The organism is Rhizobium aethiopicum (assembly GCF_014197535.1).
Classification (GTDB): Bacteria; Pseudomonadota; Alphaproteobacteria; order Rhizobiales; family Rhizobiaceae; genus Rhizobium; species Rhizobium aethiopicum_A.
Genome location: NZ_JACIFV010000010.1, coordinates 115,344 through 173,014 on the forward strand (window position 1 = coordinate 115,344; position 57,671 = coordinate 173,014).

Sequence of the window (57,671 nt, forward strand, 5' to 3'; positions counted from 1 at the left end):
CTGCATCAGATGCTGCTGCGCCCCGGCAATATCGAGGCCCTGCAGGCACAAGGGATCGCGGCGCTGCGCGAACTCGAAGCCGGGCTTTTTGAGCAGCGGCTCCGCGACATGCGGTTTCTGGCGTCGGACCATGCGACGATCGCCGACATCGCCTGTTTCCCGTATGTGGCGCTGGCGCCGGATGGCGGAATCTCGCTCGACCCCTATCCGAACATTAGGCTTTGGCTGCGTGCCATCCGCAGCCTTGAAGGTTTTATCGAAATGCCCGGCATCCACCGGCTGCACGAATTGAAGCCCGACCCTCATCCCGCCAACGAGGAGAGGTGAGATGACAGGCTACCTGCTGAAAAACTGCGCGGCCATTATCGTCGACGACAGCAACGGACCGGCCGTGCGCCGGAACGCCGATCTGCTGACCAGCGGTCCGGCGATCCAGGCGATCGGACAGAACTTGTCGCAAGAGGCCCTGCCTGCCGATACGATCGTCCAGGATGCATCCGGCTGGTTCGTCTATCCGGGCCTCGTCAACACCCATCACCACTTCTTCCAATGCTTCGTGCGAAATCGGGCCGATCTCGACTGGACGAAGCTCTCCGTGATCGAATGGCTCGACCGAATTTATCCGATCTTCTCACGGTTGAACGAGGATTGCTTCTATCATTCGTCGGTCACAGCTATGGCCGAGATGATCAAGCATGGCTGCACGACAGCCTTCGACCACCAATATTGTTTCCCCCGGCACGCCGGAAAGCGTCTGATCGATCGCCAGTTCGAGGCGGCCGATCTCCTCGGCATGCGTTTCCACGCCGGCCGCGGTGGCAACACGCTGCCGAAGTCCGAGGGCTCGACGATCCCGGACGCCATGCTGGAAACCACGGACGAGTTCATCGCCGATTGCGCCCGGCTGATCGACAGCTACCACGATGCCGGCGCGTTCAGCATGCGGCAGGTGGTCGTTGCCCCTTGCCAGCCCGTCAATTGCTACCGCGAAACCTTAGTCGAGTCGGTTGCGCTCGCCCGTGATCGCGGCGTCAGGCTGCACACACATGTCGGTGAAGGCGAAAGTCCCGTCATCCAAGCACGGCATGGAATGCGTACGGTCGACTACTGCGCCGAACTCGGCTTTGCCGGGCCTGACAGCTTTTATGCCCACTGCTGGGAGCTGACACACGACGAATTGCGCAAGATGGCGGCAAGCGGCACGGGTGTCTCCCATTGCCCAGAACCGGTCTATCTGGTCGGCGCCGAAGTGACGGACATTCCCGCGATGGCGGCTTTCGGTCTGCGTATCGGGCTCGGCTGCGATGGCGCGGCCTCGAACGACAATTCCAACCTCATGCACTGCATCCACTCTGCCTATATGCTGCAGTGCCTGACGGCCTCGACGCGCGCCCATCCGGTTCCCGCGCCGGTCGATTTCCTGAGCTATGCGACCACGGGCGGCGCAAGTCTGCTTGGACGCAACGACATCGGCCGGCTTGGGCCCGGCATGGCCGCCGACCTCTTCGCCATCGATACAAGGCGCATGGACTATGTCGGAACCCGCCACGACCCGTTGAGCCTGATTGCCAAGGTTGGGATCGGCATGCCGACCGATCTCACCATGATCAACGGCCGCATCGTCTGGCAGGCCGGCGAATTTACCGGCCTCGACGAAGGTCAGCTTTTCGCCGCCGCGGAAGCGGCGCTCGCGACAGTCGAATTCTAAAAACCAAAAGAGGGAACTGACATGTCAACCAATTTCACCCGCAGAACACTGATGAAGAGTGCGGCGGCTGCCGGTCTCGCGACGGCCTTTGCCGGCCGCTCAGCGCTTGCCGCCGACGAACCGCTCGGCATCGCGCTCGTCGTTCCCTCGCCTATCGGCGACGTCGGGTGGGGTCATGCACTTGCCGCCGGCATCGATCCGATCAAGGCCGCCTATGGCGACAAGGTGAAGGTCACGGTCATCGAGAACATCGCCGAAGGACCGGACGCCGACCGCATCATGAACAAGACCGTCGCCGACGGAAATCATTTCCTGATCGCCGGCTCCTTCGGCTATCAGAATGGCGCGCTGCAGATCGCCCGCCGCAATCCGAAGGTGAGCGTCCTGCATGCGTCAGGCTTCCAGGTCGCACCAAACTTCTCGCCCTTCGCCGCGAAATATTTCCAGGGAACCTACCTGCTCGGCATGGCGGCGGCGGCCGTTTCCAAGACCGGCAAACTCGGCTCGGTATCGGCCTTCGCCATTCCCGAGCTGATCACCTCCGTCAACGCCTTCACGCTCGGCGCGCAGGCCGTCAAGCCGGATGTCGAAGTGTCTGTCGTCTGGGTCAATTCCTGGTTCGATCCGGCCAAGGAGCAGGAAGCCGCCAAGGCGCTGATCTCGCAGGGCTGCGACGTGATCTTCTCGAATGCGCAGGATACCCCTTCGGTGATCTCGGCCTGCGAGGAAGCCGGCGTCTATGCCTTCAACCTCAACTCGTCGATGAAGAAATATGCCGAGAAGACCTATCTCGGCTGCATCGCCACCGACTGGTCGCCCTTCTTCAAGGCGTCGGTCGACGCGCATCTTGCTGGCACCTTCAAGGGCGCCAACGCCTTCCTCGGCGTTGCCGACAAGGTCGTCCAGGTCGTCGATTGGAACCCGGCGATCCCGGCCGATATTATGACCAAGATCAAGGAAATCGAGGCCAAGATTGCCGATGGCAGCTTCTCGCCGTTTACCGGTCCGATCACCAAGGCTGATGGGAGCGAAGGTGCCGCCTCGGGTACGACTCTGACGGACGCAGAGATCGTCGCGATGGACTGGCACGTCAAGGGTGTCACGACGCCGCTGCCGAAGTAAGCCATGGTAAGCCCGCTCCTGTCGCTGCGCGGCATTACCAAGAGCTATGGCCCGGTCGATGCCAATCAGCAGATCGATCTCGACGTCGCTGCCCGCTCCATCCATGCCATCCTCGGAGAAAACGGGGCTGGCAAGTCGACGCTGATGAAGCTGATCTACGGCGTCGAGCAGCCGGACAGCGGCACCGTCGCTTGGAATGGTAAAGCCCTCAGCCTTGCCTCTCCCGCAGAGGCAAGGCGTGCCGGTATCGGGATGGTGTTCCAGCATTTCTCGCTGTTCGAGAGCCTGACAGTCGTGGAGAATATCCGCCTGATCGTGTCCGGCAAGAAGAGCGAGCTTGCAGAGCGCGTTCGCAAGCTCGGGCATGAGTTCAGCCTCGAGGTCGATCCACACGCTCATATCCATTCGCTTTCGGTCGGCGAGAGGCAGCGGGTGGAAATCATCCGATGCCTGATGACCGATCCGAAACTGCTCATCCTTGATGAGCCCACCTCGGTGCTGCCGCCGCAGGCGGTGGAAAAGCTGTTCGAAACATTGCGCCGACTGCGGGACGGCGGCGTGTCCATCCTGTTCATCTCCCACAAGCTGGAAGAAATCCAGTCGCTCTGCGATCGCGCCACGATCCTGCGCGGCGGACGCGTGACCGGCCACGTCGATCCCCGCGAACATGATGCCCACGAACTTGCCCGTTTGATGATCGGCCGCGACATGCCGGAACCGATGCCTGCACTGCCTTTGGTCGAAGGTGAAAAGCGCCTGGAGCTCGTCGGGCTCGATTATCGGACGGATCCTTTCGCCGTGCCGCTTTCCAACATCAGCCTGGCCGTGCGCGCCGGCGAAATCCTCGGCATTGCCGGGATTTCGGGAAATGGTCAAAGCGAACTCGCGGCGCTGATTTCAGGCGAGACTCTGTTGCCGCGGGATCAGCGCGACCAGATTTTCATGATGGGTCAGGATGTCGGCACACTCGACTCTGCGGCCCGCCGTCGTCTCGGTTTCGCCTTCGTCCCGGAGGATCGGCTCGGTCGCGGCGCGGTTCCCGAGATGTCGCTCACCCTCAATAGCCTGCTGACTGCCCATCCGCTGAACCTTGTGAAGCATGGCCTGCTCGATAAGGTGAGGGCGAAGGCCTTCACCAGTGATTGCATCCGGGACTTCGATGTGCGCACGCGCGGTCCGGGGGCGGAGGCCGGCTCGCTTTCCGGCGGCAATCTGCAGAAGTTCATTGTCGGACGCGAAATCATGCTGGCGCCGAAGCTTCTTTTCCTCGCCCAGCCGACCTGGGGCGTCGATATCGGTGCGGCCGCGGCGATCCGCAAGCGGCTCATGCGCCTTCACAACGAGGGCGTGGCGATCCTCGTCATTTCCGAAGAACTCGAGGAACTGTTTGAACTGAGCGACTTTATCCAGGTCCTGCACCACGGCACACTGAGCCCGCCGCTGGTCACGCGTGATACCGATCCGGAAGAGATCGGCCGATACATGATCGGAGCCCAGCCGCAGCGCCAGAAAGTCACCGCATGAGCAGACCGTTCCTCGCTGCCCTGCCCGTTCTGGTCCGCCGAGAGCGGGCCTCGCTTGCCGCAACCCTTCTGGCGCCGCCCATTGCCGTCGTCGTCACCGTCATTCTCAATCTCGGGCTTTACGTTGCCATGGGGCGCGATCCGGCTGCGGTGGTCTATGCAATGCTGATCGAACCCTTTTTCTCGTGGGCGTCGTTCTCCGAAGTGCTGTTGAAGACCGCTCCCCTACTCGTCATCGCGCAGGGGCTTGCGATCGGCTTTCGCGCCAAGGTGTTCAATATCGGTGCGGAGGGACAATTCGTGCTCGGGGCGATCTTCGCTTCCGCCATTCCGGTCTGGTGGCCCGGCGCGACCGGCCAATGGATCTGGCCAGTGATGCTGCTGCTCGGCGTGATAGGCGGCGCATTATGGGCGTCCCTCACTGCCTTCTGGCGCGTCCGGCTCAATGCAAACGAAATTCTCGTATCGCTGATGCTGAGTTTTGTCGCCGTGCAGCTCCTCAATTATCTGCTGCTCGGCCCCTGGAAGGATCCGAACGGCTTCAACTTCCCGCAGTCCGTCATGTTCCAGTACGACGCAATGGTGCCGATCCTGATCGAGGGAACGCGCGTCAATGTCGCGCTCATCCTCGCCGTTCTCCTGTCGATCGCCGCATGGGTGCTCACGCAGAAGAGCTTCATCGGCTACAAATTGCAGGTCGGCGGACTGGCGCCGCGCGCCGCGAGCTATGCCGGCTTCCGGGAAAGCTGGGCCATCTGGCTTTCCCTGCTGATCGGCGGAGCCGCAGCCGGTCTTGCCGGTGCAGCCGAGGTCGCCGGTCCGCTTGGCCAGCTGCAGCGCTCGATCTCAACCGGCTATGGCTATGCGGCAATTATCGTCGCCTATCTCGGCGGATTGCACCCGATCGGCATCGTTGTCTCTGCGGTTGTCATGGCCGCGCTCTATATCGGCGGCGACAACGCCATGGTCTCCGCCAATCTGCCGGTTGCGGCGGTCCGGGTTTTCCAGGGCAGCCTGCTCCTTGCCTATCTGGTGGCCATCGCCTTCGTACGCTACCGTCTTGCTTGGCGGCCTGCAGCGACGAGGAGCCCGACATGAACGCCGTCGAGTTCGTTCTGGCAGGCATGCTGGCGGCTGCGACACCCTTTCTCCTGGCCGCGCTCGGAGAACTTATCGTCGAGCGTGCCGGCGTGCTCAATCTTGGCGTCGAGGGGCTAATGGCATTCGGTGCCGTCATCGCCTTCATCATCGTCTATCACGGCGGCGGGCATTTTCTGGCCTTTCTCGCCGCCGGCCTCGGCAGTCTGCTTCTGTCCCTGATCTTTGCGGCGATTGTCCTTGGTTTCAACGCAAACCAGGTCGCGACCGGGCTGGCGATCGGCATTCTCGGCCAGGGCCTGTCGGCGTTGTTCGGCAAGACCTATGAGAGCCTTACGGTCAAAGCCCTGCCGAAAATCGCCATTCCCGGCCTCTCCGATATTCCCGTCATCGGCGGCCTCTTTACCCAGGATATCGTCGTCTGGCTTTCACTGCTCGTGACCGCAGCCATCTGGGCGATGTTTGCCTATGGCAAGGTTGGCCTGATCATCCGCGCCGTCGGTGAAAACCCGAAAGCGGCGCATGCTATCGGCTACCCGGTCATCGCCATCCGCTTCGCCGCGGTCGCAGTCGGCGGAATGATGGCGGGCTTTGCGGGCGCTTATGCCGCGACGATCTACACGCCGCTCTGGGCCGATGGGATGATTGCCGGCCGCGGCTGGATTGCGATTGCGCTCGTCGTCTTCGGAACCTGGCTGACCGGCCGCATCTTTGTGGGGGCATGCCTGTTCGGCGCAGTATCGCTGATGGGGCTTGCCGCCCAGGCAACCGGCCTCGACGTCTCGTCGCAGCTGCTCGCATGCCTGCCCTATCTGGTGACGATCATCGTGCTCGGCATCATTTCGGCGGATCGCCGCCTGCTTAAACTCAATGGCGTCGCCTCGCTCGGCGAGCCGTTCGAGCGATCATGATGAAGCCCGTCGGCGTCGGTGGCAATTGAGAGACAACGCGCTTTCCGAACGTAGCCGCGAACCGTCAGAACGAGAGGCCGCATAATCGTATCAGCCGAGGTCAGACTTCTTCTGCCCCTGAGGTTCAAATTCGACGAGCAGCGACTTGAGTTCGACCTCCCGAACGCGTCGCGCCGCCTCATCAGGGCTGACCCATTCGAGAATACGCTGGCCCTGCTCCTTGAAGTCATTTTCGATCTCGGTGACTTCAATCTGAAACACGTCGACGATACATGGCGCCACATCGCCGTCGTCGAATTCCTTCAGATAGGTATAGCGGCCGACTGGTTTCTTCCTCGCTGCCCCGCGCACGCCCGCTTCCTCCCAGGCTTCGATCGCAGCGGCTTCGAATGGTTTCTTCCCTTTCATCGGCCATCCCTTCGGTATGACCCAGCGCGCGCGCTCGCGCGATGTGATCAGGAGAATTTCGATCTTCGGCCCGCCATTGCGATAGCGGAAGCAGATGGCGCCGTACTGTTGGCGAAACGCGCCGGCGAACAGCTTCGCAGGAACCGCAGCGAGCTGCCGCAGCAATGGCTGAGACTTGTCTGGTCGCGACTTGCCGCGTTTTTTCGTAGGCTTCATGACACTCCGTCTCCAGCGCATCGTGCAGCCGCGCATGGCGTTGTGGGCAGCTCGCGGTTTATTTGCCGGTAGCCCTGGCACTTAGGATCGTTCTCGCGATGTCGGCAAAACCAAGTCCCGCGGGCTGAGAGGAGATCCACCTCGGCACATGCTGCAGATGCGGGAGTACAGGAAGGATATTGCCGACGCCGAAAGAGTTTCGGATGAAACCGAACATCGGCGCGTCGTTGCGAGAATCGCCGACGAATGCCGTGACGGAAGGCAATTCAGCGGGGTCGACCCTGAATATGCCGGTCAGGAGGCGCTCGCTCATGGCGCGTTTGTCATAATCGCCAATCCAGGTGTTGATGTGGATGGAACTGATGGCGACGGTCCCGCCGATTGACCTGATATTGAATGCCAGATCTTCGACGTCCTGCGTAGCATGACCTTGAATGTCGATCGCGACGTCAGCCAGGCGGAACACCTGGTCGTGAGCAATCTTGAACGTACCGCCCTTTTCCGAGATCAGTCTTTCGATCGCCTCCAGATGCTGACGCTGACGCTCGCCCTGCAGCGCGCGGTTTTCCCAGAAGTCGAAAACCACCTCACCGCTGCGGCGGGTGACGCAATAGGCACCACTTTCGCCGATGACCGCGGCAACGGGCCAGGCACGGACGATGTGTTCGCACCAGCCGGCAGAACCACCCGTGACCGGCACGACGGCGATGCCGGCCCGGCTGAGCTCCCAAAGAGCGTCATAGGTGCGCGGCAGAAGCTTGCCGTCGGTCGTCAGCGTATCATCGACATCGGTGAAGAGATAACGCACATGCTGCAATTCCTGCGCAGAGGGTGCCAGATCTATGAACGTCACGTCATGTCCTCGCAGGTGACTACCTCCATGCTGCTCTCGGCCAGCACAGCAGCGACCGACGGATCAGGCGGCAGCCTGTCTGTGTAAAAACGGGTGATTTTATTGAAAGGTGCCACGCGCACCGCCGCGTGGCGGGTCCATTTGCTGACGTCTGCGGCCAAGAGACGCGTTTGCGAATTCTCCAGAAGCGCATTGGTGATCTGCGCCTCGCTATAGCTGAAGTCCATCAGGCCGTTCACCGGACTCAGCGCACCGGCACCGACGACGGCGTAAGTCGCATAGAACTTTTCCACGAACTTGATTACATCGCTGCCGACCACGTCGCGGTCGTCATGGCGTAGAAGGCCGCCGGTGAGATGGACCTCGACACTCGGCGATTCACAAAGGGTCAGAGCGACATGGATATTATTGGTGATAACGGTCAGCCCCTGGTGATCGCGCAACGCCTCCGCGACGAATTGAACCGTGCTGCCGATCCCCAGGAATACCGTCGCATCCGAGCCGAGATCGGCGGCGACCCGCTTGGCGATCAGCCGCTTGGCGCGCCGGTTCAGTTGGGCGCGGGCGTTCAGTGAAATATTGCTGCCTTCGACCGGCACATCGACACCGCCGTGAAAGCGGCGGGCGTGCCCGAGATCACACAGGGCATTGATATCACGGCGGATCGTCTGGGTCGTCAGATCGTAACGGCGCGCCAGATCATCGATATACTGGACGCCCTCCGTTTCGATCAGCGCAAGTATTTCGCGTTGTCGGCTCGATATGACCCGCTGCCCCATCGCTATTTCCTATGAGAGATAGACACTCGGGTCGTCTGTTATCACACCGGTCAAGCCGACAGGCCAAAAAGATGCGAGGAGCTTCGGGTCGTTGCAGGTCCATGCCCGTACCTTGATTCCCCGGTGCGCCGCCTCCTCAAGGAAACCGATGCTGAGAGACTTGTAACCAAGATGGACCGTTCTTGCGGGAATTGATTGGAGAACATCACTCCAGTCATCCGGCAGTCTGCTCCACAACATGGCAAGCTCGTAACTCGGATCGATTTCGTGCATGCGCCTCAGCGCCGCCGCGTCGAAGCTCGATATCATGATCTTGGTCTGCGGCGCGCGCGCCTTCAGATGCTCGTCGACGGTCTTCACCAGCTGGTCGAGAGATTTGTGATGCGGATGCTGCTTGATCTCGACATTGGCATTCAATCCCAGCTCACCCAATGCGGACAGGACCTCGGCAAGGGTCGGCAAGGGTTCGCCCTTGAAACGGGCATCGAACAACGCGTCGGCATCGATCTTCTGAAGGTCGGATGCGGTGAGATCGCTGAGCTTGCCGGTCGACGAGGAGCAACGATCGACCGACACGTCGTGGATGACGACCGCGGTCCCATCGCCAAGCAGCGCGACGTCCAGTTCGATCCATTCGGCGCCCTGGCCGGCAGCCGCCCGAAACGCGGCAATCGTGTTTTCCGGGGCGACAGCGGATGCGCCTCGATGTGCTTGAACCTCACTGCGGCCGGGTTCGCATCGCGGCTCTGACTTTGGCATGTCTTTCTCTTTCCTCACTTTTCGACGCTGCAGATGTCGGACAGCTCTATCCGGCCGTTTCAGTCCGTGCGTCGTCCAGTCTTGCTGTTGAAGGGATGCATCTGATCAATCCGCGCGAAGATCTCGATCTTGGCAGTCTCGGCGAAGTCCGGCCGGCCCTGAACCGTCAGGACGACCGTCTGCTGGCCCTCCCCCAGTCTGACATGCAGGTGGCTTTCGCCGCCGATCGGCTCGAGCAATTCGACGATGGCGTTCAGACGAACGGAAGGCTCGCTGGGCTTTGTGATGAGAAGAGCATCCGGCCTGAGACCGACAATGTCCGTCCCGTCAGGCAAGGCCAAGACGTTCCTGGCATCGGCCGCACCCAGAACCTCGATCGGCACGAGGTTCATCGGGGGAGAGCCAATGAAGCCGGCAACGAACAAACTTGCCGGACGGTCGTAGACTTCGACCGGCGTTCCCACTTGTTCGACCAGTCCGCCATTCATGACGACGAGCCGGTCGGCAAGCGTCATCGCTTCGAGCTGGTCATGGGTGACGTAGATGCTGGTGGTCCTCAGACGGCGTTGCAGCCGGCGTATTTCGACCCGCATCTGCACGCGCAGCTTGGCATCGAGATTGGACAGGGGCTCGTCGAAAAGAAACGCCGCCGGTTCGCGCACGATGGCCCGTCCCATCGCGACGCGCTGGCGCTGTCCTCCCGACAGTTCGCGCGGCTTGCGATCCAGCATCGGCCCGATTTCGAGGATGTCGGCCGCTTCCTTGACGCGGCGATCGATTTCCGCCCGCGGCGTGCCGCGGTTCTTCAGGCCATATTCAAGATTTCCGCGCACCGTCATATGCGGATAAAGCGCATAATTCTGGAAGACCATGGCGATATCGCGCTCGGCCGGTTCCGCCTTGTTGACGTTACGGCCGCCGATTTCGACCTGGCCGCCGGTGATCGACTCCAATCCGGCAATCATGCGCAGCAAGGTTGACTTGCCACAGCCGGAAGGCCCGACGAGTACGATGAATTCACCGTCTTCGACAGCCAGGTTGATGCCTTTGACGGCAGGAATCGAACCATAGTTTTTCTTGACGTCGACGATATTGATCGGGGCCATTTCATTTCTCCGTTTCGACCAGGCCTTTGACGAAAAGGCGTTGCATGGCGACGATGACGAGGACGGGCGGCAAGGCGGCAAGGATGACCGCTGCCATGACGAGATTCCAGCGCGGCTCGGCATCCGCGACCGCGGCCATGCGCTGGATACCCATGACGACGGTGTAGAGGCTCTGGTCGGTCGTAACGATGAGCGGCCACAGATACTGGTTCCAGCCGAGCACGAACAGGATAATGAACAAGGCTGCTATGTTGGTCACCGATAGCGGTAACAGGATATCGCGGAAGAATTTCATCGGCCCCGCCCCGTCGACGCGCGCAGCCTCCATCAGCTCGTCGGGCACGGTGAGGAAAAACTGTCGAAACAGGAAGGTGGCCGTCGCCGACGCGATCAGCGGAATGATGAGCCCGCCATAATTGTTCAGCATTCCGAGGTCGGCGACCACCTTGTAGGTCGGCACGATGCGCACCTCGACCGGCAGCATCAGGGTAATGAAGATCATCCAGAAGGCGAGCGTGCGAAAGGGAAATCGGAAATAGACGATGGCGAAGGCGGAAAGGATGGAAATGGCAATCTTACCGACCGCGACACCCACCGCCATGATCAATGAATTGATGAGCATCGGCCCGATCGGCGGCGCGCCGGAACTCGTCATTCCCGATGATAGCATGGTCGAATAATTCTCGAGGATGTGCGGTCCCGGCACCAGCGGCACGACACCGGACAGAAAGTCGTTGGGACCGTGGCTCGAGGCGACGAAGGCGATATAGACCGGGAAGATCACGATCGTGACGCCGAGGATAAGGACGAGGTGAGCCAGGAAATTCAGGAAAGGACGATTTTCAACCACCTTTGACTCTCCTCAATATTGCACGCGGCGTTCGACGAAGCGGAACTGGACCGCGGTAAGAGCAACAACGATAATCATGAGTATGACCGACTGCGCTGCCGAGGAGCCCAGGTTGAGGCCGATGAAGCCATCGAAATAAACCTTGTAGACCAGGATTTCGGTAGCGCGCGCCGGTCCGCCCTGCGTCGTCGCATGAACGATGCCGAAAGTGTCGAACATGGCGTAAACGATGTTGATGACGACCAGATAGAAGGTCGTCGGCGAGATCAGCGGGAAGACGATCGTCCAGAAGCGCTTCACCGGCCCGGCGCCATCGATGGCGCCGGCTTCCTGGAGCGAGCGCGGCACGGATTGCAGCGCGGCCAGGAAAAACAGAAAGTTATAGGAAATTTGTTTCCAGGTGGCGGCGATCACGATCAGGACCATCGCATTATCCGGGTTGATCAGATGGTTCCAGCTGATCCCCATGCTGCGAAGCATATAGGCGACGATGCCGATCGAGGGATTGAACATGAACCACCAGAGTATGCCGGCGATCGCAGGCGCGACGGCGTAAGGCCAGATCAGCAAGGTCGAATAGATGCGGGACGTGCGCAGCACACGCATCGCCGCGGCGGCCAGAGTGAGCGCAATCGTCGTCGACAAGATCGTCACCGAGACGGCGAAGACCAGCGTGTGGCCAAAGGCGTCCATATAGAGCGGGTCGGCAAACAGCCGGCGATAATTCTGGAACCAGACGAAGTTCGTTTTGAAACCGAACGCATCCTGGCGAAGGAACGATTGCCAGAAGGCGGTTGCGGCCGGCCAGAGGAAGAAAACGACCGTTATCAGAAGCTGGGGAGCAATAAGCAGATAAGGCAAAATCCTATTGGGAAAGACGGTTCGTTTCGTTTGCATGGGCCCTCACTGAATGATGGAGAGGCAGGGTCCGGCTAGGCGGGCCCTGCCCCGAGCCCTTAATTGGCGGATTCGAAATCGCGAAGCTGTTCGTTGCCGCGTGCGACGACGGAATCAACCGCTTCCTTCGCGGTCTTCTTGCCGCCGAGCAATGCCGCGAATTCGTCATCGATGATGCCGCGGACCTGGACGTAATTGCCGAAGCGGATGCCCTTGGAATTTTCGGTCGGCGTCACCCGCGTCAGCTGCTTGATGCCGACATCTGCACCGGGGTTCTTTTCGTAATATCCCTGCTCCTGGCTCAGCTTGTAGGCAGCCTCGGTGATCGGCAGATAGCCTGAGAACTGATGCCAGTCGGCCTGAACTTCCGGCTTCTGCAGATAGGTATAGAATTTTGCCACACCCTTATATTCCTCTTCCGGGCGCCCCTTCAGCGTCCAGAGTGTGGCGCCGCCGATGATCGAGTTGAGCGGCTGCTTGATGACGTCGTCATAATAGGGAAGCGGCGCAAAACCGACCTTGAAGGCTTTGGCATTGTTGATGACGCCCGCCCGGCCGGCGGACGAGTTCATGTACATCGCGCATTCCTGCGAATAGAACATCGGAGGCGCGTTATCACCGCCGACCGGCCCGCCGAATTTGAAGAGCCCTTCGTCCTGCCATTTCTTCAGGTTCCCCCAATGGCGGATCGTCAGATCATTGTTGAAGGTGAACTCCGCATCCAGGCCGCCGAAACCGTTAGCCTTGGTGGAATAAGGCTTGTCGTGCAGGGCGTTGAGATTTTCCGTCTGAATCCAGGAGATCCAGGCGCTGGTGAAGCCACATTTGGCGGCGCCCGACTTGATGATCGTGCGCGAGAAGGCCTCCACCTCGGCCCATGTCTTCGGCGGCGTCTCCGGATCAAGCCCGGCTTTCTTGAAGACATCCTTGTTGTAATACATGATCGGCGTCGACGAATTGAAGGGCAGCGACAATACGTTGCCGCTGGTGTCGGAGTAGTACCCGACCACCGGCGCAATGAACTTGTTCTGGTCCCAGGGCTCGCCTTGGTCCTTCATCAACTGATACACCGGATAGACCGCGCCCTGTGCTGCCATCATGGTGCCGGTGCCGACTTCATAGACCTGCACGATGGCCGGCTGTTGCTTGGCGCGAAACGCAGCGATGGCGCCCGTCAGCGTCTCGTCGTAGGTGCCCTTGTAAACCGGCACGATTTCATAGTCGGCCTGAGACGCGTTGAAGCCCTTGGCAATTTGCTCCAGCTTCGCGCCGTTCTCGCCGCCCATCGCATGCCACCACTGGATCTTCGTGGCGGCCATCGCCGGAACGGACAAGGACAGGCTGGTCAATCCTGCGGACAGGAAAAAGGCGATCTTGTTCATAATCTCTCCCACTTCTCTTGGTCCGCAGCCTCCCGCTCCAGACGCGCGGATGGTAGCAGCCGAGTTTCACTTTGCAACAACGGAATGTTCAAATGAACATTTGAAGCGCTCGTAAACCGAAAGCCGCCCGGCACTCCTGCTTCCAAAGCGTGATTGGCTGGCACGAATTTCGCGGTCAGCCGCTCGGATGCTCGATACAGTGTTCAAATGAACGTCTTGTGTCAGTTGGCGCCAAAATATCATTTTAACGGGAACGCAGACTTTGCCGCAGCACCGTTCGATCTTCGGCGTGAAGCTCAGCGAAAGAAGGGCGCACATGGCTGCGCAGGCGCGCAAGCTGATCGGTACCCGCCAGCAGCGTTTCATCGACCTGTTTTCGCACGACGAAATGGAATGCTGATGCTTGTTTCTTGCAAATGAACTAAACTCGTGCGCTAGCTTTCTCTAGCTGACATTCGTCGGATCATCATCATGAATATCAGGCAGATGACCGAGATCGCCGAGCAGTGGCTAACGACATTCATTCTGAACGAATGGACGTTCTTTCAGCTTGCGATCATCGTGGCGGGCTTGGGTTTTGCGTCCTTACTTGCGTCACGCACAGAGCCTGCGATGGAGGCAAAGGCGCGCCTGATCAAGGGTAATCCAGACCTGCTTCGGGTCATCATTGCTCCTATGCGCCGGATGATGTGGCTTTTCCTTGTCGGTTGGTTATGGCTCGCCAACGTTGTGCTGAGCAAGAGCGCGTGGCCCTCACAACGCTGGCTTGTGTCCACGGCTCTGACGTTGGCAGCGGCATGGTTCCTCATCTCCGTCCTGACCAAAATTATCCGCAACCCGACGCTATCACGCGCCGTCGCGATCGGCAGCTGGAGCTATATCGCTCTTTATGCAGTCGGGCTTGACGGCCCGGTTCTATCTGCTCTTGACGGGCTCGCAATTAATTTAGGTGCGGTGAGACTCTCACTTCTGCTTGTGCTCAAAGCCTTCGTGCTGGCGATCGCCCTGATCTGGTTGGCCGTCCTCATCGGCAACATGCTTTCCCACTGGGTTCAGCGCTCGGCCGACTTATCGCCTTCCATCAAGGTGTTGATCAGCAAATGCATCAAGATCAGCCTGATCATAATCGCTGGAGCCATCGCTTTGTCGGCGACCGGGGTCGACCTTACCGCGCTGACCATTTTCTCAGGCGCGGTCGGCGTCGGAATAGGCTTCGGCCTTCAAAAAGTGGTTTCGAACTTCATATCCGGCATCATCATCTTGATCGACAAGTCGATCAAGCCGGGTGACACGATTACCCTTGGCGACACGTTCGGGTCGATCCGTGACCTGCGCTCGCGGTTTGTTTCCGTCATCACTCGCGATGGCAAGGAGTACCTCATTCCAAATGAAGACTTCATATCGCAGCAGGTCGTCAATTGGTCGTTCTCCAGTGATTATGTGCGTATCGACGTTGACTTCGGGACGTCCTACAACAGCGATCCGCATCAGGTCGTTAAGATCGCCATCGCGACAGCATCGACCGTGCCCCGGGTCGCAAACCAATATAAGCCGCCCGTCTGCTGGCTTACCGCCTTTGGCGCTTCGTCGCTCGACTTTCGGCTTCGCTTCTGGATCTCGGATCCAGCGAACGGGCTTACAAATGTTCGTGGGCAAGTCCTGATGGCGCTGTGGGATGCCTTCAAGAAAGCTGGCATCTCTATTCCGTTCCCGCATCATGAGATCATCATGAAAAGCCCTATAGAGATCAAACAACCGGACTGATTTGCTAAGTCCGTTGATCCGCCGAGCGGATGCCGTTTTCGAACAAGCTGCTGGAAGGCGACATCGATCTGCGCCGAACAGGAGCCGGCCTTGAAGAACAGGACGGCAGCGCCCGGACTGCTGACTGCCTGCCATCACGCCGATCCGGATCTTTCCACGGCCGCCGCCTGAGCCTTGTCGCAGCGGCTGACGGTGGCGCACCTCGCCCCCTGCTATCCGAGGAGACGACGCAGTTCCTCCTGCGGTCGGTCGGCGTTCTCCGTCACGCCGGTTTTCGGCATGCACAGGTATTCGCCAACATGTTCGCGGCCCATGGGTTTGCCGAACAAATAGCCCTGCAGCGTGGTGCAGCCCATTTCCAGCAAACACATCGCCTGCCGATGGCTCTCTACGCCTTCCGCCGTGACCTTCATATCGAGCTTCCGCGCCAGATTGAGCACCAGTTCAACGATTGCGAGACTCGATTCATCCACGAGCATGGTGTCGATAAAGCTCTTGTCGACCTTGATGATATCGACCGGCAGGCTTCGCAGATGCGTCAGCGATGCATAACCTGTCCCGAAGTCATCGAGTGCCACTGTCAGGCCTTTCTTGCGCAAACGTTGCAGGGTTGTTGCAACGGTATCTTCCAGGCCCTGCAGGAAGACCGTTTCCGTCACCTCCAGCACAAGCTTGTCCAGCGGAATGCCTCTCGACGCAAAGGCGGCAACGATGCGGGTTTCCAAGTCGCCCCTCATGAAATCGGAGGCGCTTATGTTGAGGCTGACCCGCCCGAATTCCAGCCCGCGGTCGATCCAGCTTCGAATGTCGGCCGCGACCTGCTCGAGCATGCGGGTCGTAATGTGGTGGGCAACGCTTGGGTCTGTGAACGCCTCGTGAAATTGCGCCGCCGACACGATTGAGCCATCTGAACGCTGCATTCGCACAAGCGCTTCAAACGCCCAGACCTGACCGTCGGCACAACCAACGACCGGCTGATAATGCGGCACCATCCGATGTTCGCTAAGAGCCGACTCCACCTCCCGAACGATCTGTATGCGACGCGCGATCCTCGAACGCAGGCTGGGCTCGTAGTGTACATAGCTGCCACGCCGCGTTTCTTTGGCATGATAGAGGGCGAAGTCCGCGTTTTGCGAAAGCGTTGCGGCATCCATTTCGCCCTCCGAAATCGCGCCACCCACGGTTATCGCCGGATGTATCATCGATCCCCCAACCTCCAGAGGGCGACCGATATATTCGATCAGGTGGCGCGCGAGCGAACCCATGCGGCGTACGCTTGCGGGCGCGTCCAGGATAACGGAGAACTCATCGCCGCCAAGGCGAAAGACCTTTCCTCGCTTTCCCAAGCGTTCATCCAGGCGTGAGGCCACGCCTTTCAGCAGCAGGTCACCTGTCGCATGGCCAAGGATATCGTTCACTTGCTTGAGGCGGTCGACGTCGATCAGCAGCAAGCCGATGGAAGGAGCGGCGGCCGCTGTGAGCCGCTCCATATGAGCATTGTAGGCTGCCCGGTTGGCAAGTCCGGTCAGAGGATCGGCATTGGCCGCCTGGAGCAGGCGTTGCTCGTAGCGCACTTTTTCGGAAACATCCTGAACGATGCCAAACAGACGACTGGGCTTGCCGCTCAAGCGCTCGATATCGCTGACCACACGAACCCAGCGCTCCTCCCCCTCTGGCGTCATGATGCGATATTCCCTGTCGATGCCGGCCGCAGAACCATCGAGGACATCGCGTATCCTGCGTCTGACGCTCTCGCGCTCTTCGGGAGCATAGCAGCCGATCACCTCCTCCGAGGTCATGCGTTTGCCGACTGGCAATCCAACGGTGCGGTAAATCTGGTCGGACCAAATGATCGTGCCGGTCTCGAGATCCATCTCGAAGCCGCCAACCTTGGCAGAGCGTTCGGTCTGCTCGAAGCGGGCCTGCTTCAATTCCAATTCGCGTTGCTGTTCTCTCAGCAGGCTTTGCTGTCGATGCTCCCGGATCAGGCCAACGACGACGCTTGCCAAACTGCGAAGCTGTTCGAGATCCCGATCGCCGAAGCGGCGATTCTTGGTGTCGAGGACGCAGAAGCTGCCGTAGCAGGTCTCCCCTTCCGATAGCGGCACTCCTGCATAGAACCGAACCGAACGCTCTGTAACAAAGGTGTTTCCGGAAAAGCGAGAATCCTTGTCGGCGTTTTTAACGACGAGCGGTGACTTCGTCTCTACGATATGGCTGCAGAAGGAATGCTCGCGTGGCGTCTCTTTCAAAAAGAGACCCTGCTCGGCCTTGAACCACTGCCGATGCCCGTCGACGAACGAAACCAACGCCATCGGCATGTCGAACATACTGCAGGCTAGCCGCACGATAGCATCGAACTCTTGCGTAGGCGGCGTGTCGAGAATGCTGGCCTGCTGGAGGAGATTCAATCTCTGATCTTCTGAAACTGACATGCGACCTTAGGCTCCTCGCAGCGCTTGATGACGCGGAGTGAAACCCCTCATGGGTCATGGAAGCGGAAGAACTAACCGCTGACGACCTACAGAATTGCATGATCTGGTTGCCAAATATTGAAGCAGTAGACATGTGGTTTGGCGCAAGACATCCCGTCGAGCGGGATATTCTCGCTTGGCTGCAAGATCCTAAAGCAATGTGATTGATATGGCATCGTGGATGGGTCGACGGCCCAGCGACCTTCAAAAACATAGGCCATGCGGCTCGCATCCGTGTAACGCGCTTAGCCCACTTCGCCTTCACGAGCGCATAAGACGGCTTGAACATGAGCTTTGACACCTCTGTCTTTTTCTTTGTGATTTCCGACATACATTAAATACTATGTACGTTCCGCCGATTGGCACGCGGGGATTAAGGCGTTGGCGATGGCAACCGCCAATCTTCACCTTGTTGTTTTTGCTGCTTTCCGCGTGGGGCTTCGGCGTACCGTCGGCGTCTGACCGCGCATCTGTCATCCTCAAGGTGAATGGCGCCATTGGGCCCGCTATTGCTGACTACGTGGTTCGAGGCATTCAGCGTGCTGGCGAACGTGAAGCGGTCTTGATCGTCCTGCAAATGGATACACCAGGCGGCCTTGACACCTCCATGCGGGAAATCATCCGCGCGATCCTTGCCTCGCCGGTGCCTGTCGCGAGTTTCGTTGCGCCAAGCGGGGCACGGGCTGCCAGCGCCGGCACCTATATTCTCTACGCAAGCCACATTGCGGTAATGGCCCCTGGGACCAATTTGGGTGCGGCGACACCAATCGCGCTCGGCGTGAAGCCTTTCGGCGGTGATGAGGAACCCGAAAAGAAGCCGAGCGAACCGAGTGGCAAGCAGCCGGAAGCTCCAGGCAATGCCCACGAAGCAAAAGCCGTTAACGACGCAGTCGCTTACATTCGTGGGCTTGCGGAATTGCGCAATCGCAACGCCGACTGGGCAGAGCGCGCTGTCCGCGAAGCTGCAAGCCTTTCATCCACAGCGGCAGAGCGCGAACATGCCATCGATTTCACGGCAGCTGATGTCAACGATCTCCTTGCAAAGGCGCAGGGCCGCATGGTGCGGGTCGGTCAAACGGAGGTCCGGCTCGATACCGCCGGTTTGGCCGTACAGGAATTCGAGCCTGACTGGCGCACGCGCCTGCTTTCCGTCATTACCGATCCGAACATCGCAATCATCCTGATGATGGTCGGTATCTATGGCCTGATCTTCGAATTTCTCGCACCTGGGACAATGCTTCCCGGCACGATCGGCGGCATCTGCCTCCTCCTTGGTCTCTATGCCCTGGCATTGCTGCCGGTGAGTTTTGCCGGCCTTGGGCTTATTTTGCTCGGCGTAGGATTGACTGTGGCTGAGGCGCATTCGCCAAGCTTCGGCGCATTTGGCATTGGCGGCGGGGTAGCCGTGATCCTGGGAGCGACCATCTTGTTTGATACCGATATACCCGGCCTGGAGGTGTCGCGCCCTCTACTCGGCGCAATTGCAGTTGCGACTCTTGCCTTTAGCCTTGTCGTTGCTCGCCTGGCATTCACCTCGCGCTTGCGCCAGGTAGCCACCGGTGCGGAGGAGATGATTGGCATTTCCGGTAAAGTTGAGAGTTGGACGGGGCTCACCGGGTACGTCATCGCCCATGGCGAACGCTGGAAGGCGGTTTCCGCCGAACCCCTTGTTGCTGGTGACCCTGTCAGGGTGACGGGCCGCAATGGGCTGGCGCTCGAGGTCGCCAGCAGTCCTAAGAACACCTAGCGGCACTCAAGAACGCAGGAGGAGAAGCCATGGATATGTTTGCAGATCTTGCCTTCTATTTGGTGGCCATTGTCATTGCGGTCGCCATCCTCGCATCCGCAGTTAAGATCCTGAGGGAATATGAACGCGGCGTCGTGTTCACACTTGGCCGCTTTACCGGAGTCAAGGGACCCGGCTTGATTCTGCTCATTCCCTATGTCCAGCAGATGATCCGGGTCGACTTGCGCACGCGCGTACTCGATGTCCCTAGCCAGGACGTCATCTCACATGACAATGTCTCGGTTCGTGTCAGCGCGGTGATCTACTTCAGGGTCATTGACCCCGAGAAATCGACAATACAGGTCGAGGATTTCATGATGGCAACAAGCCAGCTTGCTCAGACGACGTTGCGCTCCGTGCTCGGCAAGCACGACCTCGATGAAATGCTGGCAGAACGCGACAGACTCAACTCCGATATTCAGGAAATCCTCGACGCTCAGACGGACGCTTGGGGAATTAAAGTAGCCACTGTCGAGATCAAACATGTGGATATCAACGAGTCGATGATACGCGCGATTGCTCGCCAAGCGGAAGCCGAACGCGAACGCCGCGCGAAGGTCATCAATGCCGAGGGCGAACAGCAAGCTGCAGCGAAGCTACTGGAAGCGGCGGAAATTCTGGCCAAACAGCCGGAGGCGATGCAACTTCGTTACTTAAGCACTTTGAACGTCATCGCCAGCGAGAAGACTTCGACGATTTTATTCCCCTTCCCGATGGAGCTGGGCAATCTAATGGCCATTAAGCCGAAGTGATCGAACGGCACTGGCGTTGATGACTGATCCAGTTTCGATATCAACCTCGGAGCAAAATGAGGCCACGCCCCAGAGAACTGGCGCAACGCCGCCACCCCGTGATCTTTGCAGTCCGGCTCAGATGTGCAAAGCGTTTCCCAAAGCTTTCAGCGCCGCTTCCATGAGCGCTTCGCTGCGGGTCGGATGGACGTGAATGGTGCCGGCGATGTCTTCCAGGCGCGCTCCCATCTCGATCGCCAGCGCAAAAGCCGCCGAGAGTTCGGAGACCCCTGCCCCCACGGCCTGCAGGCCGAGAACCAGATTGGTGTCGGCGCGGGCCACCACGCGCACGAAGCCCTCCTCAGAGACCATCGTCATCGCCCGCCCGTTGGCGCCGAACGGAAACTGGGCGGTGCGGATCTCATATCCTTGCGCGCGCGCCTCCGCCGGCGACAAGCCGGCGCTGACGATCTCAGGATCGGTAAAGCAGATGGCGGGAATGCATCTTTTGTCCCAACCCCGCTTCTTGCCCGCAACGATTTCTGCCACCATCTCCCCTTGCGCCATCGCCCGATGCGCCAGCATCGGCTCGCCGGTCACGTCGCCGATCGCATAGATGCCGCGCATCGAGGTGCGGCATTGATCGTCGATCCTCAGATACGGACCGGCGCGATCGAGATCGAGCTCCTCGAGACCGGACCCTGCCGTTCGGGGGCGGCGGCCGACAGTGACAAGCATGCGATCCGCCGAGAGTGTCTCATGCCGGCCATCTGACGTTTCAACGATCAATGCCTCGCCATTATCGGCAAGACCCGTCGCCTTCGCAGCCGTCAGCACCCGGATGCCGCTCTCGGTCAGCTTGCGCATGATGGGACGCACCAATTCCGCATCATAGAGCGGCAGCACCTGCGGCGTCGCCTCGACGACCGTCACCTCCGAGCCCATCTTCGAAAAGGCCATCCCGAGTTCCAGCCCGATATAACCGCCGCCGACCACGACGAGCTTTTTCGGCAGTTCCCTCAGCGACAGCGCCTCGGTCGAGGAGATGACGCGGCCGCCGAAAGGCAGATCGGCAAGCTCCACCGGATCGGAACCGGTGGCGATCACCACGCTCTCGGCGCGGATGACCTGCTGGCCGGTTTCGGTCTCCACCTCCACCGTCTTGCCGTCACGGAAGTGGGCGCGGCCATGGACGATCTTCACCCGCGCCTTCTGCAACAGACCCGAAACGCCGCCGGTGAGCCGGCCGACAATACCGTCCTTCCAGGCGATCGTCTTTGCGAGATCGATCGAGGCGCCTTCGATGCGGATGCCCATCGGGTTCTTGCCGGCCAGCATTTTTTGCGTGGCGTCGAATTCCCCGGCCGCATGGATCAGTGCCTTGGAGGGAATGCAGCCGACCGTCAGGCAGGTGCCGCCCGGCTTGCCGGCTTCGACGATGACGGTATCGATGCCGAGCTGTCCGGCGCGGATGGCGCAGACATAACCGCCCGGGCCGGCGCCGATGACGAGGAGCTTGCAGACAATTTCCTTCATGGCTCAGCCTTCGATGAAAATGAGCGCCGGCGTTTCGAGCAGCGTGCGGATGCGCTGGACGAAGGTCGCCGCATCCCAGCCGTCGATGATGCGATGATCGAAACTTGAGGAGAGGTTCATCATCTTGCGCGGCACGAACTGGGTCCCGTCCCAGACGGGCCGTGTGGCGATCTTGTTGACGCCGATGATCGCCACCTCGGGATGATTGATGACGGGTGTCGAGACAATGCCGCCGAGCGCGCCGAGCGAACTGATGGTGATGGTGGAGCCGGAAAGCTCGTCGCGCGTCGCCGTGCCCGAGCGCGCCGCCTCCGCCAGCCGGGCCATCTCGGCGGCGCAGTCCCAGATGCCGCGGGCTTCCGCATGCCGCACGACAGGCACGGTCAGGCCGGCCGGCGTCTGTGTGGCGATGCCGATATGCACGGCGCTGTAACGCGTGATGATGCCGGCATCGTCGTCGAAAGTTGCGTTGACCTCCGGCTGCCCGGCAATGGCCTTGACCAGCGCCCGCATCAGGAACGGCAGGACCGTCAGCTTCGGATGGCCCTCCCTGCGGTCGCCGTTCATGGTGGCGCGCAGCTCCTCGAGCGCCGTCATATCCACTTCCTCCACATAGGTGATGTGGGGAATGCGCGAGGTGGACAGCACCATCTTCTCGGCGATGCGGCGCCGCAGTCCGGTGAGCTTGATCTCCTCGGTCGCTGTCTTCTTGACGGATCCACCCTTGAGGAGGACAGGAGCAGCGCCTTGCACGAGGAATTGCTCGACATCTTCACGCAGGATACGTCCGGCCGGCCCGCTCCCCTGCACCTGTCTGAGATCGACGCCGCTTTCCCTGGCAAAGAGCCGAACGGAGGGAGCGGCAAGCGGCTTTTCGGCGGACGGCGCGGCAGAAGCCGGCGCCGCTGAGACCGGCGTTGCCGGGGCGGGTCTCGCGATTTCCGCTTTGACCACTTCGGCGGTCGGCGCCTGCGAGATCCGCATCGGTTGGGCCTCGCCGGCACCTCCCGCCGTTTCTATCCGCACCAGTGGCGCCTTGACCGCGACGCGGTCTCCGATATCGCCGGCGAGCCAGATAACGGTGCCATCGACGGGAGAGGGAATTTCCACCGTCGCCTTGTCGGTCATCACGGCGGCGATCACCATATCCTCGCGGACCGGATCTCCCGGCTTCACATGCCATTCCACCAGCTCGGCCTCGGCCACTCCTTCCCCGACATCGGGCATCTTGATGATGAATTCGCCCATGGCTCAGGCCTCCATGACTTCGGCAAGCGCCCGCCCGACCCGGCCGGGACCGGGGAAATAGTCCCATTCCTGCGCATGCGGATAGGGCGTGTCCCAGCCCGCGACGCGCACGACCGGCGCTTCGAGATGATAGAAGCAATGCTCCTGCACCAGCGACACGACCTCGGCGCCGAAGCCCGACGTCAAGGTCGCCTCGTGCACGACGACGCAGCGGCCGGTTTTGGTGACCGATTTGACGATCGTATCGAGATCGAGCGGCAGCAGGCTTCGCAAATCGATCACCTCGGCATCGATGCCGGCATCCTCCGCCGCAGCCAGCGCCACATGCACCATCGTGCCATAGGCAATGACGGTCACCGCCGATCCCACGCGCCGCACCTCGGCCTTGCCGATCGGGATGGTGTAATGGCCGTCGGGCACCTCGCCGAGATCGTGTTTCGACCAGGGCGTCACCGGCCGCTCGTGATGACCGTCGAAGGGACCGTTATAGAGCCGCTTCGGCTCCAGGAACATGACCGGATCGGGATCCTCGATCGCCGCGATCAGCAGGCCCTTGGCGTCATAGGGATTGGACGGCACGATCACCTTCAGCCCGCAGACATGGGTAAAAAGCGCTTCCGGGCTCTGGCTGTGCGTCTGGCCGCCGAAGATGCCGCCGCCAGTCGGCATGCGCACGACGATCGGGCAGGTGAAATCGCCGTTCGATCGATAGCGGATGCGCGCCGCCTCCTGCGTCAGCTGGTCATAGGCAGGATACACATAGTCCGCAAATTGGATCTCGACGCAGGGCTTCAGCCCATAGGCCGCCATACCGATCGCCGTGCCGACGATGCCGGATTCACTGATCGGCGTATCGAAGCAGCGCGTCCTGCCATATTTTGCCTGCAGGCCCTGGGTGCAGCGGAAGACGCCGCCGAAATAGCCGACATCCTCGCCGAAGACCACGACATTGTCGTCCTTCGCCATCGAGACGTCCATGGCGCTGCGCACGGCCTCGATCATCGTCATCCTGGCCATGTCAGTACCCTGCCTTCTGCCGCTGCCGGCGGATATGCGCCGGCATCTCGGCATAGACGCCCTCGAAAATATCGCGCACCGAAGGCCTGCCGCCGGCATGCAGCGTGCCATGCGCCTCGGCCTGGCGCTGCGCCTCGATCACCTCATCGGCGATTTCGGCTTCCGCCTGCACATGCCGCTCCTCCGACCATACGCCCTTGACGATCAGATGTTTCTTCAGCCGTAGCACGGGATCGCCGAGCGGCCAGGCCTCCGATTCCGTCTTCGGCCGATAGGCGCTCGGATCGTCGGAGGTCGAATGCGCGCCGACGCGGTAGGTGACATGTTCGATCAGCGTCGGCCCGAGATTGCGCCGGGCGCGTTCGGCCGCCCAGCGGGCGACGGCATGGACGGCGAGATAATCGTTGCCGTCGACCCGCAGCGCCGGAATGCCGAAGCCGAGGCCGCGGGCGGCAAAGGTGCCGGAGCCGCCGCGGGCAATGCCCTGAAAGGTGGAGATCGCCCACTGATTGTTGACGATATTGAGGATAACGGGCGCCTTGTAGGTCGAGGCGAAGACGAGCGCCGAGTGAAAATCCGATTCCGCCGTCGATCCGTCGCCGATCCAGGCCGCGGCAATGCGGCTGTCGTTCTTGATCGCCGAAGCCATCGCCCAGCCGACGGCCTGCACATATTGGGTGGCGAGATTGCCCGAAATGGTGAAGAATCCATGCTCCTTGGAAGAATACATGATTGGCAACTGCCGGCCGTGCAGCGGATCGCTCTCGTTCGAGTAGATCTGGTTCATCATCTCGACCATCGGGTAGTCGTCGGCAATCAGGAGGCCCGCCTGGCGATAGGTCGGGAAATTCATGTCGCCCTTGTTGAGCGCCTTGCGGAAGGCGCAGCTGACGGCCTCTTCGCCGAGATGCTGCATGTAGAAGGAGGTCTTGCCCTGGCGCTGCGCCATCAGCATGCGGGCGTCGAAGGCGCGCAGCTTCATCATGTTGCGAAGCCCGGTCAGCAGTTCCTCGTCGGTGAGCGATCCGGCCCAGGGACCGACCGCCTCGCCGTCACGGTTCAAGACGCGGATGATCGAATAGGCGAGATCGCGGATATCCTCGGACGCGACATCGACCTCCGGCCGCGGCACGGAGCCGGCCTTGGCGATCTTGACATTGGAAAAATCAGGCTGGCCGCCCGGGCGGACGGCAGGTTCGGGGACGTGCAGGCTCAAACGAGCGGAATCCACCATGTTTTTTCTTTCCTCCCTTTGCCGGCCCTGCCCTTCTCCCCGGAAGCGGGACCGGATGTCGTTCTTATAGATTGCGGGCAATCACCATGCGCTGGACGTCGCTCGTTCCCTCGTAGATCTGGCAGATGCGCACATCGCGGTAGATGCGCTCGACAGGATAATCGGCCATGTAGCCGTAACCGCCGTGGATCTGGATCGCATCGGAGCAGACGCGCTCGGCCATCTCCGAGGCAAAGAGCTTCGCCATCGACGCTTCGGAGAGGCAGGGCAGCCCCGCCTCCCGAAGAGACGCGGCGTGAAAGACGAGCTGTCGCGCCGCCTCAATTCGCACCGCCATGTCGGCAAGGCGGAAGGCGACGGCCTGATGCTCGAAAATCGGCTTGCCGAAAGCCGTTCGCTCCCTCGCGTAATCGCGCGCCGCTTCGAAGGCTGCCCGCGCCATGCCGACGGCCTGTGCGGCAATGCCGATCCGCCCGCCCTCGAGATTGGCAAGCGCGATGCGATAACCTTCGCCTTCCGCACCCAGCCTCAAATCCGCAGGAATGCGCATCGCGTTGAAGGCGATCTGGCAGGTATCGGTGGAATGCAGTCCGAGCTTTTCCTCGACGCGGATCACCTCGTAGCCAGGTGTATCCGTCGGCACGATGAAGGCGGTGATGCCCTTCTTGCCGGCGTCCGGATCGGTGACGGCAAAAACGATGATGACATTGCCGTTCTTTCCCGAGGTGATGAACTGCTTGGCGCCGTCGATCACATAGTGATCGCCATCGCGCCGGGCTCGGGTCTTGAGGTTCGAGGCATCGGAACCCGCCTGCGGTTCGGTGAGCGCAAAGCCGCCGATCCATTCGCCTGTGGCAAGCTTCGGCAGGAAACGTTGCCGCTGCTCCTCGGTGCCGAATTTGAAGATCGGCACGCAGCCGACGGAGCTGTGCACGCTCATGATCGTCGAGCATGGCCCATCGCCGGCGGCAATCTCCTCGAGTGCCGCGGCATAGGCGACGACGCCCGTATCCGAGCCGCCATAGGCTTCCGGCACCAGCATGCCGAGCAGCCCGAGTTCGCCCATCTCCTGCAATTCCTCGCGCGGAAAGAGATGCTCCCGATCGCGCCTGGCCGCCCCCGGCGCCAGCCGGTCGCGGGCAAAGTCGCGGGCGAGATCCGAGATCTGCTGCTGGAGTTCGGAAAGAATCATGTGGCTCCTCCCCTTCCCGCTAGTGGCGCTCGATGGCGACGGCCGTCGCCTCGCCGCCGCCGATGCAGAGTGCCGCCATGCCGCGCTTGAGGTCGTAGCGCTCCAATGCTGAAAGCAGCGTCACCAGAATCCGGGCGCCCGATGCGCCGATCGGATGGCCGAGGGCACAGGCGCCGCCATGCACATTCACCTTTCCATGCGGCAGATCGAGATCGCGCATCGCCGCCATGGCGACGACGGCGAAAGCCTCGTTGATTTCGAAGAGGTCGACCTCCGAAAGCGCCAGGCCGGTTCGGTCGGAAAGCTTCTGCAACGCGCCGATCGGCGCGGTGGCGAAAAGATTGGGCGCCTGCGAATGTGTGGCATGACCGAGGATGGTGGCGAGCGGTGCAAGGCCGCGGCGCTCGGCCTCGGAGCGGCGCATCAGCACGAGCGCTGCCGCGCCGTCGGAGATCGAGCTGGAATTGGCGGCGGTCACCGTGCCGCCCTCGCGAAAGGCGGGCTTCAGCGTCGGGATCTTGTCGAGCTTCGCCTTGCCCGGCTGCTCGTCGCGGCTCGCCACTTGCTCGGCCTTGCCTGATTTTACCGTCACCGGCACGATCTCGCTGTCGAAGCAGCCGTCCGCGATCGCCTTCTGCGCCCGCGTCAGAGAGGTGATGGCGTAATTATCCTGCGCTTCGCGCGTGAACTGATAGGCTTCGGCGCAATCTTCCGCGAAGCTGCCCATCAAGCGCCCCTTGTCATAAGCATCCTCCAGCCCGTCGAGGAACATGTGATCCACGACACGCCCATGGCCGAGCCTGTAGCCGCCGCGGGCCTTGTCAAGGAGATAGGGCGCGTTCGTCATGCTTTCCATGCCGCCTGCAAGTGCGATCGAAGCACTATCGGCAGCGATCAGGTCATGAGCCATCATGACCGCCTTCATGCCCGAGCCGCACATCTTGTTGACGGTGCTGGCCCCCGTCGCGAAAGGTAGGCCAGCGCCGATCGCCGCCTGGCGCGCCGGCGCCTGGCCTTGGCCCGCCGGTAGCACGCAGCCGAAGACGACCTCCTCGACCGCCTCGGCCGCGACACGGCTGCGCTCCAGTGCAGCGCGGATCGCCGTTGCTCCAAGCTCCGGCGCCGTCACCTCCTTCAGCTCTCCCTGGAAACTGCCGATCGGCGTGCGCGCCGCGCCGACGATGACGATGGGATCCTGCAGTGCCATGTTTCCTCCTTGGGGCAGACGCTCAACGCGCGCCCATCCTCAATGCGCCGTCGAGGCGGATGACCTCGCCGTTCAGCATCGTGTTTTCAAAGATATGGCGCACCAGCCCGGCAAATTCCGCCGGCCGGCCAAGCCGCGGCGGAAAGGGCACGCTCTGGCCGAGTGCCGCCTGAACTTCGGCCGGCATGCCGGCCATCATCGGCGTCTCGAAAATGCCGGGCGCAATCGACACGACACGGATGCCGTGACGGGCAAGCTCGCGGGCGATCGGCAAGGTCATCGCCGCCACTCCGCCCTTGGAGGCGGCATAGGCCGCCTGGCCGATCTGACCGTCGAAGGCGGCAACCGAGGCCGTATTGACGATCACGCCGCGTTCGCCTTCGCCATCCGGCGCCGCAGTCTGGATCGCGGCGGCGGCAAGCCGGATCATGTTGAAGGTGCCGATCAGATTGATGCCGACAGCGCGCGCAAAACTCTCCAGGCGGTGCGGCCCGTCACGGCCGATCACCTTTTCGGCCGGCGCCACCCCGGCGCAATTGATCAGACCGCGCAGGCTGCCGAAGGCTTCGACAGCCCCCGCGACCACGGCTGCTCCCGCCTCGCCATCGGTCACATCGGCCTTGACGAAGCGGGCATCGCTGCCGAATTCCCGGGCGATCTTTTCGCCCGCTTCGACATTGAGGTCCGCGATCGTCACACGTCCACCGGCTTCGACCAGCATGCGCGCCGTCGCCGCTCCGAGCCCGGAGCCGCCGCCGGTGACGATGAAACTTGCCCCACGGATCAGCATGAATCTGTTCCTCCCTGTCGGCTGCGTCCTCCTCCGAGCGCCACCGACGGTCACGATTCTATTCGCTCCAGCTATTGCAAGCGATGACAGAACTGCTCCATTATTTCGGCCAGTTTTGCCATAGCGAGGTTGGGATGGCCGAGATCGAGCGACGCATGATCGCGCCGGGTTTCGTCGAGGAGGCGCTCGACAGCCTGCGGCGGCTCGGCAAGCCGGCGGCGCCAATCCTTGCGCGGGTCGGCCTGCCGGCGGTCGTCGATCAGCCGGTGTCTGCCGAAACTTATGGCGCGCTCTGGCTGGCAATCGCCGCCGAGCTCGACGACGAATTCTTCGGCATGGGCGGCCGGCCGATGCGCAGCGGCAGCTTCACGCTGCTTTGCCATTGTGCTCTGCATGCGCCGACGCTCGGCCAAGCGTTGCGCCGGGCGCTGCGCTTCCTCGATGTCGTACTCGACGATCCCAGAGGGAGGCTCGTCATCCGCGACGGCTTGGCCGAAATCGAGCTCAGGGATATGGGCAGCCCACGCTCGGCCTTCGCCTACCGCACCTACTGGATCATCCTGCACGGCATCATCTGTTGGCTGGTCGGCCGCCGCATCCCCGTCCGGCTCGTCGACTTCCGCTGTGCCGAACCGAAACAAGGCGCCGACTACCGGCTGTTCTTCGGCGCGCCGGTGCGCTTCTCGCAACCGATCAGCCGTCTCGGCTTCGACAGCACCCTGCTCGACCTGCCGATTTCACGCAGCGAGCAGGCGTTGAAACAGTTCCTGCGCGGCGCGCCCGCCAATATTCTGGTGCGCTACCGCTACGATGCCGGCATCGCCGCCGCCGTCCGCCGGCGCTTGAACCAGGCGACGCCGGCCACGTGGCGAAGCTTCGCCGAACTCGCCGCCGACATGCGCATGCCACCCTCGACGCTGCGCCACCGGCTGCACGACGAGGGACAGAGCTACGCCGCCATCAAGGACGACATCCGCCGTGATCTCGCCGTCGAGCTGCTGCTGAACACCTCGAAAACGATCGGCGAGATCGCCGTGCAACTCGGCTATTCCGAACCCAGCGCCTTCTTCCGGGCCTTCCGGAAATGGATGGGCAAGAGTCCCGAGGCCTTCCGTCGAGAGGAAGCGGAGAATTCAACGTAAGTCAGTCGAACCGCTTAACCCGACTCGACTGACTTCGCGCTTTCGAGAACATGGCGGCAATCTTCATCACAAAGGATTTGCTGAAGCGACCGAGGACCTCTTGATGAGGCTCAATGTACCAGGAGCGCTCGACGATATCGTAATTGTATTCGTCTACGACGATCCAGCTCTGTTTGAGATCTCCAAGACCGGCCCGTCGCCGCTCGATATCGGGAATTTCCAGGGCGATCCTGCCCGCCTTCGGCGACTGCGTGGTAATCGCCAGCAGAACGAGGTGTGTATTTCCATCACTGGCACTGCGGATTGCAAGCACGACACAGACGGGCCGCTGTTTTCGTCCCTCGGTCTCGCCACGTTGCTGCTGCCATGCCCAGAGATAAGGATAAGTTATCAGCTCACCAGGACGAAACTCATGGCTCATCGTCGTAGCCTTCGCCCTGTGCCAATCGCTCAATCGCCGCGCCAAACAATTCGGCATGCTCGTCCGGCATCTGCGAGGTACTTAGCGCGCGACGCGAGTCGTTGCTACTGCGCATACGCTCATAATGCTCGTAGCTCATCAGCACGAAACGGGGCTTGTTGTGGCGAGTGAGAACGACCGGCTCGCGGCTCGCAGCATCGGTGACGTCCCCGACCTGTTTGTTGAGATCACCTGTCGTAAACTGTCGCATCGAATAGCGTCTCCTGTTTGAGTTCCATATATTCCATGTTTTCCATATTTTCAAGAAATTGGCGTTCTCATCCGCATCATTGGCAGACACTTTGAACCTGCCGCAACCCGCGCTACATATTTCAGCGGGAGGAGTGCCATGTTTGATTTTTCGCTCGGCGAAACCGCGGATGCGATCCGCGAAGTGACGGCGCGATTTGCCGCCGATCATATTGCTCCGCTGGCTGCGGAGATCGACGAAAGCAACACATTTCCGCGTCAGCTCTGGCCTCAGATGGGCGCGCTCGGCCTGCACGGCATCACCGTGGAGGAAGAATTCGGCGGCGCCGGTCTCGGTTATCTCGAGCACGTCGTCGCCATGGAGGAGGTCTCGCGTGCCTCGGCTTCCGTTGGCCTGAGCTATGGCGCTCATTCCAATCTCTGCGTCAACCAGATCCGCCGCTGGGCCTCGGCGGAACAGAAAAGCCGCTATCTGCCAAAGCTGATCTCGGGCGACCATGTCGGCTCGCTTGCCATGTCGGAGGTGGGCTCCGGTTCCGATGTCGTCTCAATGCGGCTGCGCGCCGAGAAAAAGGATGACCGCTATATTCTGAACGGCACGAAGTTCTGGATCACCAACGCGCCGCATGCCGACGTGCTCGTCGTCTATGCCAAGACCGATCCCACAGCCGGTCCGAAGGGCATTTCCGCCTTCATCATCGAAAAGGGCCTGACCGGCTTCAGCGTCTCCAAGAAACTCTCCAAGCTCGGCATGCGCGGCAGCGATACGGCCGAACTGGTCTTTCAGGATTGCGAGGTGCCGGCCGAGGCGCTGATGGGCCGGGAGGGAGAAGGCGTGAAAATCCTGATGTCCGGCCTTGATTACGAGCGCGCCGTGCTCGCCGGCGGCCCGCTCGGAATCATGCAGGCCTGTCTCGATGTCGTGCTGCCCTATGTGCGGGATCGCAAGCAGTTCGGCAAGCCGATCGGCGATTTCCAGCTGATGCAGGGCAAGATCGCCGACATGTATGTCGCGCTAAATTCGGCGCGCGCCTATGTCTATTCCGTGGCACGGGCCTGCGATGCCGGCCGCGCGACGCGCACCGACGCGGCCGCCGCGATCCTTTTTGCCAGCGAGAATGCGGTGAAAGTGTCGCTCGAGGCGATCCAGGCGCTTGGCGGCGCCGGCTATACCAAGGAATGGCCGGTCGAGCGCTTCCTGCGCGACGCCAAACTCTACGATATCGGCGCCGGTACCAACGAGATCCGCCGCTATCTGATCGGGCGGGAGCTCATCGCATCATGACGGTGATTTCGACTGCGATCGATCGCGACAGCGAAAGCTTCAAAGCCAATACCACCAAGAACAAAGCCCTCGTCGACGAACTCTACGCGCGTTCGGCGAAAGCGCGCGAGGGCGGATCGCAGACGGCGCGCGCGCGCCATACCGGCAAGGGCAAGCTCCTGCCGCGCGACCGCATTCAGCTCCTGCTCGATGCCGGCAGCCCTTTCGTGGAGATCGGCACGCTGGCGGCCAATGGCATGTATGGCGACGAGGCGCCGGGTGCGGGCATCATTTCCGGCATCGGCCGCGTTTGCGGCCGTGAGGTGATGATCGTCGCCAATGACGCGACGGTGAAGGGTGGCGCCTACTTCCCGATGACGGTGAAGAAACATCTGAGGGCACAGGAGATCGCCCTGCAGAACCGGCTGCCCTGCCTCTATCTGGTCGATAGCGGCGGCGCCAATCTTCCGCATCAGGCCGAGGTCTTTCCCGACCGCGACCATTTCGGCGCCATCTTCTACAACCAGGCGCAGATGTCGGCCGAAGGCATTCCGCAGATCGCCTGCGTGATGGGAAGCTGCACGGCCGGCGGCGCCTATGTGCCGGCCATGTCTGATGAAACGGTGATCGTGCGCAATCAGGGCACGATCTTCCTCGCCGGCCCACCGCTGGTTAAAGCCGCGACCGGCGAAATCATCTCGGCCGAAGAGCTCGGCGGCGCCGAAACCCACGGCCGCCGCTCCGGCGTCGTCGATCATGTCGCCGAGAATGACGAACATGCGCTGCTTCTGGTGCGAGACATCGTCGCCAGCCTCAACAGCGTCAAATCGGTCGATATCGATATCCAGCCTCCGCGGCCGCCGAAACTCGATCCCCAGGATCTCCTCGGCCTCATCCCCGATGACGTGCGCTCGCCCTATGATGTGCGCGAGGTGATCGGCCGGATCGTCGACGGCTCGGAACTGCACGAGTTCAAGCCGCTCTACGGTTCCACGCTGGTCTGCGGTTTTGCCCGTATCTGGGGCGTGCCGGTCGCCGTCATCGCCAATAATGGCGTGCTCTTTTCCGAAAGCGCGCTGAAGGGCGCGCATTTCATCGAGCTCGCCTGCCAGCGCCGCGTGCCGCTGCTGTTCCTGCAGAATATCTCCGGTTTCATGGTCGGCGGCCGCTATGAGGCGGGCGGCATCGCCAAGGACGGGGCGAAGCTGGTGACGGCGGTCGCCACCGCGACGGTGCCGAAGGTCACCGTCATCATCGGCGGCAGCTTCGGCGCCGGCAATTACGGCATGTGCGGCCGCGCCTATCGCCCGCGTTTCCTCTTCACCTGGCCGAACAGCCGCATCAGCGTCATGGGCGGCGAACAGGCCGCCTCCGTGCTCGCCACCATCCGCCGCGACGCGATGGAGGCGCGTGGCGAGGACTGGCCAGCCGACGACGAAGAAGCCTTCAAAGCGCCGATCCGCGCCGGCTACGAGGCGGAGGGCAATCCCTATTATGCCACCGCCCGCCTCTGGGACGACGGCATCATCGATCCCAGTCAGACGCGCGATGTGCTGGGTCTTGCCTTTTCCGCCTGCCTGAATGCGCCGATCCCGAAAGGGCCGCGCTTTGGCCTGTTCCGGATGTGAGGCGCGATGTGATGGAAAGCATTCTCATTGCCAACCGGGGCGAAATCGCTCGCCGCATCATCCGCACGGCAAAGACTGCCGGCATCCGCACCATCGCCGTCTATTCCGAAGCCGATGCCGGCCTGCCCTTCGTCAGAGAAGCCGACGAGGCGATCGCCATCGGGCCGCCGCCGGCCCGCGAAAGCTATCTGTCTGAGGCACGCATCCTCGAAGCCGCCCGCAAGACCGGTGCGGCCGCGATCCATCCGGGCTATGGTTTCCTCTCCGAAAATGCCGAATTTGCCGAAGCGGTCGAGAAGGCCGGCATCATCTGGGTCGGCGCGCCCCCGGCCGCAATCCGGGCGATGGGGCTGAAGGACGCCGCCAAGCGATTGATGCAGGCAGCCGGCGTGCCGGTCACTCCAGGTTATCTCGGGCAGGATCAGAGCCAGGAAAGGTTGGCGGCCGAGGCTGACACCATCGGTTATCCCGTGCTCATCAAGGCTGTCGCCGGCGGCGGCGGCAAGGGCATGCGCCGCGTCGACCGTCCGCAGGATTTTAGCGAGCTTCTCGCCTCCTGCCGCCGTGAGGCCGCCGCCTCCTTCGGCGACGACCGCGTCCTGATCGAACGCTATATCGCCAATCCGCGCCACATCGAGGTGCAGGTCTTCGCCGACCAGCACGGCAACTGCGTCCACCTCTTCGAACGCGATTGTTCGCTGCAGCGCCGCCACCAGAAGGTCATCGAGGAAGCCCCGGCGCCGGGGCTTGATGCCGCCACGCGCGTGGCGATTTGCGATGCGGCGGTGAAGGCCGCAAAAGCGGTGAACTATGTCGGCGCCGGCACGATCGAATTCATCGCCGATGCATCGCAAGGCCTGCGTCCTGACCGTATTTGGTTCATGGAGATGAACACGCGCCTGCAGGTGGAGCATCCCGTCACTGAAGCGATATCAGGCGAGGATCTGGTGCTTTGGCAGCTGGAGGTCGCGAACGGCGAGCCGCTGCCGAAAAGCCAGAACGAGATCGCCATGAACGGCTGGGCCTTCGAAGCCCGGCTCTATGCCGAAAATCCCGCCGCCGGCTACCTGCCCTCGACCGGCCGGCTCGAACATCTGAAATTTCCGGAGGCGGTGCGCATCGACAGCGGCGTCGAACAGGGCGATGAGATCACCGCCTTCTACGATCCGATGATCGCCAAGATCATTGCGCATGGGCCGAACCGCGAGACCGCGCTGTCGAAGCTGGCCGCCGCCTGCGCCGGCATCGAGGTGTGGCCGGTCAGATCCAATGCCGGTCTTCTCGCCCGCATCGCCGCCGACCCGGATTTTCGCGCCGCCCGGATCGATACCGGTTTCCTCGACCGCCATGGTGAAAGCCTAGTGGCGAAGGAGCCGGATGAGACGACAATCGACAAGGCGGCCACGGCACTTTCGAAGGCCGCGAATGAGGATCCCTGGTCGGCGCTGACCGGTTTTCGCATCGCCGGGCCAGGCGACGGCCGCGTTCGGGTGCGCATCGACGGTCACCTCCACTGGGGGCGCGTACGCCCCGACCTTGAGGCGAATGCCGTCGAGATCGACGAGAAGACCGTGCTTTTCGACGCCGGCAATGCCTGGCCGATCGGCCTGCCCCATGCGGGCGAGGTCGAGGCAAGCCAGGGTGCGGGCGACGGCGCGATCCTCTCGCCCATGCCTGGTCTCGTCATTTCAGTCGAAGTCGCCGAAGGCGATCATGTCGCCAAGGGGGATCGTCTGCTGACGGTCGAAGCGATGAAGATGGAACATGCGCTGCGCGCGCCCTTCGACGGCATCGTTGGGAAATTGCAGGTTTCCACGGGCGTCCGGGTTTCGGAAAATCAGCTGCTCCTCAGCGTCATCAAGGAGGAGGCGTGATGGCCGGCCGCTATTTTGACGAATGGGCAGTCGGCGACCGCATCGCCCACGAGATCCGCCGTACGGTCACCGAGACCGACAACCTGCTGTTCACGACGCTGTCCCACAATCCACAGCCGCTGCATCTCGATGCCGATTATGCCGCCGGCACCGAATTCGGCCGCATCGTCGTCAACGGTACCTTCACCTTTGCGCTCACCATCGGCCTTTCGGTCGGCGACACCACGCTCGGCACGCTCGTCGCCAATCTCGGCTATGACAAGGTGACGATGCCAAAGCCTGTTTTCATCGGCGATACGCTGCGGGTGGAAACCGAGGTGACGGAGCTGCGCCGCTCGAACTCCCGCCCCGATGCCGGCATCGTCACCTTCCGGCACGTCACGTTGAACCAGCGTGACGAGATCGTCTGCCAGTGCCTGCGCACGGCGATGCTGAAGGGGAAACCGTCATGAGGCTGCGCTCGCTGCTCTTCGTGCCCGGCGACCGGCCGGAACGCTTCGACAAAGCGCTCGCCTCACGCGCCGATGCCGTCATTCTCGATCTGGAAGATTCGGTTGCATCCGCAAACAAACCGCGAGCCCGGGAGGCCGTGCACGAGTTCGTCCTCCGCCATACCGGCAAGACCGCTCTGCTGATCCGCATCAATCCCCTGACTTCCCCCGAATTCGAAGGCGATCTTGCCGCTTTGAACGGTCTTCATCCCTTCGCGATCATGTTGCCGAAGGCCGAGGGGGCCGTTTCCGTGCGCAAACTCGCAGCCTCGTTGACGCCGGCCGTTCCCGTTTTGCCGATCGCGACGGAAACGCCGGCCGCGATCTTCGAGATCGGCAGCTATCGGGACGTCTCGGCGAACCTTTGCGGCCTGACCTGGGGCGCCGAGGATCTGCCCGCCGCGATGGGGGCTTCGACCGCACGCAGAACCGACGGCCGTTATACCCCGCCTTACGAGCTAGCGCGCTCGCTCACGCTGTTCGCAGCCCATGCCGCCGCCGTTGCGGCAATCGATACCATCTATCCCGATTTCCGCGATCTCAACGGTCTCAGAGCCTATGCCGGCCGCGGCCGGCGCGACGGCTTTTCCGGCATGATGGCAATCCATCCGGACCAGGTCGAAGCGATCAACCACGCCTTCACACCTGACACCGCCGAGATCGCGTGGGCCGAGAAAGTCGCCGCCGCCTTTGCGGCGAGGCCCGATGCCGGCGTCATTCAGCTTGACGGACGCATGCTTGACTTGCCGCATCTCAAACTTGCGCTGCGCATTCTGGAAAGCGCCGGACGATAGGCCCAACCTCCCATCAATCAGCCCGGTTTTGCGGTTTGCTTGGAGGTGGCATGTTCCGGCTCAAGGTAACCGGCGCCGATGGCGACATAGAGGTCGACATAATCCTTGGCGACCTGCTGCACGGTGGCAGCAAGGCTTTCCTGAGCATCTGAAACCGAGCGTTGCGCATCCAGGACATCGAGCAACGACGAGGCGCCATCCTTGTAGCTCGTGGTCGAAAGCGCCAGCGATTCCTGCGCCGTCTGCACCTGCCTGCGCAACGGTTCCAGCGTCTGCGTATCGTGGCGAACGGCCGAAAGCGCGTTCTCGACCTCTTCCACCCCGTTCAGCACGGCCGCTTTCCACGCCAGATATTGGGTTCTGGCATCGGATTTCTCGATGTCGACATTGGCCCGCAATTTACCGCCATCGAAAATCGGCAGGTTGAGCGTCGGGCCGAACGACCAGCTGGTCAGGCTTGCGCCGCTCGCACCCGAGGATCTGACCCAGCTCGGCGAAATCGAGCCGGAAAGCGAGATCGACGGGTAGAGCTGGGCTTGCGCTGCACCGATATCGGCCACAGCCGCCGCAAGCTCGCGTTCAGCCTTTCTTATATCGGGACGGTTGCGAATGAGATCAGCCGGAATGCCGGCACGAATGTCGCCGCGGAACACCGGCTGGCCTGTATTCTTGCGCAGCTCGTCCGTCAGCGAAGCCGCCGGCATTCCGAGCAGAGTGGCAATGTGATGGGCCGATTCGGTAAAACTCTGTTCAAGGCCGGGAATGTCGGCCTTTGTCGACTGTACCAGGCCTTCCGCCTGAACGACGTCGAGGCGGGAGGCTGCACCGGCTTTCAGCTGCAGCTGCGTGAGTTCGTAAGTCTGCTGACGGGACTTCAAATTCGCCTGTGAGAGCGCAATCCGCTCCTGATAGTAGCGGGCGTCGATATAACTCTCGACCAAATCTTTCAGAAAGGTGAGCTTCGCATTGTCGGCCGTCGCATAGGCGGCCCCGAGCGAGGCAATGGCGCTCTCCTTCGAGCGACGGTACTGGCCGAAGACATCAAGCAGCCAGGACAGGCTGGCCTCGCCGCCTGACGTATTCGTGGTGCCGACCGTCGAACGCAGCCGCCCCTTTTCGCCTGATACCGTGTGCGATGCATCCAGGCTCAGGCTCGGCAGACCGCCTGCACCGGCAACCGTGACGTTGGCGGAAGCCGAGTTGATGCTCTCGAGCGCCTGCAGCACATCGAGATTCTCGCTGAGGCCGTGAGCGACCAGCCCGTCGAGCTTCTTGTCGCGATAGGCCGTCCACCATTCAGCCGTTACGACATTGCCGTTGCTCTTGCTGCTGCCCTCTTCGAATTTGGCGGGAAGCGGCATCTCGGGGGGAACGTGGTCCGGGCCGCTCACGCAGCCTGCCAGCAGCAGTGTGAGTGCGGATGCGGCGTAGCGGAGGGATGATAGTCTTGTGCGAAGCGACGTACTCACGGGGAGCCTCTGAACCGGGATCGAGGGTTCAGGCTTAGCGACGCCAGCGTTAATGGCGGTTAAGAAACTGTAAAGTTAGGTAAAACCCGGGAAAAGGGATCAGCTCTGGGAAGCTCCAGTGTGATCGCCAGCCCCCCCGCCTCCGGCAACGACGCATACACACGCCCGCCGTGGCGTTCGATAGCCTGCCTGGTGATGGCGAGGCCGAGGCCGAATCCGCCTCTCGGCACCGCCTCTTTCCCGCGTGAGAACGGCTGGAAGATCCGTTCGAGTTCGTCTCGTCTGACGCCTGGTCCCTGATCCGTGACGCAGATCTTGATGCGGTCGGCTGCTGTCTCGCAGGACACGGATATGAACGAATGCTCGGCCGTGTATTTGACCGCGTTGCGAACGACATTTTCCAGCGCCCGGTAGATCAGCTCGCCTTCGACCTCGGCTCGGAAGACACCTTCGACGCTCGTCGTGATCGAGACCTCCCGTGCCTGGGCTTCGAAGGCGGCATCGCCGAGGATTTCGTTCAACAACTCGATGATATCAACGGTCTGCGTCTTCAGCGGCAGGCCAGATCCCGCCGTCAGCCTGGCAAGCGTCAGAACCTCTCCCACCAGCACGTCGAGCCGTTCGACCTCCCGGTCCATGCGATCCAGCATGGCGCCGAGCTTGGCCGGACTCTGCCGGAGCACCCCGACGGCGGCCTGCAGCCGGGACAAAGGCGAACGCAATTCATGAGAAACGTCGTGAAACAGCCTCTGCTGCGCGTCCTGAAGTTCCTGAAGCCGTGCGGCGCTCGAATCGAAGTCATGGGCAAGCGCTGTCACCTCGTCCTTCCGGCCGGCCATCTTGTCGCCGATACGGAAGTCGAAGCGGCCATGCGCAAGCGCGCTCAAGCCATCGCGCAAATGCACCACGGGGCGGATGAGGTATCGTGCCAGTGCCCAGGCGGATATCGTGCTGGAGATCAGGATCGTGAGCCACGGCATAAACGGGCCAAAATTTTCGAAGGTGAAAGTGGGAGAGGCTGGCAGGAATATCCGATAGCAGATCCCCTCCTTCAGAACGGATCGCGTATCAGCCGCCTTCGGATCCGAACAGGCATCGGGTTTCGCGGCTTTGGAGATGGTCAGACCGTGCGGCAGCGTCTCTTCACTTGAACGCACGAAATATGCCGCCGCTTCCTCGCCGTCCCTCGCAAGCACATTTGCGGTTAGGTTCAACGCGATCGACCGGCGCTCCTGTTCCAGTTCCCGCGCAAAAGGAACGCCTTGGAGGAGATTGACGAGCAGGATGATCACGCCGACGGTCGTGGTCAGCGTCAGCCAGATGATTGCGAAGAACTTCCAGAAAAGCCGGGGCATGGTCAGTCCACGAGAAGTTGATAGCCCTGGCCGCGAACGGACTGGATCCAGGATTGCCCGTCCTCCCTCAGCCCGAGCTTCTGACGAACGCTGCTGATATGGACGTCGATCCGGCGATCGAACGGCGTAAGCGGCTTGCCGAAGGCGCGTTTCGAAATATCCTGCTTCGACACGAGCTGGCCGGCGCTGCGGGCGAGAACCTCGAGCAGGCTGAACTCCGTGCCGGTCAAGTCAAGGGTTTCACCGCGCCACTCGGCAAGCCTGCTGCCCGGATGGATCACCAGCCGCCCCGCTCTCACGGTGTCGGTCGATACGCCGGCCGCCGGCTGACCCGCCCGGCGCAGGATGGCCCGCAGCCTCGCCGCAAGTTCGCCCGGCGAACATGGCTTCGGCACATAGTCGTCGGCGCCGAGATTGAGACCGGATATCCTGTCCACATCATCGCCTCTGGCCGTCAGCATCAGAACGGGGACCTGGCTGAGCTTCCGGATCCTTTGGAGAACTTCGATCCCGTTCATGCGAGGCATCATGATGTCGAGCACGATGATGTCGACCGTATTGCCGGCCGCCGCAGCAATGGCGGCGCGGCCATCCGTGTCCGTTATGACATCATATCCTTCTTCGACCAGATACTCCTGCAGAAGTGTCGTCAGCTCCGCATCGTCGTCGATCAGGAGAACCTTGTTCATTCGCGTTATCCGTTATCAATTCGGGCAAGCCATACAGCACAACCGCACTCAAGCGAGTAAGTTTTACCCAACTTAACACTAACTTGACCGCACTTAACGTTAGCCCCGTTACTTATCGTGCCATGACATCGTCGCGCGCTGAAAACCCTGTTGCCGTGCATGAGCGGCAATCCTTCAGTCGATTGCGCCGATCGGGAAAGGCACCGATGCCTTGACCACAAGGAGTGCATCGTTGAGAAAACCGTCCAGACTATTCGCGGCCGCCGTCGTTGCGGCCGCACTCGTCTTCCCCCTTCGCAGTGCCATGGCGCAACAGACCGCGGCAACGGCCCTCACCGTCTCTCTGACGGCGCCGGCCCAGCGGGACTGGCCGGAGACCGTTCCGGCGAGCGGGTGGCTGAAACCATGGCAGGAAGCCGTCATCGCCTCCGAGACGAGCGGGTTGCGCATAACCGATGTTCTGGTCGATGTCGGTTCCGTGGTCACGAAGGGCCAGACGCTCGTCCGGCTTTCCCAGGAGAGCGTGCTCGCCGATCTTCGCAAGCAGGAGGCCGCAGTCGCGACCGCCAAGGCAAGTCTTGCGAAGGCCAAAGCCAATGCCGACCGGGCGCGGCAGCTTCAGCCTTCGGGTGCGCTCTCCGATGAGAAGATCGTCGAGTATCTCGCCGACGAGCAGACGGCGACGGCAAGTCTTGCATCCGAAGAGGCCGCCCTCGACAGCGAAAAGATCAAGCTTGCGCAGACGACCATCACGGCTGTCGACGACGGCCTCATCACGTCGCGTTCCGCCGATCTCGGCGCCGTCGTCTCCGCCGGCACGGAACTGTTCCGCATGGTTCGCCAGCAGCGGATCGAATGGCAGGCCGAGGTTTCGGCACGTTATCTCCCGCGTATTTCGCAAGGCCTGAGTGTCCACGTCAACGGGCCTGAAGGTCGTGTCATCGAGGGCAAGGTGAGGCTTGTCGGGCCGTCGGTCAGCACCGATACCAGCCGGGCAATCGTCTATGTCACGCTGCAGGCCGACACCCGTCCACGCACGGGCCTTTACGTCACGGGCAACATCGAGCTGCAGACCTCCCCGGCGCTGACCGTGCCCGAGACCGCAATCGTGTTCCGGGACGGGATCAGTTACGTCTTCACCGCAGGCGAGGATCAACGGGTGCAAAGGGTCCGGGTGGAAACCGGCCGCCGCAACAATGGCGAGGTGGAAATCGTCTCCGGCATAGACCGGACGTCGAAGGTGGTGACCTCGGGAGGTGCATTCCTCTCGGACAATGACCTCGTCAAGATCGCGGAGAAAAACTGATGAACTTCTCGGCATGGTCGATCCGCAACCCCGTCCCGGCAATATTGCTGTTCGTGATGCTGACGGTTGGGGGACTCTTGGCCTTCAAGACCCTGGCGGTCCAGAACTTCCCCGATATGGACCTTCCGACGATCAGCGTCACGGCGACGCTCGACGGAGCTGCGCCGACACAGCTCGAGACCGAGGTCGCCCGCACCATCGAAGACAGTTTGGCTTCGCTCAGCTATCTCGACCACATCACCACGACCATCACCGACGGCACCGTCTCGATCAAGGTTTCCTTCAAGCTAGAGAAAGACAGCGAAGCGGCGCTCAACGAAGTCCGCAACGCCGTCGACAGCGTCAAGGGCGATCTTCCGGCGCAGATGGAGACACCAAGCGTCACCAAGGTCACGGTTCAAAGCTCCGCGCTGGTCACCTATGCCGTCCGCTCGACTGCTCTCAACGAAACCGAGCTTTCCTGGTTTGTCGACAATGATCTGACCAAGGCGCTGCTGTCGGTGTCCGGCGTCGGACAAGTCAACCGCATCGGCGGGATCGACCGCGAGGTTCACGTCGATCTCGATCCCGCGACAATGGCGTCGCTCGGGGTCACTGCGGCGACCGTATCGTCGCAGCTGAAGGCGGTGCAGGCGGATACATCGGGCGGCCTCGGCGAAATCGGCGGCACCCGTCAAACCCTGCGCACGCTCGGCGCTCTGCCATCGGTCGAGGCTCTGAAAGGACTGAGAATTCCCTTGGCCAACGGCCAGCAGGTTCGCCTCGATGACGTCGCATCCGTCACCGACAGTTTCGCGGAGCGGTCTTCGATGGCCTATCTCGACGGAAAACCGGTGATCGCCGTTGAGATCAAGCGCTCGAACGGCTTTTCCGACAGCGGTGTCGCCGGCGATGTCGACAAAGCCATGAAACAATTTGCCGCAAAACATTCCAACGTCGAGATCGACGAAGCCTACAGCACGATCGGGCCGATCATCGACAATTACGACGGTTCGATGCACATGCTGTTCGAAGGGGCGATCCTGGCGATCATCGTCGTCTGGCTCTTCCTCCGGGATTGGCGCGCAACGATCCTGTCGGCCGTGGCACTGCCCCTGACCGTGATCCCGACCTTCCTTGTCATGTACCTCTGCGGCTTCAGCCTCAATATCATCACGCTGCTGGCGCTGTCGCTGGTGGTCGGCATCCTCGTCGACGACGCCATCGTCGAGATTGAAAACATCGCCCGCCATCTGAAGATGGGCAAACGGCCGATCGATGCCGCGCTCGAAGCCGCCAACGAGATCGGGCTCGCCGTCATCGCAACCACCTTCACGCTGGTCGCGGTCTTCCTGCCGACGGCCTTCATGAGCGGCATTCCGGGGCTTCTGTTCCGCCAGTTTGGGGTCACGGCTGCCGTCGCCGTCCTCGCCTCGCTCGTCGTCGCGCGCCTGCTGACGCCGATGATGGCCGCCTATTTCATGAAGGCTGTTCCTCCGACGGAGCAAAAGGACGGCCACATCATGCGCATCTATCTGGCAGTCGTGAAGGCCGCCATGAATCGCCGGAAGACCACGATGGCCGTAACCGCTGTCGTCGTCGCACTTTCGCTGTCCACGATCCCGCTGCTGAAATCCGGCTTCATACCCGCTTCCGACGACGCGCGAACCCAAATCACACTCACCATGCAGCCGGGCGCCACCATCGAGCAGACGGACACCGCGACCCGGAAAGCCGCCGATATCGTCGACAAGCTGCAGGACGTCACCCGTGTCTTCTCCTCGGTCGGCTCCGCATCTTCGGGTGGCGGCGCCGACGCCAGTACCACGAGCAGCGTCAATTCCGCCACGATCGTCGCCGTGCTGTCGTCGATCGGCGAGCGTGACCGCAAGCAGTCGGAAATCGAAAACGACATCCGGCAGGCTCTTTCGGTTCTATCAGGCGTGCGTGTCGCAGTCGGCGGCGGCGGCAACGGCACCAAGCTCGAGATCACCCTTGCCAGCGACGATGCCAACGCCCTCGACAGCGCGAGTACTGCGCTCGAAGAGCAGCTCCGCACGCTGAACGGTATCGGTGCGGTGACGTCCACCGCAGCAAGGCAGGCACCCGAGATCCAGATCACGCCCGATTTTGCGCGCGCCGCGGCGCTCGGGGTGACGTCGAGCGCTATCGCCGAGGCCGCGCGCGTGGCGACGAACGGCGAATATTCCGCCAGCCTGCCAAAGCTCAACCTGCCGCAGCGCCAGGTGCCGATCGTCGTCCGCTTCAGCCCGGAGTCGCGCACCAGCCTTGACGATATCAAGAACATGCGGGTGGCGGGCACGAACGGCAATGTCGATCTCGGATCGATCGCCGATATCCGCATCGGCGGCAGCCCCTCCGAAATCGACCGCATCGACCGGATGCGCAATGTCACCCTATCGGTCGAACTCAACGGCCGCATCCTCGGCGACGTCAACCGCGAGGCACAGGCGCTGCCGGCGCTCCAGCATCTGCCCTCGGGCGTCACACTTGTCGAGCAGGGCGAACTTCAGCGCAGCTCGGAACTGTTCCAGAGCTTCGCGCTGGCAATGGCGATCGGCGTGTTCTGCATCTACGCGGTCCTCGTCCTGCTCTTCCATGATTTCCTGCAGCCGCTCACCCTACTGATGGCTCTGCCGCTCTCGCTCGGCGGTGCGCTCGTGCCGCTGGTGGTGACCGGGACCAGCTTTTCGCTGGCCGCCGTCATCGGGCTGCTCATGCTGATGGGCGTGGTGACGAAGAACTCGATCCTGCTGATCGAATATGCGATCATGTCGCGCCGCCAGGGCATGTCCAGGTTCGATGCCCTCGTCGACGCTTGCCACAAGCGCGCCCGGCCGATTGTCATGACCACCATCGCGATGGCTTGCGGCATGCTTCCGGTCGCTCTCAGCCTGACCGGCGGCGATTCGAGCTTCCGGCAGCCGATGGCGATCGTGGTCATCGGCGGCGTGATGATGTCGACGCTGCTCAGCCTCATCGTCATCCCCATCATCTTCACCTTCGTCGATGACCTGTACGAGGCGCTCAAACGGTTGTTGCGCCGGATCGGGCTGGCCCAGGAGATCGCCGAGGATAAACCGGAGGCCTCCAACGATCACGCCGCGATCGCCTTCAAACCCGAGCAATCGAAGCGAGGACACGGCCAGAGATAATCTTCTCGTCGAACTATCGGCCAGATGCTCCGCACCGATACGGACGACACCTGGCGACTTTCATGGCAACCTCTTCGGTCAAATTCCCTCCCCCGGAACGAGACCGCGGGACGTATATCCCCAGCAGGCGGCCTCGCGCCGCCTGCGCGTCCTGCATCCTCTGAAAAGCGATAGCCCAGGCATTCGTCACCTTCGCTGCAGTTGCGCTCGGACCTTTCGGCTGCACGGAGTTCCTACCGGCAGCGCCAGCCTGAACCGCGGAAAGAACCTTTACCAAACTTTACACTTCCTTAACCGCGCTTAACATCCGCACAGCTATTAGAACTCGACCTCAGTCTATCCGGAGTGTCGTGTGTCCAAGGCACATCGAAATATCCCCTGGTGCCGTTTTGCGGAACGGAAAGCCATATACTCCGGGACACCGCGGCGGAGTCTCAATCTCAATTCGGAATTTTTCCACTATTTTACTCTCGGCCGATCCGGAGTTATTCCGTTGATTCAGATTTTTATTCAAAATCACTGCGTGTCAATTGCGCACTTGCTGGGCCATGAGATCCACTCAGGCCGCGCAGAAAATCTTCGAATAGAGCGTGACGCTCTATCGGAAGACATTTCAATTGGAGGAACGGGGTGATCGATCTGATGAGGGCACGTTTGCCGGGCAAATCGTACAGTTCAATACTCTTTTTGCACGGCGCACCGGCTGTTGCTGAACTTGCCCAACGTGATGGCAATGGCGTCATCGCTCCGAAACGCGCAAGGTGCCGCTGGCGTAGCTGACCGACCCGAGCAAGCGATACCAATCCGGCCATTGCGGATCGACAGCAACGGGCCGTCGGCGCCCTGCTCGTAGAATTGGGATGGGCCGCAGCAAAGCGCGCTTTCTCCGCCTGCGGCGTACCCTGCATGCCGGCCACATGGTGATGGCCGTTGCGCTCGACATGGGAGAGGCCAGGCAGCGAGACTAGCGCCAGAACCTGCTGCACAGCGAGCCCAACTGCCAGATCAGGTCCTCGCCCGAAAGGAACACTCCGCCGGAACGCAGGCGGATGGACATGTCTATCCCGGCTTAAAGCACTTCGGTTGATGTGCCGCCAGAATGGCGGCGACGCTTCTCAGATGTTCTTTATTCCTCGCAATCTGAGCCCACGAGTAGCGGCCGCGCCCGATGCTCGCGAAAATACACGGAGGCCTGCTTCGTCGTGGCCCTTTTTTACTGCTGGCCTGGCGGCCTGCGCCCGTACAATTCTATTAATTCGAAGTGGCTAATATATCGAACAACTTCATCGTGATATTCAGTCCTTTACGGCTGCGAGCGGCTGTATCACGGAGGGTAAAATGTTTCGATTGAGCGTTCAGCTCGCATTTTTAGCCGTTTGTGCGTTGGAGCTACCGTTGAGCATGGCAGCAGCGGCCGATGATCCGCAGATTGCGCGCGGCGAATATCTCGTCACGGTCGGCGGGTGCAACGACTGCCACACGCCGGGATATTTCTTCGGAAAGCCGGACACCGCGCGATTTCTCGGTGGATCGGATGTTGGCTTTGAGATCCCGGGCCAGGGCGTTTTTGTCGGCCGCAACATTACGCCTGACAAGGAGACCGGCATCGGGAGCTGGACCAGGGAACAGATTGTGACTGCCCTTCAGTCCGGGCAGCGGCCGGACGGTCGCATCCTGGCGCCAATCATGCCATGGCATGCATTCGCGCAGCTCACCGACGAGGACGTGACATCAATTGCAGCGTACCTTCAAAGCTTGAAGCCAGTAACTAATCAGGTCCCCGGACCTTTCAAGCCGGGGGAGAAGGTTTCAACCTTTTTGTTCCGGATCTTGCCGCCGGGTGAAACCGCAGCCGGCGCGCCAAACTAGAAGTGACGGATGCTGCGAGTCACCGGCCGTGCTTGGCGCGCCAGGCGGCGAACTCCTCGAGATTGCGCGGCTGCGTCGCCGGATAGAGACCGATGATAGACTGGCCGGCCAGCACGCGCTCGGTGACGAAATCCTCATAGGCGGTCATTTCCACGGCTTCCTCGGCGATCTCGTCGGCGAGCTCGGCCGGAATGACGATCACCGCTTCGTCGTCGCCGACCATGATATCGCCGGGCCAGACTGCCACGTCGCCGCAACCGATCGGCACATTGATGTCGAGCGCCTGGTGCAGCGTGAGGTTCGTCGGCGCCGAGGGGCGGTTGTGATAGGCAGGGATCGCCAACCCCGCTATTTCGAGGCTGTCGCGGAAACCGCCATCGGTGACGACACCCGCCACGCCGCGCACCATCAGCCGCGTGACGAGGATCGAGCCGGCGGAGGCGGCGCGTGGATTCTTGCGGCTGTCCATCACCAGCACGGCGCCCGGCGGGCAGCTTTCGACACAGGCGCGCTGCGGGTGTTCGGGATTCCGGAAAACCTCGAGCTTGTTCAGGTCTTCGCGCGCCGGAATGTAGCGCAGCGTATAGGCCGGGCCGACCATGTTGCGGCCCTTGCGGGCGACCGGCTGCACGTCCTGGATGGTCTGGTTGCGCAGGCCGCGCTTGAAGAGCGCCGTGCTGATGGTGGCGACGCTGACCCGCATGAATTTGTCGCGCGTGCTGTCCGAAAGTGTCGTCATTCCCGCATGTCCTCCTAGAAAATGTCCGGTTCTCCGGCTGCCGCACCGAATTCGGGCAGCAGATAATCGAAGTCGCAACCCTTGTCGGCCTGGCTGACATGAGAGGCGTACATCCAGCCGTAACCGCGGCCGAAACGATCCGCCGGCTTCATCCAGGCGGCGCGGCGCCGGGCGAGCTCCGCCTCGTCGACCAGCATATCCAGCCGGCGGTTGGGGATATCGATCCTGACGATGTCGCCGTTGCGCAGCAGAGCGAGCGGGCCGCCGACATGGGCTTCGGGCGCCACATGCAGCACGCAGGCGCCGTAGCTGGTGCCGCTCATGCGCGCATCCGACAGCCGCAGCATGTCGCGATGTCCTTGCTTCAGCAGCGCCTTGGGCATTGGCAGCATGCCCCATTCCGGCATGCCGGGGCCGCCGAGCGGTCCGGCATTGCGCAGCACCATCACGTGATCCGGCGTCACATCGAGCGTCTCGTCCTCGACCGCCGCCTTCATGTCGGGGTAACTGTCGAAGACCAGGGCCGGGCCTTGATGGACATGGAAGCGCGGGTCGCATGCCGCGGGTTTGATCACCGCGCCGTCGGGCGCTAGATTGCCCTTGAGCACGGCAAGCGAGCCCTCCGGATAAATCGGATTGGAAAGCGGCCGGATCACATCGTCATTATAGATTTTGGCATCGGCCAGCGCCGCACCCAACGTTTCCCCCGAAACCGTCAATGCGTCGAGATCGAGCCGCTCGCGGATCTGCGACATCAGCGCCAGAAGTCCGCCGGCATAGTAGAAATCCTCCATCAGATAGATCTTTCCGGACGGACGGACATTGGCGACGACCGGAGTGACGCGGCCAAGCGCGTCGAGATCGTCAAGCGTCAGCGCGACCCCTCCCCTGCGCGCCATGGCGAGGAGATGGATGACGGCATTGGTGGAACAGCCGGTCGCCATGGCGACCGTCGCGGCATTGCGAACGGCCGCAGGCGTCACGATCCTATCCGGCGTCAGATCTTCCCAGACCATCTCGACGATCCGCCGGCCTGAATGAGCCGACATGCGGATATGGTTGGCATCGGGCGCGGGAATGGATGAGGCTCCCGTCAGCGTCAGACCCATCGCATCGGCAATCGCGGTCATCGTCGAAGCGGTGCCCATCGTCATGCAATGGCCGTAGGAGCGCGCAATGCCGGCTTCGATGCCGGCCCATTCTCTGTCCGATATCGTTCCCGCGCGCCGCTCGTCCCAGTATTTCCAGGCATCCGAGCCGGAACCGAGTTGGTGGCCCGCATAATTGCCCCGCAGCATCGGCCCCGCCGGCAGGTAGATCATCGGCACGCCGGCGCTGAGGGCGCCCATGATGAGGCCAGGCGTGGTCTTGTCGCATCCTCCCATCAGCACCACGCCATCGACGGGATGGGCGCGGATCTGCTCTTCGGTCTCCATCGCTAGGAGGTTGCGGTAGAGCATGGTCGTCGGTTTCATGAAATTTTCCGACAGCGCCAGCGCCGGCATCTCCACCGGAAAGCCGCCAGCCTGCAGCACGCCACGCTTCACGTCTTCGACGCGATGCTTGAAATGGGCGTGGCAGGGATTGAGGTCCGACCAAGTGGACAGAATGCCGATCAGCGGCTTGCCGGCCCAGTCATCGGCATCGTAGCCCATCTGCATCAGGCGCGAGCGATGGCCGAAGCCGCGCAGGTCCTCGGATGCGAACCAGCGCGCCGACCGCAGCTCCCCCGGTGCCTTGACGGTTTTCAACGACATGCCGACCTGCCTCCAATATTGACATAGCTTGAAGTGTACGAGGCCAGCAAGATACAGGCTCCCGTCTGAACGTCCATGGATGTCAAGAGAGCCGCTCCATCGCTTCGAAATCAGGCAAGGCGCCGCTCGCGTAACCGATCGCCGTCAGCGAGCCGATGCCGATCCGGCCGCCGCGGATCGACAGGAGCGGCCCGCCGGCGCCTTGCTGGTAGAGATCCGGGTGGGCCGCGGCAAAGCGCGCCTTCTCTGCCTGAGGCGCACCCTGCATGCCGGCCACATAGTGATGACCGTTGCGCTCGACATGGGAGAGGCCGAGCAGTGAGACCAGCGCCAGATCCTGCTGTACCGCAAGTCCGGCCTGGCAGGTGAGGTCCTCGCCGGAGAGGAACAGTCCCAGCACACCTCCCGTCCTGATGCGGATCGCCTTCATGAGCGAGCGGTAAATGCCCTTGCAGGTCTTGGAGGAGACGCCGGTGTAGCCGAGCCGCCGGGCGCGGGCGAAGGCGTCGTCGGCATCGTCACTCTCGTCGATCAGGAAGGGCAATTGCGCCGCCAGATCTCCCAGCGGCGTCTCCATGGTGATCTCGCGCGAGAACGGCTGCTCGACAAAGGCGATGGCCGCCCGCAACCTCTTCAACCGCGGGGTTTCATCGATCCGCGCCAGCAAGGCGCCAAGCTGCTCGGCGGCGCCGAACTGTTCGTTGCCGTCGACCGTCACCCGGTAGTCCGGCAAGCGGTCCAGCACGGCGGCGATCTGGGCAAGGCGGTCGATATCGGCATCGATCGCGCCGGACAACTTGATCTTGAACCAGCGGTTGCCGTACCGCGTTATCACCGCCTCGAGGCTTTCCGGCAGGCCGTCGTCGAGGGGGTGGGCGACATCGCCTTCGGTGATCGGATCGAGAAGTCCGATCGTGTGCCGGGCTGCGATCGAACCGGCAGGGCGAAGGTCGGCAAGCGTCGGCGACGCTGCATCTGCATCGATATCCCCCGGCAGCATCGGCCCGCCGATACCGATGAGATTGCGGCGCACCGCATCGAAGAAGGAAATGCCGGCGAGGCGGCAATAGGCGTCGAGCGCCGCGCGGGCGACAAGCGAAGGGCCGAAGCCGGCCGCCAACGGATTTCCGGGCAGGCGCCGCACCGTCTCCAACTCGTTCAGCCGGGCAGCGGCAAACAATGTCGTCGGCGTGGATGCTTCGAGCGACGCAGCGCCGGCAAGGCGGATTGAGGCGCGCAGTTGATCGACATTTTGCGCCGGCGTCAGGGCCGGATTTTTATCGAACCATTTCGGCACCATCATCTCGGCGGCGGCGCCGATGGCGGTTTTCCCTTGCTCGTCCTCGATACGAACCCTGAGAAAGGCCTGCGGCGCCTGCTCAAGGGTAGCCGCACCGAAGCGAAACGGCAGGCGCAGCCGGATATCGCGTTCGAAGGCGTCGATCTCGACGATTCTGACACGCGGCGCCTCCACAGGCCCTCCAATGCTTCTGTCCATGGTTATGCCATCCGCTCGAGCATGGCGCGGGTCACCTCGTGGCGGAGCGGTTCCCGGCGAAGAAGCCGGCCGATTTCGTCCACCATGGCCTGCCCTTGGGCAAAATGTGCCTCTTCGGTGTGACCGGCAGTATGAGGCGAAATGGTGAGGTTGGCGAGCGCAGGGTCGCGGAAGGGGCTGTCAGGCGGCAGCGGCTCATTGTCAAAGACATCAAGCGCCGCTTCGATGCGGCCGGACCGGATTTCGGCGAGCAATGCAGTCTCGTCGACCAGCTCGGCACGGGCCGTATTGATGAAGAGCGCGCCGGGACGCAGCAGCGCCAGTTCGCGGGCACCGATCATGCGGCGCGTTGCGGGCAGGACGGGCGCATGCAAGGAAATCACCTCGCTTTGAACCAGCGCATCCTCCAGCGCGACACTGACAACGCCAAGTGCTGCGGCCTCCCTCTCGTCCAAATAGGGATCAACGACCAGTACGCGACAGCCGAACGGAACGAGCAGGCGCATGACCGCCCGTCCGACATATCCGGCGCCGACGATGCCGACCGTGCGGGCGCCCAGCAATCTCTGCGGCACTGCTGCACGAACGTCGAGCCATTCGCCGCCGCCACGCAATTGAGCATGCAGCCGGTGAATGCCGCGCATGGAAAGCAACGCTTCGGCGACGACGAATTCGGCAACCGAGGCGGCAATTTTCGAGGCAGCATGGCTGACGCGAAGGCCCTCATCGAACAGACGGGCAGGAACGAGCGTGCGGATGCTGCCGGCCGAATGCGCGACGAGGGCAAGTTGCCGATGGCGCTGGCGCGTGGCGGCATCGAAGGGCGGCGTTCCCCAGCCGGTCAGGCAGGCGGTGGCGCCTTGCAGCAGCCGGTCGGCATCGGCGGCGTCGATCACGGCGCCGGTCGGCCAGCGCACCTCGCCGAGAGCGTTCAACTCAGCGGTCGCCGCATCGTCCAGCATCATGCGGCGGGTCTTTTCGGTCAAAAGGACGGCAATGACGGAAGTCTGTTCGTTCATGGTTCTACTTCTTTCGCTGCGGCGACCAGCCGCCTGAGATAGGCAAGATCGGCGCGGACCTTGTCGAGCGCCTGTTGCCGGGGAACCCGGTATTGGGAATGGACCGAGAGCACGCCGGCAAACCCGGTGGTGACCAGATGGGGGATGATCTCGTTCCAGGGCACCATGCCCTCGTCGAGCCCGCACCAATCCGAATGCCATGCGCGCTGGCCATCGGCGCCATGGACACCGGGAAACCAGCCGCCATTCTTGACGCCGATGCAACAGACCCACGGATCGAGAATGTCGAGGGTCAGACGCCAGTCCTCGCTTCCCTCGCGAACGATCTGATTGGCCGGATCGGGATAGGCGCCGATCCTGGCGGGGTCGCGCCCGGTGAGCAATTGCATCGCCAGCGCGCCGGAGCTGTGCAGTGTCCCGCCGTGAAGCTGGATGATCAGTTTCGTGCCGATCCGTTCGGCAAGCTGTTCGAAACCGTCGAGGTTACGCCGCGCTTCATCGACCTGGACTGTCCAGCGCCGCGCCGGATCGTAGCGCCAGAAGCCGAGCCTGATCTGCCCGATGCCGGCCTCGCCGCAATACCCAAGAAGCCGGGACGTAGCATCGTCGGGCTGCGTGGAATCGATCGTCGCCATCGGTGTGCGAAGGCCGGCCGCGGCAAAGAGTTTCACAGTCCCGACGATCTGCTCCGGCGTGTCGGGGGAAACGGCATGGCCGTCGCGGATGAGGAGGTCGGCACAGTCGAAGCCCAGACCGGCGGTGATCTCCGCCGCCTTTTCGAGCGGCAGGCCCTCCAGCGTCTTGGTGAAATAGGCGATATCCATGACTTCTCTGCTCATCGGCTGGAAAGGCAAAGCTGGCTGCGGCGGCCGAATGCATCGCGGGCCCGTACCGCATATTGCGCGCCCTCCGGCGGCGACATGTGCAGGAATGCCGTCGAGAGCAGCGGGACGGAACTGACCTTTTCAAAGGTCCCGCCATCGGTGCTGACCAGAACATCGTAAAAGATGGCGGGGCTGCTATCGCCCGCGGCCCAGAACAGCATGCGCTCCTCCCGGCCGCCAAGACCAAGGTAGCGTTCGACGACGAGACCGGTGGGTGCGGCCGGGGCCGCGCCGATATCGGGAACGACGAGCACCTGCGTCAGCGACGGCAGCGGCACGTCGAGATCGACGCTGAGCCGGCCTTCATCGCACTCGACGGTGCTGATCGGATGCAGCAAGGCGGGTTCCTGCGCACGGCGCAATTCGGCGAATTGCGCTTCGCTCGGCTCGGGTGGCGCGCCGACCGGCTCGAAGGGCCCGCGTGGATTGCTCTCGTCGCGCTCGGCCTCCCAGAGCTCCATCGGATTGGTGAATTCCTCGTCGATGCGCAGCAGGCACAGCGCATGGCGGCCGGGAACCAGCCCGCTGACCTCCAGGCGGACGGCGGTCCGGCCCGAACGGTTGATAGCATCGACGCTATGAATGAGGCTGATGGAAACACCGCCGTCCGGCAGCCGTGTCGGCAGGATCGCCAAGCCATCCTGGTCGGGCGTCAGCGGCGGCTCGGCCGTCATTTTGCAGACGGTGTCGCCGAGCGTTGCCAGCAATTCCATCGATGTCAGGCCGGGCTTCTTGATGATGTCGAAGGGCGGCGCCTGGTCGACATCGCTAACCAGCCTGTTCAGATCGGTCTTGTGCTCCCATTGCGCCTTGGTGAAATTGCGCGAGCCGAAATAGGCAAAGATCGTTCGCTGGCCCCAGCCGCCGATAAAGGCATGGTCGTTGCTGAGGAAGGTGAAATCAGCCGCTTTCGGGGCGATGATGCGCCGGTCGTGCTGTTCGATGATGCGGGCGATGATCCCGGCGTAGTAGGCCTTGCCGTGCCAGCTGTGATGATCGCTCCAGCCGAGCTGCGGATCGCATTCGTCGTTGACGATCGGCAGGCCCGCAAGCCGCGGATGATGCTCCTTGAGATAGTCGACGACGAGAAGCGTGCGGTCGACGATCGCATGGGTTTTCGGGGTCAGGTCTTCCTTGCTGCCGTTGACGCCCTTTTCGTGGATCGAGATGTAGTCGAGGCGCGGCCCCTTGCCGGTCAGACAGCTCGTGCCGCTGTCGCAATGCGCCATCAAGGCGCGAAAGATCGGCGAAAGCGTCCGGGCAGTCCCTGGCCCGCCCATGGGGAGGCTGGGATCGACGGCATCGAGCCCGGCGACGCAGGCATCGTAATAATTGGTGTAGCCTTTGATCCCGTAGGTCCACCAGCCGGAATCGGCCTCGTTCGTCGTTTCGAAATACCAGCTGCGCAACTCGTCCATGCCGTAACGCGCGCCATAGCGGTCGGCCGTCGCCGTCACGAGATCGCGCCAGCGCCTGACCTGGTCCATGTCCTCATAATCGGTGAACAGGCCCGAGGGATTGCCCATCAACTCGAAGAACGGCTTCAGCCGGTGTTCGATCATTGCGTCGAGCGCGCGGTCGAGCAGCGACCAGTCGTAGCCGGCGCCGCCGGTCGAGCGCAGCAGATTGTAGAGATAGTGCACGCGCAGGTACCGGATGCCTTCGTTCGGCAAGCCGCCGATATAGGCGAGCATCTGGCGCATTTCGGGTTCGAGCAGCAGTTCGGCCGGCGAAAAGCCGGTGCCGCGCCAGAACCGGTTGAACGGGCGCACCGCCTGACCGGCGTCGACCTTTATTCGCGTACGTTCACGCATGGATCCTCTCTCCTCAAACGGGCAGTGTCCGCAAAACGGCAAGCGCCGGGATTATTTGAACTTGTCGCGCATCGCATCGATGCCCGGGATGGTCTTGGTCAGATGCTGATGGGCGGGATCGAAGCGCTGGATCAGCCCGCGGCGGTGCTTGCCGACGAGGATGGTGAAGATATAGCCGCGATGCCCAGGCGAGGTGACCGTCGGGTGGTAGCCCCGGTCGAGCAGTAAGGTGTCGCCGTGGCGGGTCATGAGGATCTTGACCGGACCATCATCGTCATAGGTAATCTGGCTGCCGAAGCCGCTCTCCGGCAGGAAGCGGTAGTGATAGAGCTCCTCATGCAGCGTCTCAGCATCGCCGTCTTCGGTATCGTGCTTGTGGGGAGGATAGCCGGACCAGCAGCCCTCGCCGGCATAGAGCTCGCTCACCAAGAGATTGCCGCAGCGGCCGTTCTGGCGTTGCCCGAGCAGGTGGACGATCCGCCGCTGGCTATGCGTATCCGGCGAGCCGACATTGACTGCGTCGACCTCGTCGGGCGTCACCCGAAACGGAGCGTAGCGCGTATCGCAGATGCCGCCGGCAACGGCGATTTCCGCCGGGCCGCCACGGGCGGATATCCGGACAATGGCGTCGACGGGCGCATAAACCGAGTCCGCGTCGCCTCCCCAGATATCGGCTCGCCGGCCCACGGCTTCGAAGCTGATACCATCCACTTCGATATCCACCTGCCCCGACAGCACGACGTAGAGGCTTTCGTGCAAGGGCAGCCGCCGCGCGTCCCAGCCATCGGCCGGAAGCGTGACGAGGTCGAAATAGATGAGATCGAGCGTCCTGGAGGAGGTACCCACAATGGGACGCTGCTCGGAGCGTGGAATGAATTCGGGCATCAGTTGAACTCCGGAACGTTACGGTCGGCAAAGGGATTGAGCGTCAAGGATTCGGCGTAGTGGCAGGCGACAGCATGCCCATCGGCGGTCACGCTGCGCAGGACCGGCACCTCCTGCCTGCAAAGCTCGGTGGCGTAGCGGCAACGCGGATGGAATGCGCAGCCGGGAGGCGGATGGGCGGGATCGGCCACTTCTCCTGCAAGCCGGATGCGCCTGCTATGACGGCGCAGTCTCGGATCGGCGATCGGCACAGCCGAAAGCAGTGCCTCGGTATAGGGATGGAGCGGTCGGGAAAAAATCTGTTCCGTCGGCGCCATTTCGACGACGCGGCCGACATACATGACGGCGATATTGTCGGAGATGTGCCGAACGACCGAGAGGTCGTGGGCGACGAAGAGATAGGTCAGGCCGAACTGTTCCTGCAGATCCTGCAACAGGTTGATGGTCTGGGCCTGCACGCTGACATCGAGCGCCGAGACGGCCTCATCGGCAATGACAAGGCGCGGATTGGACGCCAGCGCTCGGGCGATGCCGATGCGCTGGCGTTCGCCGCCGGAAAAAGCATGGGGGTAGCGGCGCATATATTCGGGCCGCAGGCCGACGCTCTGCATGAGATCGGCGACCCGGTGCTCGAGTTCCCGGCCCCTGGCGATACCGTTGACACCAAGCACCTCGCCGATGATATCGATGACGGGAAGGCGCGGGTTGAGCGAGGATTGCGGATCCTGGAACACCATCCGCAGATCGCGGTGGATTTCCTTGAGCGCCGGGCCTGACAGCCCGGCGAGATCCACAGTGCCGCCGCTTCGGTCGCGATAGCGGATTTCTCCGCTTGTCGGCCGATAGATTCGCAGGACGGTGCGGGCAAGCGTGGACTTGCCGCAACCGGATTCGCCAACGATTCCGAGCGTCTCGCCGTCCTCGACACGAAGCGAGACGCCGTCGACCGCCTTGACGTGCCCGACCACGTGCCGAAACGCGCCCTTGCGAATGGGGAAATGCATTCTGAGATCATTGAGCTCGAGCAGCGGGCTGCGTGGTGTCGCGGAACCGGTCATCACCGTCCTCCCTTATAAAGCAGACAGCTCGCGACGTGCCCTTCGCCGATGAGGACGGATTGGGGATCCTCTCGGTCGCAGAGGCCCGCCCTCGCCTGCTTGCACCGGGGATGAAAGCTGCAGCCCTCGGGCCGGGCGAAGCGCGAGGGCACCATGCCGTCGATGGTCGCGAGCCGTTCGCTCGGTTGCCCATGCATGCGCGGCACCGATTGCAGCAGGGCCTTGGTGTAGGGATGAACAGGCGCGTGGAAGATCGTATCGACATCGCCTGCCTCGACGACCCGGCCGAGATACATGACGACGACCTCGTCCGCGATTTCGGCGACAACGCCGAGATCATGGGTGACGAACAGAACCGAGAGCCCGAATTCGGCCTGCAGCGAGGCGAGCAGATCGAGGATATTGGCTTGGGTGGTCACATCGAGCGCCGTAGTCGGCTCGTCGGCTATCAGCAGTTTCGGACGGCAGGCGAGCGCGAGCGCGATGCAGACGCGCTGACGCATGCCGCCGGAAAACTGAAAGGCATAACTTTCCATCCGTTCGGCAGGACGGGGGATGCCAACCAGCGCCAAGGTTTCGATCGCATGTTCACGCGCCTCCTTCTTTCCCATCTTCAGATGCAGGCGGATCACCTCGACCATCTGGTTGCCGATCGTATGGACGGGCGAAAGCGCCGCCATCGGCTCCTGGCTGATCAGGCCGATCTGGGCGCCGCGGATCGCCCGCATCTCGCGGCCGCGCGGATCGAGCATAGCCAGATCGATGGCGGGTGCTGCCGGATCGGGCCGGTAGCGGATCGCGCCCGAGACGATCCGCCCGCCGCGCGGAACCTGGTTGAGGATCGAGCGGCCGGTGATGCTCTTGCCCGAGCCGGATTCGCCGACGACGCAGACCGTCTTGCCGCGCGGGATGCCAAAGGACACGCCGTCGACTGCCCTGATCGTGCCCGCCCCGCCGAAGAAATGGGTCCTGAGGTCATCGATCTCGATCAGCGAGTCACGCTCGGCGTGCCGGCCGCCAGTGGCGGCAAAATTGGGATCAGTATTCATAGGGATCTGCAGCATCACGTAATCCATCACCGAGGAAATTGAGGGCGAGCACAGTGACGATCACCGCGATGCCGGGAAGAAACAGCCAGGGAGCGCTCGAGACGGCGAGAATGTTCTGCGCTTCCTGCAGCAGCACGCCCCAGCTCACCACCGGCGGGCGCAGCCCGATGCCGAGAAAGGAGAGCGCGGTTTCGGCAAGAATCATGGTCGGGATGGCGAGCGTCACTGAGGCGATGATGTGGCTCATGAAGGACGGCACCATGTGCCGCCAGATGATGCGCATCCTGGAGCAGCCATCGAGATGGGCGGCGATGACGAAGTCTTCTGTCTTCAGCGACAGGAAACGGCCGCGCACCACCCGCGCCAGATCGGTCCAGCCGATCAGCGACAGGATGACCGTAATCCAGAGATAGACCAGGATCGGATCGGCGCTGATCGGAACGGCGGCCGCAAGCCCCATCCACAGCGGGATGGTCGGAATGGAGTTGATGAGTTCGATACAGCGCTGGATCACATCATCGACCCAGCCGCCATAGAGCCCGGAAATGCCGCCGAGGATGATACCGAGGATCAGGCTGATCGCCACCCCGATCAGACCGACGGACATGGAAACGCGGGTGCCGTGCACCGTCCGGCTGAAAACGTCGCGGCCGAGCCGGTCGGCGCCGAAC

Annotated in this window: 50 protein-coding genes and 1 pseudogene (2 of these 51 cut by a window edge); 19 read left to right on the top strand and 32 right to left on the bottom strand. The window is 62.1% G+C overall.

The genetic code is table 11. The annotated features are described in order from the left end of the window. The 6 genes in view from GGD53_RS15915 to GGD53_RS15940 are tightly spaced (at most 21 nt apart) and all read left to right on the top strand, a layout consistent with a single transcriptional unit that may run on beyond the window. On the top strand, positions 1-327 hold the 3' portion of the coding sequence (locus tag GGD53_RS15915; protein ID WP_184457548.1) for a glutathione S-transferase family protein. 333 nt of this gene lie to the left of the window's left edge; the window shows 327 of its 660 coding nt (coding positions 334-660); its start codon lies off the left edge, out of view; its stop codon occupies positions 325-327. 1 nt (position 328) lies between these two features. Next, complete coding sequence (locus GGD53_RS15920) at positions 329-1,708, top strand: amidohydrolase (RefSeq protein ID WP_184457550.1); 1,380 nt, start codon at positions 329-331, stop codon at positions 1,706-1,708. 21 nt (positions 1,709-1,729) lie between these two features. Then, entirely contained in the window at positions 1,730-2,830 is a 1,101-nt protein-coding gene (locus tag GGD53_RS15925) for a BMP family ABC transporter substrate-binding protein (protein ID WP_184457552.1), read from the top strand. Between the two features lie 3 nt (positions 2,831-2,833). Beyond that, the gene (locus GGD53_RS15930) at positions 2,834-4,354 is read left to right on the top strand and encodes an ABC transporter ATP-binding protein (RefSeq protein WP_184457554.1); all 1,521 of its coding nucleotides are present in this window, start codon (positions 2,834-2,836) and stop codon (positions 4,352-4,354) included. Continuing rightward, positions 4,351-5,451 carry an ABC transporter permease gene (locus tag GGD53_RS15935; protein WP_184457556.1) on the top strand — a complete coding sequence of 367 codons (1,101 nt, stop codon included), beginning with the start codon at positions 4,351-4,353 and terminating at the stop codon, positions 5,449-5,451. Before GGD53_RS15930 ends, GGD53_RS15935 begins: the two co-directional genes overlap by 4 nt. Continuing rightward, positions 5,448-6,362, top strand: coding sequence for an ABC transporter permease (locus GGD53_RS15940; RefSeq protein WP_184457558.1), 915 nt, complete (start codon positions 5,448-5,450; stop codon positions 6,360-6,362). The genes GGD53_RS15935 and GGD53_RS15940 overlap by 4 nt, the downstream gene beginning before the upstream one ends. 90 nt (positions 6,363-6,452) lie before the next feature. Here GGD53_RS15940 and GGD53_RS15945 read toward each other — a convergent pair whose 3' ends face one another. Genes GGD53_RS15945 through ugpB form a run of 8 tightly spaced genes read right to left on the bottom strand, consistent with a single transcriptional unit; the run spans position 6,453 to position 13,612 of the window. Further along, complete coding sequence (locus GGD53_RS15945) at positions 6,453-6,986, bottom strand: NUDIX hydrolase (protein WP_184457560.1); 534 nt, start codon at positions 6,984-6,986, stop codon at positions 6,453-6,455. 58 nt (positions 6,987-7,044) lie between these two features. Beyond that, positions 7,045-7,839 (bottom strand): HAD-IIB family hydrolase, encoded by a 795-nt coding sequence (locus GGD53_RS15950; protein WP_184457561.1) that lies wholly within the window; start codon positions 7,837-7,839, stop codon positions 7,045-7,047. After that, complete coding sequence (locus GGD53_RS15955) at positions 7,836-8,618, bottom strand: DeoR/GlpR family DNA-binding transcription regulator (RefSeq protein WP_184457563.1); 783 nt, start codon at positions 8,616-8,618, stop codon at positions 7,836-7,838. Before GGD53_RS15955 ends, GGD53_RS15950 begins: the two co-directional genes overlap by 4 nt. 9 nt (positions 8,619-8,627) lie before the next feature. Beyond that, entirely contained in the window at positions 8,628-9,377 is a 750-nt protein-coding gene (locus tag GGD53_RS15960) for a glycerophosphoryl diester phosphodiesterase (protein WP_184457565.1), read from the bottom strand. Between the two features lie 59 nt (positions 9,378-9,436). Further along, entirely contained in the window at positions 9,437-10,483 is a 1,047-nt protein-coding gene (gene ugpC, locus GGD53_RS15965; RefSeq protein ID WP_184457567.1) for a sn-glycerol-3-phosphate ABC transporter ATP-binding protein UgpC, read from the bottom strand. Position 10,484: 1 nt separating this feature from the next. Further along, positions 10,485-11,333 carry a sn-glycerol-3-phosphate ABC transporter permease UgpE gene (ugpE, locus tag GGD53_RS15970; protein WP_184457568.1) on the bottom strand — a complete coding sequence of 283 codons (849 nt, stop codon included), beginning with the start codon at positions 11,331-11,333 and terminating at the stop codon, positions 10,485-10,487. Between the two features lie 12 nt (positions 11,334-11,345). After that, positions 11,346-12,230 (bottom strand): sn-glycerol-3-phosphate ABC transporter permease UgpA, encoded by an 885-nt coding sequence (ugpA, locus tag GGD53_RS15975; protein ID WP_184457570.1) that lies wholly within the window; start codon positions 12,228-12,230, stop codon positions 11,346-11,348. 59 nt (positions 12,231-12,289) lie between these two features. Continuing rightward, positions 12,290-13,612: a sn-glycerol-3-phosphate ABC transporter substrate-binding protein UgpB gene (gene ugpB, locus GGD53_RS15980; protein ID WP_184457571.1), complete on the bottom strand. Its 1,323-nt coding sequence runs from the start codon at positions 13,610-13,612 to the stop codon at positions 12,290-12,292. A gap of 262 nt (positions 13,613-13,874) precedes the next feature. On the opposite strand from ugpB, the gene GGD53_RS15985 reads away from it, so the two are divergent. Together GGD53_RS15985 and GGD53_RS15990 are read left to right on the top strand one after the other, a co-directional pair. Then, on the top strand, positions 13,875-14,012 hold the full coding sequence (locus GGD53_RS15985; RefSeq protein ID WP_184457573.1) for a hypothetical protein: 138 nt from the start codon (positions 13,875-13,877) through the stop codon (positions 14,010-14,012). Between the two features lie 71 nt (positions 14,013-14,083). Further along, on the top strand, positions 14,084-15,376 hold the full coding sequence (locus GGD53_RS15990; protein WP_184457575.1) for a mechanosensitive ion channel family protein: 1,293 nt from the start codon (positions 14,084-14,086) through the stop codon (positions 15,374-15,376). 212 nt (positions 15,377-15,588) lie between these two features. On the opposite strand, the gene GGD53_RS15995 is transcribed toward GGD53_RS15990, so the two are convergent. Beyond that, positions 15,589-17,811: an EAL domain-containing protein gene (locus tag GGD53_RS15995; RefSeq protein ID WP_184457577.1), complete on the bottom strand. Its 2,223-nt coding sequence runs from the start codon at positions 17,809-17,811 to the stop codon at positions 15,589-15,591. Positions 17,812-18,193: 382 nt separating this feature from the next. Here GGD53_RS15995 and GGD53_RS16000 point away from each other — a divergent pair, with 382 nt between their 5' ends. Together GGD53_RS16000 and GGD53_RS16005 are read left to right on the top strand one after the other, a co-directional pair. Continuing rightward, the gene (locus GGD53_RS16000) at positions 18,194-19,597 is read left to right on the top strand and encodes an NfeD family protein (RefSeq protein WP_184457578.1); all 1,404 of its coding nucleotides are present in this window, start codon (positions 18,194-18,196) and stop codon (positions 19,595-19,597) included. Between the two features lie 29 nt (positions 19,598-19,626). Beyond that, a complete protein-coding gene (locus GGD53_RS16005) occupies positions 19,627-20,388 on the top strand; it encodes a slipin family protein (protein WP_064811845.1) in 762 nt (253 codons plus the stop codon). A gap of 117 nt (positions 20,389-20,505) precedes the next feature. On the opposite strand, the gene lpdA is transcribed toward GGD53_RS16005, so the two are convergent. The 7 genes from lpdA to GGD53_RS16040 all read right to left on the bottom strand — a co-directional run bounded on the left by lpdA (position 20,506) and on the right by GGD53_RS16040 (position 28,591). Next, complete coding sequence (gene lpdA / locus GGD53_RS16010; protein ID WP_184457580.1) at positions 20,506-21,903, bottom strand: dihydrolipoyl dehydrogenase; 1,398 nt, start codon at positions 21,901-21,903, stop codon at positions 20,506-20,508. A 3-nt stretch (positions 21,904-21,906) separates the two neighbouring features. After that, positions 21,907-23,151 (bottom strand): dihydrolipoamide acetyltransferase family protein, encoded by a 1,245-nt coding sequence (locus tag GGD53_RS16015; protein WP_184457582.1) that lies wholly within the window; start codon positions 23,149-23,151, stop codon positions 21,907-21,909. Between the two features lie 3 nt (positions 23,152-23,154). Further along, a complete protein-coding gene (locus GGD53_RS16020) occupies positions 23,155-24,168 on the bottom strand; it encodes an alpha-ketoacid dehydrogenase subunit beta (RefSeq protein ID WP_184457585.1) in 1,014 nt (337 codons plus the stop codon). Between the two features lies 1 nt (position 24,169). Beyond that, positions 24,170-25,402 carry a 3-methyl-2-oxobutanoate dehydrogenase (2-methylpropanoyl-transferring) subunit alpha gene (locus GGD53_RS16025; RefSeq protein WP_184457587.1) on the bottom strand — a complete coding sequence of 411 codons (1,233 nt, stop codon included), beginning with the start codon at positions 25,400-25,402 and terminating at the stop codon, positions 24,170-24,172. Between the two features lie 64 nt (positions 25,403-25,466). Next, on the bottom strand, positions 25,467-26,594 hold the full coding sequence (locus tag GGD53_RS16030; RefSeq protein WP_184457589.1) for an acyl-CoA dehydrogenase family protein: 1,128 nt from the start codon (positions 26,592-26,594) through the stop codon (positions 25,467-25,469). A gap of 19 nt (positions 26,595-26,613) precedes the next feature. After that, the gene (locus tag GGD53_RS16035) at positions 26,614-27,801 is read right to left on the bottom strand and encodes an acetyl-CoA C-acyltransferase (protein ID WP_184457591.1); all 1,188 of its coding nucleotides are present in this window, start codon (positions 27,799-27,801) and stop codon (positions 26,614-26,616) included. Positions 27,802-27,823: 22 nt separating this feature from the next. Beyond that, positions 27,824-28,591 (bottom strand): SDR family NAD(P)-dependent oxidoreductase, encoded by a 768-nt coding sequence (locus GGD53_RS16040; RefSeq protein ID WP_184457593.1) that lies wholly within the window; start codon positions 28,589-28,591, stop codon positions 27,824-27,826. Between the two features lie 134 nt (positions 28,592-28,725). Here GGD53_RS16040 and GGD53_RS16045 point away from each other — a divergent pair, with 134 nt between their 5' ends. Then, complete coding sequence (locus tag GGD53_RS16045; protein WP_246717796.1) at positions 28,726-29,733, top strand: AraC family transcriptional regulator; 1,008 nt, start codon at positions 28,726-28,728, stop codon at positions 29,731-29,733. 1 nt (position 29,734) lies between these two features. Here GGD53_RS16045 and GGD53_RS16050 read toward each other — a convergent pair whose 3' ends face one another. Continuing rightward, positions 29,735-30,154, bottom strand: a complete 420-nt coding sequence (locus tag GGD53_RS16050) for a hypothetical protein (protein WP_184457596.1) — start codon at positions 30,152-30,154, stop codon at positions 29,735-29,737. Continuing rightward, on the bottom strand, positions 30,144-30,404 hold the full coding sequence (locus tag GGD53_RS16055; RefSeq protein WP_184457598.1) for a type II toxin-antitoxin system prevent-host-death family antitoxin: 261 nt from the start codon (positions 30,402-30,404) through the stop codon (positions 30,144-30,146). The genes GGD53_RS16050 and GGD53_RS16055 overlap by 11 nt, the downstream gene beginning before the upstream one ends. A gap of 138 nt (positions 30,405-30,542) precedes the next feature. Here GGD53_RS16055 and GGD53_RS16060 point away from each other — a divergent pair, with 138 nt between their 5' ends. Genes GGD53_RS16060 through GGD53_RS16080 form a run of 5 tightly spaced genes read left to right on the top strand, consistent with a single transcriptional unit; the run spans position 30,543 to position 36,454 of the window. Continuing rightward, complete coding sequence (locus GGD53_RS16060) at positions 30,543-31,688, top strand: isovaleryl-CoA dehydrogenase (RefSeq protein WP_184457599.1); 1,146 nt, start codon at positions 30,543-30,545, stop codon at positions 31,686-31,688. Beyond that, a complete protein-coding gene (locus GGD53_RS16065; RefSeq protein ID WP_184457602.1) occupies positions 31,685-33,295 on the top strand; it encodes a carboxyl transferase domain-containing protein in 1,611 nt (536 codons plus the stop codon). Before GGD53_RS16060 ends, GGD53_RS16065 begins: the two co-directional genes overlap by 4 nt. A gap of 8 nt (positions 33,296-33,303) precedes the next feature. Continuing rightward, positions 33,304-35,169 carry a biotin carboxylase N-terminal domain-containing protein gene (locus tag GGD53_RS16070; protein ID WP_184457604.1) on the top strand — a complete coding sequence of 622 codons (1,866 nt, stop codon included), beginning with the start codon at positions 33,304-33,306 and terminating at the stop codon, positions 35,167-35,169. Continuing rightward, positions 35,169-35,621 (top strand): MaoC family dehydratase, encoded by a 453-nt coding sequence (locus GGD53_RS16075; RefSeq protein WP_184457605.1) that lies wholly within the window; start codon positions 35,169-35,171, stop codon positions 35,619-35,621. Before GGD53_RS16070 ends, GGD53_RS16075 begins: the two co-directional genes overlap by 1 nt. Beyond that, on the top strand, positions 35,618-36,454 hold the full coding sequence (locus GGD53_RS16080; RefSeq protein ID WP_184457607.1) for an HpcH/HpaI aldolase/citrate lyase family protein: 837 nt from the start codon (positions 35,618-35,620) through the stop codon (positions 36,452-36,454). Before GGD53_RS16075 ends, GGD53_RS16080 begins: the two co-directional genes overlap by 4 nt. 17 nt (positions 36,455-36,471) lie before the next feature. Here GGD53_RS16080 and GGD53_RS16085 read toward each other — a convergent pair whose 3' ends face one another. From GGD53_RS16085 to GGD53_RS16095, 3 genes are read right to left on the bottom strand one after another with little or no spacing between them, the layout of a single operon-like run. Beyond that, positions 36,472-37,923 carry an efflux transporter outer membrane subunit gene (locus GGD53_RS16085; protein ID WP_184457609.1) on the bottom strand — a complete coding sequence of 484 codons (1,452 nt, stop codon included), beginning with the start codon at positions 37,921-37,923 and terminating at the stop codon, positions 36,472-36,474. Between the two features lie 59 nt (positions 37,924-37,982). Further along, positions 37,983-39,278, bottom strand: coding sequence for a HAMP domain-containing sensor histidine kinase (locus tag GGD53_RS16090; protein WP_184457611.1), 1,296 nt, complete (start codon positions 39,276-39,278; stop codon positions 37,983-37,985). A 2-nt stretch (positions 39,279-39,280) separates the two neighbouring features. Continuing rightward, positions 39,281-39,967 carry a response regulator gene (locus tag GGD53_RS16095; RefSeq protein WP_184457613.1) on the bottom strand — a complete coding sequence of 229 codons (687 nt, stop codon included), beginning with the start codon at positions 39,965-39,967 and terminating at the stop codon, positions 39,281-39,283. 232 nt (positions 39,968-40,199) lie between these two features. On the opposite strand from GGD53_RS16095, the gene GGD53_RS16100 reads away from it, so the two are divergent. After that, a complete protein-coding gene (locus tag GGD53_RS16100; RefSeq protein WP_184457614.1) occupies positions 40,200-41,273 on the top strand; it encodes an efflux RND transporter periplasmic adaptor subunit in 1,074 nt (357 codons plus the stop codon). Then, complete coding sequence (locus GGD53_RS16105; RefSeq protein WP_184457616.1) at positions 41,273-44,428, top strand: efflux RND transporter permease subunit; 3,156 nt, start codon at positions 41,273-41,275, stop codon at positions 44,426-44,428. Before GGD53_RS16100 ends, GGD53_RS16105 begins: the two co-directional genes overlap by 1 nt. A gap of 731 nt (positions 44,429-45,159) precedes the next feature. Here the strand turns inward: GGD53_RS16105 and GGD53_RS31735 are convergent. Further along, a pseudogene (locus GGD53_RS31735) lies at positions 45,160-45,482 on the bottom strand (mandelate racemase); the annotation flags it as partial. A 284-nt stretch (positions 45,483-45,766) separates the two neighbouring features. Here GGD53_RS31735 and GGD53_RS16110 point away from each other — a divergent pair. Beyond that, positions 45,767-46,297 carry a c-type cytochrome gene (locus tag GGD53_RS16110; RefSeq protein ID WP_184457617.1) on the top strand — a complete coding sequence of 177 codons (531 nt, stop codon included), beginning with the start codon at positions 45,767-45,769 and terminating at the stop codon, positions 46,295-46,297. Positions 46,298-46,316: 19 nt separating this feature from the next. Here the strand turns inward: GGD53_RS16110 and GGD53_RS16115 are convergent, their stop codons facing one another. The 10 genes from GGD53_RS16115 to GGD53_RS16160 form a co-directional block, all read right to left on the bottom strand. Further along, entirely contained in the window at positions 46,317-47,036 is a 720-nt protein-coding gene (locus tag GGD53_RS16115; RefSeq protein WP_184457619.1) for a ribonuclease activity regulator RraA, read from the bottom strand. A gap of 14 nt (positions 47,037-47,050) precedes the next feature. Continuing rightward, positions 47,051-48,793 carry an L-arabinonate dehydratase gene (gene araD / locus GGD53_RS16120; RefSeq protein WP_184457620.1) on the bottom strand — a complete coding sequence of 581 codons (1,743 nt, stop codon included), beginning with the start codon at positions 48,791-48,793 and terminating at the stop codon, positions 47,051-47,053. 82 nt (positions 48,794-48,875) lie between these two features. Next, the gene (locus tag GGD53_RS16125) at positions 48,876-50,297 is read right to left on the bottom strand and encodes a mandelate racemase (protein WP_184457654.1); all 1,422 of its coding nucleotides are present in this window, start codon (positions 50,295-50,297) and stop codon (positions 48,876-48,878) included. Beyond that, the gene (locus GGD53_RS16130; RefSeq protein ID WP_184457622.1) at positions 50,294-51,310 is read right to left on the bottom strand and encodes a hydroxyacid dehydrogenase; all 1,017 of its coding nucleotides are present in this window, start codon (positions 51,308-51,310) and stop codon (positions 50,294-50,296) included. Before GGD53_RS16130 ends, GGD53_RS16125 begins: the two co-directional genes overlap by 4 nt. After that, positions 51,307-52,134: a sugar phosphate isomerase/epimerase family protein gene (locus tag GGD53_RS16135; protein ID WP_184457624.1), complete on the bottom strand. Its 828-nt coding sequence runs from the start codon at positions 52,132-52,134 to the stop codon at positions 51,307-51,309. The genes GGD53_RS16130 and GGD53_RS16135 overlap by 4 nt, the downstream gene beginning before the upstream one ends. 11 nt (positions 52,135-52,145) lie before the next feature. Next, on the bottom strand, positions 52,146-54,008 hold the full coding sequence (locus tag GGD53_RS16140; protein ID WP_184457626.1) for a GH39 family glycosyl hydrolase: 1,863 nt from the start codon (positions 54,006-54,008) through the stop codon (positions 52,146-52,148). Positions 54,009-54,059: 51 nt separating this feature from the next. Further along, positions 54,060-54,893 carry a 5-deoxy-glucuronate isomerase gene (locus GGD53_RS16145; RefSeq protein WP_184457628.1) on the bottom strand — a complete coding sequence of 278 codons (834 nt, stop codon included), beginning with the start codon at positions 54,891-54,893 and terminating at the stop codon, positions 54,060-54,062. Beyond that, complete coding sequence (locus GGD53_RS16150) at positions 54,893-55,951, bottom strand: ABC transporter ATP-binding protein (protein WP_184457630.1); 1,059 nt, start codon at positions 55,949-55,951, stop codon at positions 54,893-54,895. Before GGD53_RS16150 ends, GGD53_RS16145 begins: the two co-directional genes overlap by 1 nt. Beyond that, the gene (locus tag GGD53_RS16155; protein WP_246717798.1) at positions 55,951-57,000 is read right to left on the bottom strand and encodes an ABC transporter ATP-binding protein; all 1,050 of its coding nucleotides are present in this window, start codon (positions 56,998-57,000) and stop codon (positions 55,951-55,953) included. Before GGD53_RS16155 ends, GGD53_RS16150 begins: the two co-directional genes overlap by 1 nt. Continuing rightward, positions 56,990-57,671, bottom strand: partial view of an ABC transporter permease gene (locus GGD53_RS16160; RefSeq protein WP_184457634.1) — the 3' portion only. It continues 452 nt past the right edge of the window; the window shows 682 of its 1,134 coding nt (coding positions 453-1,134); its start codon lies beyond the right edge, outside the window; its stop codon occupies positions 56,990-56,992. Before GGD53_RS16160 ends, GGD53_RS16155 begins: the two co-directional genes overlap by 11 nt.

Bases quoted from the DNA above. Each gene is read 5' to 3' on its own strand.
- GGD53_RS15920 (WP_184457550.1), top strand. From the start codon at position 329: ATGACAGGCTACCTGCTGAAAAACTGCGCGGCCATTATCGTCGACGAC.
- GGD53_RS15925 (WP_184457552.1), top strand. From the start codon at position 1,730: ATGTCAACCAATTTCACCCGCAGAACACTGATGAAGAGTGCGGCGGCT.
- GGD53_RS15930 (WP_184457554.1), top strand. From the start codon at position 2,834: ATGGTAAGCCCGCTCCTGTCGCTGCGCGGCATTACCAAGAGCTATGGC.
- GGD53_RS15935 (WP_184457556.1), top strand. From the start codon at position 4,351: ATGAGCAGACCGTTCCTCGCTGCCCTGCCCGTTCTGGTCCGCCGAGAG.
- GGD53_RS15940 (WP_184457558.1), top strand. From the start codon at position 5,448: ATGAACGCCGTCGAGTTCGTTCTGGCAGGCATGCTGGCGGCTGCGACA.
- GGD53_RS15945 (WP_184457560.1), bottom strand. From the start codon at position 6,986: ATGAAGCCTACGAAAAAACGCGGCAAGTCGCGACCAGACAAGTCTCAG.
- GGD53_RS15955 (WP_184457563.1), bottom strand. From the start codon at position 8,618: ATGGGGCAGCGGGTCATATCGAGCCGACAACGCGAAATACTTGCGCTG.
- GGD53_RS15960 (WP_184457565.1), bottom strand. From the start codon at position 9,377: ATGCCAAAGTCAGAGCCGCGATGCGAACCCGGCCGCAGTGAGGTTCAA.
- ugpC (WP_184457567.1), bottom strand. From the start codon at position 10,483: ATGGCCCCGATCAATATCGTCGACGTCAAGAAAAACTATGGTTCGATT.
- ugpA (WP_184457570.1), bottom strand. From the start codon at position 12,230: ATGCAAACGAAACGAACCGTCTTTCCCAATAGGATTTTGCCTTATCTG.
- ugpB (WP_184457571.1), bottom strand. From the start codon at position 13,612: ATGAACAAGATCGCCTTTTTCCTGTCCGCAGGATTGACCAGCCTGTCC.
- GGD53_RS15990 (WP_184457575.1), top strand. From the start codon at position 14,084: ATGAATATCAGGCAGATGACCGAGATCGCCGAGCAGTGGCTAACGACA.
- GGD53_RS15995 (WP_184457577.1), bottom strand. From the start codon at position 17,811: ATGTCAGTTTCAGAAGATCAGAGATTGAATCTCCTCCAGCAGGCCAGC.
- GGD53_RS16000 (WP_184457578.1), top strand. From the start codon at position 18,194: ATGTACGTTCCGCCGATTGGCACGCGGGGATTAAGGCGTTGGCGATGG.
- GGD53_RS16005 (WP_064811845.1), top strand. From the start codon at position 19,627: ATGGATATGTTTGCAGATCTTGCCTTCTATTTGGTGGCCATTGTCATT.
- lpdA (WP_184457580.1), bottom strand. From the start codon at position 21,903: ATGAAGGAAATTGTCTGCAAGCTCCTCGTCATCGGCGCCGGCCCGGGC.
- GGD53_RS16015 (WP_184457582.1), bottom strand. From the start codon at position 23,151: ATGGGCGAATTCATCATCAAGATGCCCGATGTCGGGGAAGGAGTGGCC.
- GGD53_RS16020 (WP_184457585.1), bottom strand. From the start codon at position 24,168: ATGGCCAGGATGACGATGATCGAGGCCGTGCGCAGCGCCATGGACGTC.
- GGD53_RS16025 (WP_184457587.1), bottom strand. From the start codon at position 25,402: ATGGTGGATTCCGCTCGTTTGAGCCTGCACGTCCCCGAACCTGCCGTC.
- GGD53_RS16030 (WP_184457589.1), bottom strand. From the start codon at position 26,594: ATGATTCTTTCCGAACTCCAGCAGCAGATCTCGGATCTCGCCCGCGAC.
- GGD53_RS16035 (WP_184457591.1), bottom strand. From the start codon at position 27,801: ATGGCACTGCAGGATCCCATCGTCATCGTCGGCGCGGCGCGCACGCCG.
- GGD53_RS16040 (WP_184457593.1), bottom strand. From the start codon at position 28,591: ATGCTGATCCGTGGGGCAAGTTTCATCGTCACCGGCGGCGGCTCCGGG.
- GGD53_RS16045 (WP_246717796.1), top strand. From the start codon at position 28,726: ATGGCCGAGATCGAGCGACGCATGATCGCGCCGGGTTTCGTCGAGGAG.
- GGD53_RS16050 (WP_184457596.1), bottom strand. From the start codon at position 30,154: ATGAGCCATGAGTTTCGTCCTGGTGAGCTGATAACTTATCCTTATCTC.
- GGD53_RS16055 (WP_184457598.1), bottom strand. From the start codon at position 30,404: ATGCGACAGTTTACGACAGGTGATCTCAACAAACAGGTCGGGGACGTC.
- GGD53_RS16060 (WP_184457599.1), top strand. From the start codon at position 30,543: ATGTTTGATTTTTCGCTCGGCGAAACCGCGGATGCGATCCGCGAAGTG.
- GGD53_RS16065 (WP_184457602.1), top strand. From the start codon at position 31,685: ATGACGGTGATTTCGACTGCGATCGATCGCGACAGCGAAAGCTTCAAA.
- GGD53_RS16075 (WP_184457605.1), top strand. From the start codon at position 35,169: ATGGCCGGCCGCTATTTTGACGAATGGGCAGTCGGCGACCGCATCGCC.
- GGD53_RS16080 (WP_184457607.1), top strand. From the start codon at position 35,618: ATGAGGCTGCGCTCGCTGCTCTTCGTGCCCGGCGACCGGCCGGAACGC.
- GGD53_RS16090 (WP_184457611.1), bottom strand. From the start codon at position 39,278: ATGCCCCGGCTTTTCTGGAAGTTCTTCGCAATCATCTGGCTGACGCTG.
- GGD53_RS16095 (WP_184457613.1), bottom strand. From the start codon at position 39,967: ATGAACAAGGTTCTCCTGATCGACGACGATGCGGAGCTGACGACACTT.
- GGD53_RS16105 (WP_184457616.1), top strand. From the start codon at position 41,273: ATGAACTTCTCGGCATGGTCGATCCGCAACCCCGTCCCGGCAATATTG.
- GGD53_RS16110 (WP_184457617.1), top strand. From the start codon at position 45,767: ATGTTTCGATTGAGCGTTCAGCTCGCATTTTTAGCCGTTTGTGCGTTG.
- GGD53_RS16115 (WP_184457619.1), bottom strand. From the start codon at position 47,036: ATGACGACACTTTCGGACAGCACGCGCGACAAATTCATGCGGGTCAGC.
- araD (WP_184457620.1), bottom strand. From the start codon at position 48,793: ATGTCGTTGAAAACCGTCAAGGCACCGGGGGAGCTGCGGTCGGCGCGC.
- GGD53_RS16130 (WP_184457622.1), bottom strand. From the start codon at position 51,310: ATGAACGAACAGACTTCCGTCATTGCCGTCCTTTTGACCGAAAAGACC.
- GGD53_RS16135 (WP_184457624.1), bottom strand. From the start codon at position 52,134: ATGGATATCGCCTATTTCACCAAGACGCTGGAGGGCCTGCCGCTCGAA.
- GGD53_RS16140 (WP_184457626.1), bottom strand. From the start codon at position 54,008: ATGCGTGAACGTACGCGAATAAAGGTCGACGCCGGTCAGGCGGTGCGC.
- GGD53_RS16145 (WP_184457628.1), bottom strand. From the start codon at position 54,893: ATGCCCGAATTCATTCCACGCTCCGAGCAGCGTCCCATTGTGGGTACC.
- GGD53_RS16150 (WP_184457630.1), bottom strand. From the start codon at position 55,951: ATGACCGGTTCCGCGACACCACGCAGCCCGCTGCTCGAGCTCAATGAT.
- GGD53_RS16155 (WP_246717798.1), bottom strand. From the start codon at position 57,000: ATGAATACTGATCCCAATTTTGCCGCCACTGGCGGCCGGCACGCCGAG.